The 57,671-nt window shown below is 36.2% G+C and carries 63 protein-coding genes, 3 pseudogenes, 3 riboswitches and 1 other annotated feature (2 of these 70 only partly in view); of the genes and pseudogenes, 14 read left to right on the plus strand and 52 right to left on the minus strand.

The features are described 5' to 3' along the window. Nucleotides 1–848, plus strand: partial view of an EamA family transporter gene (locus KHA96_RS16445; RefSeq protein ID WP_213130394.1) — the 3' portion only. It extends 43 nt beyond the left edge of the window; 848 of the gene's 891 nt are visible here — the last part of the coding sequence; its start codon lies off the left edge, out of view; it ends in the stop codon at nt 846–848. Nucleotides 849–893: 45 nt separating this feature from the next. Here KHA96_RS16445 and KHA96_RS16450 read toward each other — a convergent pair whose 3' ends face one another. From KHA96_RS16450 to mutM, 9 genes are all read right to left on the minus strand, one after another. Then, nucleotides 894–1,877 (minus strand): ketoacyl-ACP synthase III, encoded by a 984-nt coding sequence (locus KHA96_RS16450; RefSeq protein WP_213130395.1) that lies wholly within the window; start codon nt 1,875–1,877, stop codon nt 894–896. A gap of 124 nt (nt 1,878–2,001) precedes the next feature. After that, nucleotides 2,002–2,466, minus strand: coding sequence for a 6,7-dimethyl-8-ribityllumazine synthase (ribH, locus tag KHA96_RS16455; protein ID WP_213130396.1), 465 nt, complete (start codon nt 2,464–2,466; stop codon nt 2,002–2,004). Between the two features lie 12 nt (nt 2,467–2,478). Next, nucleotides 2,479–3,669 (minus strand): bifunctional 3,4-dihydroxy-2-butanone-4-phosphate synthase/GTP cyclohydrolase II, encoded by a 1,191-nt coding sequence (locus tag KHA96_RS16460; RefSeq protein ID WP_213130397.1) that lies wholly within the window; start codon nt 3,667–3,669, stop codon nt 2,479–2,481. Between the two features lie 20 nt (nt 3,670–3,689). After that, nucleotides 3,690–4,328, minus strand: a complete 639-nt coding sequence (ribE, locus tag KHA96_RS16465; protein WP_213130398.1) for a riboflavin synthase — start codon at nt 4,326–4,328, stop codon at nt 3,690–3,692. A gap of 9 nt (nt 4,329–4,337) precedes the next feature. Beyond that, entirely contained in the window at nt 4,338–5,420 is a 1,083-nt protein-coding gene (ribD, locus tag KHA96_RS16470; protein ID WP_213130399.1) for a bifunctional diaminohydroxyphosphoribosylaminopyrimidine deaminase/5-amino-6-(5-phosphoribosylamino)uracil reductase RibD, read from the minus strand. 145 nt (nt 5,421–5,565) lie between these two features. Continuing rightward, a riboswitch (FMN riboswitch) is annotated at nt 5,566–5,699 on the minus strand. 143 nt (nt 5,700–5,842) lie between these two features. Next, nucleotides 5,843–5,975: riboswitch (FMN riboswitch) on the minus strand. 86 nt (nt 5,976–6,061) lie between these two features. After that, complete coding sequence (locus KHA96_RS16475; protein WP_213130400.1) at nt 6,062–6,619, minus strand: nucleoside/nucleotide kinase family protein; 558 nt, start codon at nt 6,617–6,619, stop codon at nt 6,062–6,064. 86 nt (nt 6,620–6,705) lie between these two features. Further along, a complete protein-coding gene (locus KHA96_RS16480) occupies nt 6,706–7,683 on the minus strand; it encodes a Gfo/Idh/MocA family protein (protein WP_213130401.1) in 978 nt (325 codons plus the stop codon). A 285-nt stretch (nt 7,684–7,968) separates the two neighbouring features. Further along, the gene (locus tag KHA96_RS16485) at nt 7,969–8,811 is read right to left on the minus strand and encodes a deoxyribonuclease IV (RefSeq protein ID WP_213130402.1); all 843 of its coding nucleotides are present in this window, start codon (nt 8,809–8,811) and stop codon (nt 7,969–7,971) included. Nucleotides 8,812–8,823: 12 nt separating this feature from the next. Then, entirely contained in the window at nt 8,824–9,633 is an 810-nt protein-coding gene (mutM, locus tag KHA96_RS16490) for a bifunctional DNA-formamidopyrimidine glycosylase/DNA-(apurinic or apyrimidinic site) lyase (protein WP_213130403.1), read from the minus strand. 307 nt (nt 9,634–9,940) lie between these two features. On the opposite strand from mutM, the gene KHA96_RS23275 reads away from it, so the two are divergent. After that, the gene (locus KHA96_RS23275) at nt 9,941–10,072 is read left to right on the plus strand and encodes a hypothetical protein (protein ID WP_283248466.1); all 132 of its coding nucleotides are present in this window, start codon (nt 9,941–9,943) and stop codon (nt 10,070–10,072) included. Nucleotides 10,073–10,341: 269 nt separating this feature from the next. On the opposite strand, the gene KHA96_RS16495 is transcribed toward KHA96_RS23275, so the two are convergent. From KHA96_RS16495 to KHA96_RS16515, 5 genes are all read right to left on the minus strand, one after another. Continuing rightward, nucleotides 10,342–11,070, minus strand: coding sequence for a class I SAM-dependent methyltransferase (locus KHA96_RS16495; RefSeq protein WP_213130404.1), 729 nt, complete (start codon nt 11,068–11,070; stop codon nt 10,342–10,344). A gap of 124 nt (nt 11,071–11,194) precedes the next feature. After that, nucleotides 11,195–11,680, minus strand: a complete 486-nt coding sequence (locus tag KHA96_RS16500; RefSeq protein ID WP_213130405.1) for a P-loop nucleotide/nucleoside kinase family protein — start codon at nt 11,678–11,680, stop codon at nt 11,195–11,197. Nucleotides 11,681–11,725: 45 nt separating this feature from the next. After that, nucleotides 11,726–12,466 (minus strand): class I SAM-dependent methyltransferase, encoded by a 741-nt coding sequence (locus KHA96_RS16505; RefSeq protein WP_213130406.1) that lies wholly within the window; start codon nt 12,464–12,466, stop codon nt 11,726–11,728. A 46-nt stretch (nt 12,467–12,512) separates the two neighbouring features. Next, nucleotides 12,513–13,508 (minus strand): phosphotransferase, encoded by a 996-nt coding sequence (locus KHA96_RS16510; RefSeq protein ID WP_249315656.1) that lies wholly within the window; start codon nt 13,506–13,508, stop codon nt 12,513–12,515. Between the two features lie 150 nt (nt 13,509–13,658). Next, on the minus strand, nt 13,659–14,651 hold the full coding sequence (locus KHA96_RS16515; RefSeq protein ID WP_213130407.1) for a tryptophan--tRNA ligase: 993 nt from the start codon (nt 14,649–14,651) through the stop codon (nt 13,659–13,661). A gap of 50 nt (nt 14,652–14,701) precedes the next feature. After that, nucleotides 14,702–14,950 (minus strand) — a binding site (T-box leader). A 197-nt stretch (nt 14,951–15,147) separates the two neighbouring features. Here KHA96_RS16515 and KHA96_RS16520 point away from each other — a divergent pair. Continuing rightward, nucleotides 15,148–15,735 (plus strand): Uma2 family endonuclease, encoded by a 588-nt coding sequence (locus KHA96_RS16520; RefSeq protein WP_249315657.1) that lies wholly within the window; start codon nt 15,148–15,150, stop codon nt 15,733–15,735. A gap of 54 nt (nt 15,736–15,789) precedes the next feature. On the opposite strand, the gene KHA96_RS16525 is transcribed toward KHA96_RS16520, so the two are convergent. The 5 genes and pseudogenes from KHA96_RS16525 to KHA96_RS16540 form a co-directional block, all read right to left on the minus strand. Continuing rightward, the gene (locus tag KHA96_RS16525) at nt 15,790–16,191 is read right to left on the minus strand and encodes a DUF6157 family protein (protein WP_213130409.1); all 402 of its coding nucleotides are present in this window, start codon (nt 16,189–16,191) and stop codon (nt 15,790–15,792) included. Nucleotides 16,192–16,193: 2 nt separating this feature from the next. Further along, nucleotides 16,194–17,504, minus strand: coding sequence for a WD40/YVTN/BNR-like repeat-containing protein (locus tag KHA96_RS16530; protein ID WP_213130410.1), 1,311 nt, complete (start codon nt 17,502–17,504; stop codon nt 16,194–16,196). A gap of 181 nt (nt 17,505–17,685) precedes the next feature. Next, nucleotides 17,686–18,441, minus strand: a pseudogene (erm, locus tag KHA96_RS16535) (23S ribosomal RNA methyltransferase Erm); the annotation flags it as partial. Between the two features lie 500 nt (nt 18,442–18,941). After that, nucleotides 18,942–19,118: a transposase gene (locus tag KHA96_RS23110; RefSeq protein ID WP_249315659.1), complete on the minus strand. Its 177-nt coding sequence runs from the start codon at nt 19,116–19,118 to the stop codon at nt 18,942–18,944. 5 nt (nt 19,119–19,123) lie between these two features. Beyond that, a complete protein-coding gene (locus KHA96_RS16540) occupies nt 19,124–20,152 on the minus strand; it encodes a transposase (RefSeq protein ID WP_249315660.1) in 1,029 nt (342 codons plus the stop codon). 84 nt (nt 20,153–20,236) lie between these two features. On the opposite strand from KHA96_RS16540, the gene tnpA reads away from it, so the two are divergent. Next, on the plus strand, nt 20,237–20,638 hold the full coding sequence (gene tnpA / locus KHA96_RS16545; RefSeq protein WP_213130412.1) for an IS200/IS605 family transposase: 402 nt from the start codon (nt 20,237–20,239) through the stop codon (nt 20,636–20,638). 160 nt (nt 20,639–20,798) lie between these two features. Here the strand turns inward: tnpA and KHA96_RS16550 are convergent, their stop codons facing one another. The 6 genes from KHA96_RS16550 to KHA96_RS16575 form a co-directional block, all read right to left on the minus strand. Further along, nucleotides 20,799–21,245: a GNAT family N-acetyltransferase gene (locus KHA96_RS16550; protein ID WP_213130413.1), complete on the minus strand. Its 447-nt coding sequence runs from the start codon at nt 21,243–21,245 to the stop codon at nt 20,799–20,801. A 38-nt stretch (nt 21,246–21,283) separates the two neighbouring features. Continuing rightward, a complete protein-coding gene (gene rpiA / locus KHA96_RS16555; protein WP_213130414.1) occupies nt 21,284–21,952 on the minus strand; it encodes a ribose-5-phosphate isomerase RpiA in 669 nt (222 codons plus the stop codon). 157 nt (nt 21,953–22,109) lie between these two features. Next, a complete protein-coding gene (locus KHA96_RS16560; RefSeq protein WP_213130415.1) occupies nt 22,110–22,544 on the minus strand; it encodes a YhfM domain-containing protein in 435 nt (144 codons plus the stop codon). A gap of 53 nt (nt 22,545–22,597) precedes the next feature. Then, the gene (locus KHA96_RS16565) at nt 22,598–23,656 is read right to left on the minus strand and encodes a nucleotidyltransferase domain-containing protein (protein ID WP_213130416.1); all 1,059 of its coding nucleotides are present in this window, start codon (nt 23,654–23,656) and stop codon (nt 22,598–22,600) included. A 1-nt stretch (nt 23,657) separates the two neighbouring features. Next, complete coding sequence (locus KHA96_RS16570; protein ID WP_213130417.1) at nt 23,658–24,185, minus strand: GrpB family protein; 528 nt, start codon at nt 24,183–24,185, stop codon at nt 23,658–23,660. Between the two features lie 71 nt (nt 24,186–24,256). Beyond that, nucleotides 24,257–24,649, minus strand: a complete 393-nt coding sequence (locus KHA96_RS16575) for a VOC family protein (RefSeq protein WP_349305781.1) — start codon at nt 24,647–24,649, stop codon at nt 24,257–24,259. Nucleotides 24,650–24,800: 151 nt separating this feature from the next. On the opposite strand from KHA96_RS16575, the gene KHA96_RS16580 reads away from it, so the two are divergent. The 3 genes and pseudogenes from KHA96_RS16580 to hflX all read left to right on the plus strand — a co-directional run bounded on the left by KHA96_RS16580 (nt 24,801) and on the right by hflX (nt 28,203). Beyond that, nucleotides 24,801–25,223, plus strand: a complete 423-nt coding sequence (locus KHA96_RS16580; protein WP_213130419.1) for a MarR family winged helix-turn-helix transcriptional regulator — start codon at nt 24,801–24,803, stop codon at nt 25,221–25,223. Further along, nucleotides 25,220–26,411: pseudogene (locus KHA96_RS23565) on the plus strand (MFS transporter). Before KHA96_RS16580 ends, KHA96_RS23565 begins: the two are co-directional and overlap by 4 nt. A gap of 538 nt (nt 26,412–26,949) precedes the next feature. Continuing rightward, the gene (gene hflX, locus KHA96_RS16590; RefSeq protein ID WP_213130420.1) at nt 26,950–28,203 is read left to right on the plus strand and encodes a GTPase HflX; all 1,254 of its coding nucleotides are present in this window, start codon (nt 26,950–26,952) and stop codon (nt 28,201–28,203) included. Nucleotides 28,204–28,245: 42 nt separating this feature from the next. Here hflX and KHA96_RS16595 read toward each other — a convergent pair whose 3' ends face one another. Both KHA96_RS16595 and KHA96_RS16600 read right to left on the minus strand, forming a co-directional pair. Next, nucleotides 28,246–28,818 carry a GrpB family protein gene (locus tag KHA96_RS16595; RefSeq protein ID WP_249315661.1) on the minus strand — a complete coding sequence of 191 codons (573 nt, stop codon included), beginning with the start codon at nt 28,816–28,818 and terminating at the stop codon, nt 28,246–28,248. A 14-nt stretch (nt 28,819–28,832) separates the two neighbouring features. After that, complete coding sequence (locus KHA96_RS16600) at nt 28,833–29,963, minus strand: AbrB family transcriptional regulator (RefSeq protein WP_213130421.1); 1,131 nt, start codon at nt 29,961–29,963, stop codon at nt 28,833–28,835. 150 nt (nt 29,964–30,113) lie between these two features. Between KHA96_RS16600 and KHA96_RS16605 the strand changes: the two genes are divergently transcribed. Then, nucleotides 30,114–30,956 carry an aldo/keto reductase gene (locus tag KHA96_RS16605; RefSeq protein WP_213130422.1) on the plus strand — a complete coding sequence of 281 codons (843 nt, stop codon included), beginning with the start codon at nt 30,114–30,116 and terminating at the stop codon, nt 30,954–30,956. 86 nt (nt 30,957–31,042) lie between these two features. Here the strand turns inward: KHA96_RS16605 and hisA are convergent, their stop codons facing one another. The 4 genes from hisA to KHA96_RS16625 form a co-directional block, all read right to left on the minus strand. Continuing rightward, the gene (hisA, locus tag KHA96_RS16610; protein WP_213130423.1) at nt 31,043–31,801 is read right to left on the minus strand and encodes a phosphoribosylformimino-5-aminoimidazole carboxamide ribotide isomerase; all 759 of its coding nucleotides are present in this window, start codon (nt 31,799–31,801) and stop codon (nt 31,043–31,045) included. A gap of 96 nt (nt 31,802–31,897) precedes the next feature. Beyond that, nucleotides 31,898–32,422, minus strand: coding sequence for a DinB family protein (locus KHA96_RS16615; RefSeq protein WP_213130424.1), 525 nt, complete (start codon nt 32,420–32,422; stop codon nt 31,898–31,900). Beyond that, nucleotides 32,419–32,823, minus strand: coding sequence for a YdeI/OmpD-associated family protein (locus KHA96_RS16620; protein WP_213130425.1), 405 nt, complete (start codon nt 32,821–32,823; stop codon nt 32,419–32,421). Before KHA96_RS16620 ends, KHA96_RS16615 begins: the two co-directional genes overlap by 4 nt. Nucleotides 32,824–32,853: 30 nt before the next feature. Further along, on the minus strand, nt 32,854–33,000 hold the full coding sequence (locus KHA96_RS16625; RefSeq protein WP_213130426.1) for a hypothetical protein: 147 nt from the start codon (nt 32,998–33,000) through the stop codon (nt 32,854–32,856). A gap of 146 nt (nt 33,001–33,146) precedes the next feature. Here KHA96_RS16625 and KHA96_RS16630 point away from each other — a divergent pair, with 146 nt between their 5' ends. The 3 genes from KHA96_RS16630 (at nt 33,147) to KHA96_RS16640 (ending at nt 36,269) form a co-directional block, all read left to right on the plus strand. Continuing rightward, nucleotides 33,147–33,488, plus strand: coding sequence for an NIPSNAP family protein (locus tag KHA96_RS16630; protein ID WP_213130427.1), 342 nt, complete (start codon nt 33,147–33,149; stop codon nt 33,486–33,488). A 112-nt stretch (nt 33,489–33,600) separates the two neighbouring features. Continuing rightward, nucleotides 33,601–33,703: riboswitch (purine riboswitch) on the plus strand. A 73-nt stretch (nt 33,704–33,776) separates the two neighbouring features. After that, on the plus strand, nt 33,777–34,955 hold the full coding sequence (locus tag KHA96_RS16635) for an MFS transporter (protein WP_213130428.1): 1,179 nt from the start codon (nt 33,777–33,779) through the stop codon (nt 34,953–34,955). Nucleotides 34,956–35,240: 285 nt separating this feature from the next. Beyond that, nucleotides 35,241–36,269 carry a nuclease-related domain-containing protein gene (locus tag KHA96_RS16640; protein ID WP_349305784.1) on the plus strand — a complete coding sequence of 343 codons (1,029 nt, stop codon included), beginning with the start codon at nt 35,241–35,243 and terminating at the stop codon, nt 36,267–36,269. A gap of 634 nt (nt 36,270–36,903) precedes the next feature. Here the strand turns inward: KHA96_RS16640 and KHA96_RS16645 are convergent. Beyond that, the gene (locus KHA96_RS16645; RefSeq protein ID WP_213130429.1) at nt 36,904–37,656 is read right to left on the minus strand and encodes a DUF5694 domain-containing protein; all 753 of its coding nucleotides are present in this window, start codon (nt 37,654–37,656) and stop codon (nt 36,904–36,906) included. 467 nt (nt 37,657–38,123) lie between these two features. Here KHA96_RS16645 and KHA96_RS16650 point away from each other — a divergent pair, with 467 nt between their 5' ends. After that, nucleotides 38,124–38,402 carry a DUF2277 domain-containing protein gene (locus tag KHA96_RS16650; RefSeq protein ID WP_213130430.1) on the plus strand — a complete coding sequence of 93 codons (279 nt, stop codon included), beginning with the start codon at nt 38,124–38,126 and terminating at the stop codon, nt 38,400–38,402. Between the two features lie 292 nt (nt 38,403–38,694). Here KHA96_RS16650 and KHA96_RS16655 read toward each other — a convergent pair whose 3' ends face one another. From KHA96_RS16655 to KHA96_RS16675, 5 genes are all read right to left on the minus strand, one after another. Beyond that, a complete protein-coding gene (locus KHA96_RS16655; RefSeq protein ID WP_213130431.1) occupies nt 38,695–38,898 on the minus strand; it encodes an SHOCT domain-containing protein in 204 nt (67 codons plus the stop codon). Between the two features lie 5 nt (nt 38,899–38,903). Next, on the minus strand, nt 38,904–39,305 hold the full coding sequence (locus KHA96_RS16660) for a DUF6220 domain-containing protein (RefSeq protein ID WP_213130432.1): 402 nt from the start codon (nt 39,303–39,305) through the stop codon (nt 38,904–38,906). 29 nt (nt 39,306–39,334) lie between these two features. Beyond that, on the minus strand, nt 39,335–39,814 hold the full coding sequence (locus KHA96_RS16665) for a hypothetical protein (protein ID WP_213130433.1): 480 nt from the start codon (nt 39,812–39,814) through the stop codon (nt 39,335–39,337). A 125-nt stretch (nt 39,815–39,939) separates the two neighbouring features. Next, nucleotides 39,940–40,629 (minus strand): response regulator transcription factor, encoded by a 690-nt coding sequence (locus KHA96_RS16670; RefSeq protein WP_481748246.1) that lies wholly within the window; start codon nt 40,627–40,629, stop codon nt 39,940–39,942. Further along, on the minus strand, nt 40,622–42,064 hold the full coding sequence (locus tag KHA96_RS16675) for a sensor histidine kinase (RefSeq protein WP_213130435.1): 1,443 nt from the start codon (nt 42,062–42,064) through the stop codon (nt 40,622–40,624). Before KHA96_RS16675 ends, KHA96_RS16670 begins: the two co-directional genes overlap by 8 nt. A 299-nt stretch (nt 42,065–42,363) precedes the next feature. Between KHA96_RS16675 and ant(6) the strand changes: the two genes are divergently transcribed. Next, entirely contained in the window at nt 42,364–43,230 is an 867-nt protein-coding gene (gene ant(6), locus KHA96_RS16680) for an aminoglycoside 6-adenylyltransferase (protein WP_213130436.1), read from the plus strand. 183 nt (nt 43,231–43,413) lie between these two features. Next, nucleotides 43,414–44,391 (plus strand): ribose-phosphate diphosphokinase, encoded by a 978-nt coding sequence (locus tag KHA96_RS16685; protein ID WP_213130437.1) that lies wholly within the window; start codon nt 43,414–43,416, stop codon nt 44,389–44,391. Between the two features lie 156 nt (nt 44,392–44,547). Here the strand turns inward: KHA96_RS16685 and KHA96_RS16690 are convergent, their stop codons facing one another. The 15 genes and pseudogenes from KHA96_RS16690 to aspS all read right to left on the minus strand — a co-directional run. Further along, on the minus strand, nt 44,548–45,018 hold the full coding sequence (locus KHA96_RS16690) for a DMP19 family protein (RefSeq protein ID WP_349305785.1): 471 nt from the start codon (nt 45,016–45,018) through the stop codon (nt 44,548–44,550). Nucleotides 45,019–45,127: 109 nt separating this feature from the next. Continuing rightward, a complete protein-coding gene (locus tag KHA96_RS16695) occupies nt 45,128–45,418 on the minus strand; it encodes a CD3324 family protein (protein WP_213130439.1) in 291 nt (96 codons plus the stop codon). Nucleotides 45,419–45,921: 503 nt separating this feature from the next. Then, nucleotides 45,922–47,796 carry a ribosomal protection-like ABC-F family protein gene (gene abc-f, locus KHA96_RS16700; protein ID WP_213130440.1) on the minus strand — a complete coding sequence of 625 codons (1,875 nt, stop codon included), beginning with the start codon at nt 47,794–47,796 and terminating at the stop codon, nt 45,922–45,924. A gap of 143 nt (nt 47,797–47,939) precedes the next feature. After that, nucleotides 47,940–48,068, minus strand: coding sequence for an RAxF-45 family protein (locus KHA96_RS23280; protein WP_283248467.1), 129 nt, complete (start codon nt 48,066–48,068; stop codon nt 47,940–47,942). A 242-nt stretch (nt 48,069–48,310) separates the two neighbouring features. Next, complete coding sequence (locus KHA96_RS16705) at nt 48,311–48,670, minus strand: hypothetical protein (protein WP_213130441.1); 360 nt, start codon at nt 48,668–48,670, stop codon at nt 48,311–48,313. A gap of 11 nt (nt 48,671–48,681) precedes the next feature. Continuing rightward, nucleotides 48,682–49,605: an anti sigma factor C-terminal domain-containing protein gene (locus tag KHA96_RS16710; protein ID WP_213130442.1), complete on the minus strand. Its 924-nt coding sequence runs from the start codon at nt 49,603–49,605 to the stop codon at nt 48,682–48,684. After that, nucleotides 49,595–50,101, minus strand: a complete 507-nt coding sequence (locus KHA96_RS16715) for an RNA polymerase sigma factor (RefSeq protein ID WP_213130443.1) — start codon at nt 50,099–50,101, stop codon at nt 49,595–49,597. The genes KHA96_RS16710 and KHA96_RS16715 overlap by 11 nt, the downstream gene beginning before the upstream one ends. A gap of 303 nt (nt 50,102–50,404) precedes the next feature. Beyond that, nucleotides 50,405–50,770, minus strand: a complete 366-nt coding sequence (locus KHA96_RS16720; protein ID WP_213130444.1) for a VOC family protein — start codon at nt 50,768–50,770, stop codon at nt 50,405–50,407. A gap of 171 nt (nt 50,771–50,941) precedes the next feature. After that, nucleotides 50,942–51,569 (minus strand): annotated as a pseudogene (wrbA, locus tag KHA96_RS16725) (NAD(P)H:quinone oxidoreductase type IV). A gap of 110 nt (nt 51,570–51,679) precedes the next feature. Further along, entirely contained in the window at nt 51,680–52,165 is a 486-nt protein-coding gene (locus tag KHA96_RS16730; RefSeq protein ID WP_213130445.1) for a GNAT family N-acetyltransferase, read from the minus strand. Between the two features lie 423 nt (nt 52,166–52,588). Then, on the minus strand, nt 52,589–53,716 hold the full coding sequence (gene yfkAB, locus KHA96_RS16735; protein WP_213130446.1) for a radical SAM/CxCxxxxC motif protein YfkAB: 1,128 nt from the start codon (nt 53,714–53,716) through the stop codon (nt 52,589–52,591). Between the two features lie 106 nt (nt 53,717–53,822). Continuing rightward, complete coding sequence (locus tag KHA96_RS16740) at nt 53,823–54,419, minus strand: class I SAM-dependent methyltransferase (RefSeq protein WP_213130447.1); 597 nt, start codon at nt 54,417–54,419, stop codon at nt 53,823–53,825. Nucleotides 54,420–54,478: 59 nt separating this feature from the next. Beyond that, nucleotides 54,479–55,324, minus strand: a complete 846-nt coding sequence (locus KHA96_RS16745) for a MerR family transcriptional regulator (RefSeq protein WP_213130448.1) — start codon at nt 55,322–55,324, stop codon at nt 54,479–54,481. A gap of 30 nt (nt 55,325–55,354) precedes the next feature. Beyond that, complete coding sequence (gene norA, locus KHA96_RS16750) at nt 55,355–56,527, minus strand: multidrug efflux MFS transporter NorA (RefSeq protein ID WP_213130449.1); 1,173 nt, start codon at nt 56,525–56,527, stop codon at nt 55,355–55,357. 216 nt (nt 56,528–56,743) lie between these two features. Further along, on the minus strand, nt 56,744–57,671 hold the 3' portion of the coding sequence (aspS, locus tag KHA96_RS16755) for an aspartate--tRNA(Asn) ligase (RefSeq protein ID WP_213130450.1). It continues 371 nt past the right edge of the window; only the last 928 of its 1,299 coding nucleotides appear in the window; the start codon falls outside the window, past its right edge; the stop codon is at nt 56,744–56,746.

Below are 57,671 nucleotides of genomic sequence, written 5' to 3' on the forward strand. Positions count from 1 at the left end.
GTTCATATGGAATATTATCTACCTTCGTAAAGCTTGCTTATGCTGCTGGTTTTTCTGTTACGGAAGTAATCGGAGGACAGTACCTATTTGGGGCAATCCTTATTTGGCTCCTGTTCCTTTTTTCTAAGAAACAAAAAATAACCGGACGGCAAATAGGGAAACTATTATTGTCAGGACTTCCTTTCGGTTTGACAGGAGTATTTTATTACCAGGCATTGCAAACGCTTGACGCCTCTTTAGCGATCATTTTCCTTTTTCAATTCGTGTGGATCGGAACATTTTTAGAATGGGCTTTGTATAGGAAAAAGCCAAACTTCAATAAAGTTATTTCAATTATCATCTTAATTATTGGTTCTGTTCTTGCAGCTGGGATCATCGTTGAAAAAGGAATAAACATGACATGGCAAGGATCAATTTGGGGGATACTTTCAGCGATTACCTTTACCATTTCAATATTTCTGACAGGTTCAGTTGAAAAAAACTTACCACCTATTCAAAGAAGTACACTTATTGCTACTGGCGCTTTAATTACGGTAAGTGTTATATTTCCACCTGTGTTTTTAGCAAATATATCGGTCATTATGGGTGTGGCGCCATATGGTATATTGCTCGGATTATTCGGTGTCGCTTTACCCCCGCTTTTATTTTCTATTGGAATGCCTCATGTAGGACCAAGTCTTGGAACAATTTTATCCGCTTCCGAGCTTCCTGTTGCTGTTACAATGGCTTCTATTATTTTAGCAGAACATGTTGGCTTGTCCCAATGGTTTGGGGTCATGTTAATACTGTGCGGGATCATATTTGGCAATATACAGCGTTCCAAAACGGAGCTTGTATACGATAATTAAGCTATAGAGGAAGGGGCGTGTTTTATCCCCTCCCTCTTTTTCATTTTAAAGATTCCACTTTAACACAAGCCCTGAATGTGTAAGTCCTCCCCCAAAACCGTAGAGCAATAATCTATTTCCGTTTTTTACTTTCCCTTCTTCGATTCCAAGGTTAAATGCCAAAGGGATTGATGCGGAAGAGGTATTTCCAAAGTACTCCATGCTTGTTAATGTTTTTTCTATAGGAAAATTAGCTTTTTCGCATATCGATTCGATCATTCTTAAATTGGCACTATGGGGAATGAACCAATCAATATCATCTATATTCAATTGTGCATTGTGCAATAATGTGTTCATCCCTTCCGGTAAAGTTCGTGATGCCCACTTATAAACTTCTCTGCCATTTTGAACAATTTTTCCCGTATCATTTAAAGGTTTCCCATCCATTGTAGTTGAAAAAGATGGTCGATAAACATGAATGCCGCCCTCGCCATTTGTCCCCATATGAGCAGTCACAAAACTTGGGTTTTCATGATCATACTCAACTAACATAGCTCCAGCACCATCTCCGAATAAAATGCAGGTTGTTCGATCCTTATAGTCCGTCACTTTTGACAATGTTTCCGTCGCCACAACCAATATTTTTTTATGAGCGCCTGCAGTAATCAAATTATTCGCCAGATGTAGACCATACGTGAAACCCGCACACGTGGCATTTAAGTCAAAAGCTCCAGTACAAGGAATTTGAAAGTGGTTTTGAATTTGACAAGCAACACTAGGAAATGCAAAGTCCGATGTGGTCGTCGCAACTATGACACAGTCAACGTCTTTTACATCTTTATGATATTTTTCAATCAGATTCTCTATAGCTTTGTAAGCTAAATGAGATGCAAATTCCTCCGGACCTGCAATTCTTCGTTCTTTCATCCCAGTTCTCTGCATAATCCATTCATCATTTGTATCGACCATCTTTTCCAAGTCTTCGTTCAATAATTTCTTCTCAGGAACATAGGTACCAATGGCAGTTATACGCGCTTTAGATTGAAGCATAAACTTCACTCCTTTTTTTACCATTATATCACCAAGTTATAGCACCTGGTGATAATTTTTCTAAAAAAAGACGATATCCATTTGGATATAGCCTAGATTGAATTAAATGTTTCTTTATATAGTTTTAAAATAGACGATTCAAATTAGCCATCTCAATTGCTGATACTGCAGCATCATAGCCTTTATTGCCCGATTTTGTACCAGCGCGTTCAATCGCTTGTTCAATATTTTCGGTTGTTACAATGCCAAAAATCACAGGCACTCCAGTCGACAAACTTACAGAAGCTATGCCTTTTGCTGCCTCATTACATACGTAATCATAATGAGTAGTCGATCCCCGGATTACAGTTCCTAAACCGATAATTGCATCATACTTTTTAGTTTCCACCATCTTTTTCGCTATAAAAGGAACCTCAAATGCACCCGGCACCCAGGCAACATCAATGTCCTCTTCAGAAACACCATGGCGTTTCAAGCCATCCAAAGCACCACTTAATAATTTTCCTGTTAAAAACTCATTAAATCTACCTACTACTACCCCTATTTTTAAATCTGTCCCAATTAATTGAGCTTCAAATACTTGTCCCATTTTTCATCTCTCCTATGCTAAAATATGATTCATTTTTTCTTTTTTAGTCATTAAATATTGTCTGTTTTCTTCAACAGCTGGAATTTCAATCGGAACTCGTTCTACAACTTTAATTCCGTATGTCTCCAAGCCTTCAATTTTTTCAGGGTTGTTCGTCATCAGTCGCACTTCTGTTATTCCTAGATCACGCAGCATTTGGGCGCAAAGACCATATTCACGCATTTCTGGCGGAAAACCTAGTTTTACATTTGCCTCAACAGTATCGTAGCCTTGCTCTTGCAACTCGTAAGTTTTTAATTTATTTAAGAGGCCGATTCCTCTACCCTCCTGGCTCATGTAAAGAACAATTCCTCGTCCTTCCTCTTCAATCATCACCAATGATTGGGCTAGCTGAGGCCCACAATCACAGCGTTTCGAATGAAAAATATCACCTGTTAAGCACTCAGAATGAATTCGGACAAGGGGAGCTTCGTCTTTTGCAGCACTGCCTTTAACAATTGCGACATGCTCCTTACCATCGAGCTCATTGGAATAGCCAATCATCTGAAATTCACCAAATGATGTTGGTAGTTTCACGGACGCCTCACGTTTCACCAATTGCTCATGTTCATGACGATATAATATTAAATCTGAAATGGTGACAAGCTTCATATTTAATAACTGAGCCATTTTAATAAGTTCCGGCACCCTCGCCATTTCGCCGTTTTCGCTCATAATCTCACATATGACACCTGCTGGACGAGCACCACATAGCTTTGCAAAATCTACAGCAGCTTCCGTATGTCCTGGTCTCTCAAGTACACCACGTTCTTTTGCTACAAGTGGAAAAATATGACCTGGACGACGGAAATCTTCACTGGTTGATTCTGAATTTAATATTTGAGATATCGTTTCCGAACGCTCAAATGCGCTAATGCCTGTCTTCGTATTTTTATAGTCAATGCTAACCGTAAAGGCGGTTTGATGATTGTCTGTATTCTTATATACCATTGGATGTAAATCAAGATGCTGTGCCAAGTTATGCGTAATGGGCGTACAAATTAATCCCCGACCATACTTGGCCATAAAATTGATATTCTCTGGTGTAGCATAATCGGCCAGTACTAAAAAATCTCCCTCATTTTCGCGGTCTTCATCATCGACAACGATGATGATTTTACCTTTTTTCAAATCATCTATTGCTTCTTCGATTGTATTAAACATTTTCAATACACCGCCTTTTTTTAAAATCCATTAAGCTCTAAAAAATCCATTGTGATTGATGATTCTTTTTGAGTTCGATTCAAATGATTAACCACATATTTGGACAGTAAATCAGTCTCAATATTTACTAAATTTTGCTCTCTTTTATCTCCTAAAATGGTTCCTTGATATGTGTGAGGTATTAAAGAAACAGTTAGTTTTTTTGGTTGAATATCGAAAATGGTTAAACTAATCCCGTCAATTGCAACCGAACCCTTTAATATGCAATATTGGCTCATTTCCTCACTGATCCCAATATCCATATAGACTGCATTTTCGACATTTCTTTTTCGTAAAATAACACCTGTTCCGTCGACGTGTCCCGAGACGAAGTGTCCACCAAAGCGACCAGTTGGCGGCATCGCCCGCTCTAAATTGACCTTATGTCCCATTTGTAAAGACTGTATATTTGTGGATTTTACCGTTTCTGGCATGACATCAACCGTAAAGTAGTGATTCGAATAGGCATTAGCTGTTAAACATATTCCATTTACCGCGATGCTATCTCCTAGGTTAATGTCTTCTACAATTTTTTTAGATTCTATCGTTAACTGCATACTCTGTAACCCATTCTGTATTGCTTTGACTTTACCTATATCTTCAACAATGCCTGTGAACATGACATAACCTCATTTCAATATCGATGTGATTTTCAAATCCTCTCCAATTACTTCCACATTTTGAAAAGTTAATCTGTATGCTTCTGGCATTTCCTTAACATTTACATCACCGAACATTGGAGCTCCCGAATTACCTCCGATTATTTTCGGTGCTACATACGTAATGAGTTGATTTACATATCCCGATTTCAAAAAGCTAGCATTAATGGTTGTTCCACCTTCTACATAAAGCTTGCTCACATGACGATTTCCGAGAACAGAAAGCACCTCATCAATTTCAATGGAAGGATTTGAAAGTTGAATAATTTCCACATGTGATTGTGTAAAGCTAGCAATCCTATCACTTTCTACACTCGAACCTGTAAAAATCCACGTTTTTGATTGTGTGTCCGTTATGACCTTTTTATCAGGGGTCATCTTTAAGTCAGTATCTAGTATGATTCGAATCGGTTGTTTTTTTGTCTTACCGTAACGGTTCGTTAACATCGGATTGTCTGCTAATACGGTCCCGATTCCGACTAAAATGGCATCGTTTCTTTCACGATCTAAGTGCACATCTGCCAGAACTTGTTCTCCAGTGATCTTTTGGTCGCGACCAGCTTCTGCCGCAATTTTTCCATCAAGTGTGATCGCCTGCTTCAATGTGACGAAGGGCTTTTTTCGTTTAATAAAATGAAAGAACGCCTTATTCAATACATCTGCTTTCTCTTTCAAAACTCCCGTTTCCACTTGTATCCCAGCCTCTTTCATAAGGGCAATACCTTTCCCTGCTACGAGTGGGTTAGGATCAGTTGAGGCGATGACGGCGCGACGCACACCCGATTCGATTAAAGCTTTTGCACAAGGAGGTGTTTTCCCATAATGGCTACAAGGTTCGAGGGTAACATATACAGTAGCTCCTATAGATCTGTTTCCTGCCATTTGCAATGCAATAATTTCTGCATGTGAGCAGCCCGCCTTTAAATGGGAACCAAATCCGATTATTTCCCCATCCTTAACGACTACTGCACCAACAGTGGGATTTGGTGAAGTTTGACCTTCAGATACTCGAGCAAGTTTTATAGCAAAATCCATATAAAACTCGTCATTCATTTTTCTGCCTCCTATCAATTTAGACAAATGAAAACCCCTTAGAAATTATCTACTAAGGGGTTAAAATGAAAGGCATGCTATAAATGGCGTGATTAAATAAGCCTATTGAAGTATTTTTTTCTTCAAAGTTTTTTACCATTGTTCATGCATCCTTCTCCCATCCAGACTATACTGTCGGCTTTGGATTCTCACCAAATCCTGCCTTTTCACAAGGCTCACGGGCTTAGAATTTAATTCATCACCGTCGATTGGGAATTTCACCCGACCCCGAAGGACTACGCAATTATTAAGTTTTGGGAGTTGTCACTAAATAAAGAAAACCCCGTAAATTGTCTACGGGGTCATTAGGAGCTTTTGTATTTTAAGCATAGGCAAATAAACCTTTGGAAGTACATTTTTATTCCAAAGAAATAAGCTGCTCATACATCCTTCTCCCATCCAGACTTTTACTGTCGGCTTTGGATTCTCACCAAATCCTGCCTTTTACAAGGCTCACGGGCTTAGAATTTCTTCATCACCGTCGATTGGGAATTTCACCCGACCCCGAAGGACTATTAGTTTGTGAAAATGATTATAGCACTCTTAAGAGTAAAATTCATCTTTGAAGATTTTGGAAATTATTGTGAAAACATAATTAACTGTTACGTGAAATGCTTCTCCACTTTTCGAATCTCCTTTAATATTTGATTCACAATCTTTTCAATTGATAGAGCACCATCGAGTACAATGTCTGAACTAGGTTTTACGGACATTTCCATTTCCAAATAGGCAGTTCTTCCGTAGGATAAATAATGAGTTAAATCATTTTGGATATTCTCCACTGTATCATTTGAAAAGTCTCTAATTATTCTTCTAGCCATAGCTATATCCAATGGTGTATCAACAAAAATCGCTAGGTCTATGAAATCACTCATACTACTGTTTAAATATGCAAATGGATAGTCAAGAATAATATATTGAACGTCTTGATCATTCAATATAGATTGCATATCAGAGATGAAGGGTGTTAGATTCCATTCATTATAATCAGCTCCCTCATCCACCCATTTGCAAATATCTGCTGGTCTTTCATCAAATTCATAATCATCGAAATACAAGCCTTTGGAATTATCTAGCACTTTCATCAATTCTTTTGTAATGGTCGTCTTCCCACCGCCTGAGACTGCAGCAATCGATATAATAATTGGTTTTTTACTCACCTTCACTTCCCCCTTTTCATATAAAAAAGCGAGTCTCTTTGTTGTGAGAATCTCGCTTTCTTGTTAATTCAAGATTGGCATAAAGCTTAGTATTCCAAGCCCCATTGTTTACGCAATGTATCCATTGTTTTCATAATATTGTATGTTTCATCCAGAGGCATAATGGAACTTTCTATCTTACCTTCACGCAAGCATTGCATTGCTTCCTCTGCTTCAAAAATATAACCATGCAGCTCACGGTCATCTTTAAATTCTTCTATGTCTAAACCTGGACGATGTAAATATGCACTTGGTCCAAACAAGAAATTCGGCAAGTGAATATATCCTTCTGTTCCATAAATAAATGCATCATTGGATAAATTTAAACGGACACCTGAATTCAACATCGCAGTTTTTCCATTTTCATATTCAAAAAGTGCGGAGAACCACTCGTCTACGCCTGTTTCTCCAATATGTGCACTACTTTTAATATTGGTAGGCTGCGCTCCGAATATCAAAGAAGCGAAAGAAATCGGATAAATTCCCGCATCTAACATCGCTCCGCCACCTAGCTTCTTATCAAGCAAGCGACTTTCAGGGCTCCAACCAACATTAAAACCGAAATTAGCGGTCAGCATGTTTACTTCACCGATCTTACCTTCCTTAATCCAATCCATTGCCTTCACAACCGCTGGTAAATAGCGTGTCCACATTGCTTCCATTAAAAATGTATTATTTTCTCTCGCTACTTTGATTAGTTCTTCTGCTTCTTCCGCATTCATAGTGAATGGTTTTTCACATATTACTGCTTTCCCCGCATTCAAGCATTGTAGAACGCATTCCTTGTGCTGTGGATGAAGAGTTCCGACGTAAACAATCTCTACTTCTGGATCTTGAACAAACCCATCATAACTGTTATAAGAACGAGCAATATTGAATTCGCTTGCAAAATTTGCAGCCTTTCCTTCTGTTCTTGAAGCTACTGCGACAAGCTCGGCATTTTCTGATTTTACTAAATCAGAAGCAAATTTACGTGATATATTGCCTGGCCCCATAATTCCCCATTTAATTTTTCTCTCTGACATGTTTAGTTCCCCTTTCCAGCAAATATGTATTTTCTAAATTATAACTCAATATATAATTAAATACCTTATTTTTGCTAAATGACTTTGACTAAGGGAGACTATGTAGGCAAGCTCACATTCATGTCCTTTTAATCAATCGTTTGATTAAATAATTTCTGTCCTTTTCATTTTAATTAACCATTTGTTAAAACATGAGGTAAAAGTCAATTATACGGGAATTGAAATAGTTTAAACGAGAGCCACAGAAATAGGAGAGGCTAGAAGCAAACCATTTTGTTACTATAATTAAAAATGGTCGCCCCACTTTTCCTGTAAAAGCTGTATTTCCTTTTCATGAGGTATCTCTTCCTTTGGTGTTTCCAAAATAAATGGAACATTTGCGAGCTGTGTTGTATTTACCAATTGGTCAAATTGTGACTCTTTAATATAACCGGGTCCGAAAATAGGAGCATGCCGGTCTTTTCCTAAGCGAGTGTCATATTTTGAGTTGTTAAAATGAACAAGCTGTAATTCTTTAAAATATCCAATTTTCTCTCCTTTTTCCAATAAATCACTCCAATTTTCACCGTCCCATAAACCACAAGAAAAAGCATGGCATGTATCAAAACAAAAACCTATCTTTTCAGGATAATCACATAATTTTCGTATCTGAACAAGTTCTTCTAAAGTTGTCCCAAACGCACCAGGCATTCCTGCATTGTTTTCTAATAATATTTTGGCATTCCCGTCCCATTCACCGAGTACTTCATTTAACATTTCAATTATTAATTGGTAGCTTTCAAGAAGAGTAAGATGACTAACCTCTTTACCGAAATGAACGACAACTCCAATCGATCCACAGGCTTCGGTAATTTCCAGATCATTCAACAAAGATTGAATTACTTGATCTCGCTTTCGTTTATCATTCGGAGTCAAGCTAGTGGGATATGGTGAGTGGGTGACAGTCAAGATGGCATTTTCCTCACAAAATTCCTTACATGCAATGGCATCCTGTTGATTAAAATCTTTTACTGATAAACTGCGAGGATTTTTGGGAAAGTATTGAAACGCGCCAGCATTCATTTTTGATGCCTGCTTGGCGGCACCGAAATAGCCATTTTTTATGGATAGGTGACAACCAAATATCATATACATTCTCCTTTAATGCTGACAGTTTTTACAGAAATAAGTTTTTCTAGAGGAAATCTCCGTTTTGATGATAGCTGAAGCACAGCGCTCACATGGTGTTCCTTCACGACCGTGAACCTTCATCATCCTACTATACCCACCCGTTCGGTGATCCCCAAAGAAAAGAGGCTCGCTCATATAACCGCCATTTTGAATGCCCTGTTTAAGAATAAATTTTATTGAATCATACAAGCGATAAAAGTGATCCCGATCTAGTTCATGCATTTTTCTTTCAGGTAAAAGCTGTGCATGCCAAAGAATTTCATCAGAATATCGATTTCCAATTCCCGCAATACATTCTTGATTTATTAACGAGGTCTTTATATTGCTTCTTCTCCCCTTTAATGCATCAAGAAAAGCGTCCAATGAAAAGTTTGGATCCAACGGTTCTGGTCCAATATTCTGCAGTTCCTTTTCAAGCATCTCTGATGATAAAAGATGCAAGTAGCCTAATCGCAACCCAATGAAATAAAGATTTTGATTTCCAAAAGATAACTGTACTTGCACAGTTCTATCTGGTTTTTCCTCCTCTTTTCCATAAAACATCCAGCCTCCAAGCATTAGATGCAATAGCAAACAGGAGCCATTTTGCAGCTGAAAAATTAAATGCTTTGCTCTTCTTTCGACGGATTCTATTTTCTGATTGAGCACCTGTTGCGAAAAATCAGCAATCTCCTTATTTATTGATTTTTCCCGATTAATGATGACATCCGTTATCGTTTCTCCACTGATTTTTTGCTGAAGCAATAATTTATATGTTTCCATTTCCGGCAATTCTGGCATGGTATTTCCTCCCAAAAATGAGTTCTATTATATTTTAGGATGTACTACGGAAGTACGAGCTTGCTATTCCCGTGCGAGGGTGGGTTATTCTCGTTCGGGTCGGGGTTATTCCCGTTCAGGAGAGTGTCATTCCCGTTCGGGTTGGGGTTATTCCCGTTCAAACACATTCTATTCTCGTTCAACGGATTTCTAGGGACATGCGAGGTTCCTATTCCCGTTCGAACATGTTCTATTCTATTTCAACGAATTTCTATGGACGTGCGAGAGTCCTATTCCCGTTCAAGAGAGAGCCATTCCCGTTCGCGTGATGGTTATTCCCGTTCGAACAGATCCTATTCTCGTTCGAACACAATTTATTTCCGTTCAAGCACTTTCTATTCCCGTTCACCTTAGTTCTATGGACTCTAAGACAACTTCTACTTTACTAACACCGAGCTGAGTTAACGGGGATAAGTACATTATTCCTCAATTGCGATATATCATTACATATGGTGGTTAATCAGGGGAAAATCTAAATTTAGTTAAATTATCATGGTAGGTGTTTTTTCGAGGGTTGGAATGAACTATTGAAGTTTTCCTTTCATCGATCAAATTGGGTTATGCTCTATAAAGTCTTTAGTAATAACATTAATCAAACGTTTGATTAATAGTTTTTTATTTCTCCAAGCGTTAATTAAACGTTTGATTAATAGTCACCACTCTATATCGCTATTTCTTTGCAACAAATACTGCAAGCCAATAGTCTCTCCATATGCAATCAACGTCAACGAAGCCAGCCTCATGTAAATAAGTAAGATAATGAGTTATAGATTCACATTTATTACCTTCAGACTTTTGCTTTGCCTTATCAGATATAATAAACTTCTCTATCTTGTCTTCGTCATTTAGGTCTTCACTTAAAGAAGCAAGTTTTATCCTAGCTCTTTTATTACCTATGAGTTTTTCAACTAAAGGTGAGCTCCCTGCCATATGATCAGCAAAAACAAAAAATCCTCCGACATTTAATACATTATAAATCTCCTTAAACAAAACCCTTTTATCATCGGCATGATGAAGTGCCATGGAACTAGTAACTGCTTCTACTTTATTTTCCATGTAGTTCTCGGACCAATTTTTCTTTGTAAAATCTAAAGTAGTAAATTCCAGTTTGGTTGAAGTGCTCTCGAGATCATTTTGGGCAATATCCAACATTGCCTCAGCACCATCAGTAACTAAAATTTCATTAAAGTGATCTGTGGAAATAAGCTTTTTTGTAAATAATCCTGAGCCTGCGCCAAGCTCTAATAATGTTGCGCCTTTTGGAGTTAAATCTACTAATAAGCTAAGGGTTACATCCAACATTTCTTCTTTACGTTTCGGATCAAACCCCTTTTTTGTGTGATACTCTGCTGCTCTTTCATGATAATTGTACGACTGGATACTAATATGCTCAGACATTCTCATCACCCCAAAACAAATTGATTCCCACATTATAAAACTTGCTCATAATTCTTTTTCTATCCCTACAAATGAATGTACAATACATTTTCTTTTGAAGTTATCAATCTCATTCACCAAATTATCATCGGCTATGATCAACAAAATAATCGATTTCACTATTACCCGGCGTTTCAAATTCCTTTTCAAATCGGGAAATCATATTTTCATCAATATAGTAACTCTTAACATGATTCTCTTTTACATTCTGATTTCTTTTTTCGATATTCCGTTTCCAGGTTGCATCGTCAATATGTATATAATGCATTTCATTGTTGATTTGTTTTTCGTTAAAATACTTCCTAATTTCATCACGTTCAGATTTATACCAAAATCCGAAGTCGAGAATAATATTTGTCCCTGTTTCTACAATTTGCTTAGCTAAGCCATATAAATATTCTTTACATTTATTTAAAACAACATTATGATTACTTCCTAGTTGTTCATCAAACAAAGTTAGCATCAAATCATCGCATGATAATACTACCGCATTGTACTTTTCTTTTGCTTTTTTCGTATATGTACTTTTTCCACTGCAAACCTTTCCACAAATCATTATAATTTTTCCCACATTATCACCTTGTTTAAGATTAATTTTAGAAGACTATTAAACAAACTATACCTTTCGACATTTCATAATGAATGTAGTTGGAATAGCCTTGGCTTTTTCATACGTGTACCATCTATTTGCATGTCTCTCGACGTCTTCCTCTGACCAACGAGCGTCCTCGATCATTCTCTCAATTTGGAACCCTTGATCAACTAATGCATTTACGTACGTACTAACCCTAAATTGCTGCATGATCGCCATGCTGCTCCAAGCTTCATGATCATAAGAACCTTCAATATGATATGATTTATCTAAAGTTAAAACTCCATTTTTAGGTCGCACTCTGTTATACAGTGGATGCTCCCAACTGAATATAAAAATTCCGCCTTTTTTCAAATAACTACTAATATTGGCCAATGTTTTTTCTAAATTAGTAGTCCATCCAATTGCAAAAATGGAGTACACAATATCGAAGTAATCAAACGGCAAACCGGGATTAACCTCCATTGGAGACTCAAACAATCTAACGGGTTGCGAACTATTTTCAAGTAATGTAGTTGCTAATTCAATTTGTTTTTTCGATAAATCTAATCCCCATAATTCAGCTGCTTCTCTTTCCTTCATATATTGCAATGAATGCCCACTGCCACAACCGATATCTAAAACCTTTAAACTTTTTACTTCTCCTAATAACTTTAACTCCTCTTCATTTGGTGCCATTGGTCCATATTCTGGAAGAGGATTCCTTCCAAAAAAGCGTTCTGCCGCTTCATCCCAGCTTTGTTTATTTTTAGATAGAGCATTCATATTATATGCCTCCCGTACTATTAGTTTCTGTCTTAAACGATTGAAATTAACATCCTCCCAGCATTGCATCCAACTCATTGTAGTTTTCAGAAAGCCAAAGCATTTCCTCTTTAAATCGGACTGGCGGCCCAGTAAATTGATCCATATCGATTTTAATCCACCAAGTACTTTCCAAATACCACAAAAATTTTAATGAACGGATAAGCGAACGAGCATCTATTGAAATGTGTTCGCTATAACCCTTTCTAAAAGCCTCAACCGTATCAACCTTAAGACCATTTTTATTTAGAGCACAAGAAATGATTGCTCTAGCAATGTCGAGTTGAGGATAGTCATAATTTAATCTGTCAAAATCTATGATTGCACCTAAGCGATTTTCTTCAAATAATAAATTATCTACCCATAAGTCTCTATGAGCCCACCCTGCTTCAATCAATCCAAATTCATCGAAAGAATTTCCTTTTGTTAGTTGATATTGTCTTTCCATAATGGGTACTAAATGCTCCTGTAGAGAATCTCTAACATTTACCATTACTGAGTTCCAATACTCCATTCTATCCTCTCGACTAGGAGGGATGAAATTAGTTACTTTCTTTTTCATTAGTGTGCCATCATTTAACAATCGATGCATCAGACCAGTGAATCGCCCTAAATCATACATTTGATTCGTATTCAGATTTCCCGGAGGAAACACTTCCCCATGACAAAACTCCATTACGATAAAAAGTTCACCGTTATCTGTTTCGAACATGACATTATCATGATAAGAAAGCAATCTAGGACATGGAAATCCTTGCTTATATAATCTTTGCTGCTGCGAAAAGGCTAGTAATAATTCTTCAAGGTTGTATAGCTTAAATCTTTCTTTATTATATTGTTTTACTAAAAAAACGCCTTCCGACGTCGTTATTTTCCACTTTAGATTAAGCCAGCCTCTTTTTATTGGCACAACCTCAAAAACTTGAAAACCAAATAAGTTTTTACATGTCTTAATAATATCATTAAGAATCATTTCTTCTAATTCTGATTCAATCACAGCCATACACTTTTCACTCCAAACCTAACAGAATTATATCCCCAATATTCACTTATTCTTCATATCTATTAAAAACCTTTGTCAAAAAGATCCATATAACCTTGCATATATAGCAAAAAAAATGATCCCTCTTAACGAAGAATCACAATAATCTTATTACAAACCGACCCTCTTTTTTACTTCTTTTAAAAACGGAACTGCCACAGATCTGGCCTTTTCTGCGCCTTTTGCCAGAATGTCATCTAATACGTCAGGCGATGCCATTAACTCATTATATTTTTCTCGTGGTTCAGCTAAAAATTGATTCATAACACGAAACAGTTCCTGCTTAACCTCTCCCCACCCAATTCCACTTTCAAATTGGACTCTTAATGCCTCAATTTCATTTGGGGCAGCAAACTCTTGATAGAGAGAATATAAGATAGAAGTATCAGGGTCTTTAGGTGCTTCTGGAGGTAACGAATCTGTTTTAATTTTATTAATAAGCTTTCTTAATTTCTTTTCATCTTCAAAAAGAGGAATTGTATTATGATAGCTTTTGCTCATTTTACGCCCATCCAGCCCAGGCAACACCGCTGTGTCCTCTTGAATTTGATATTCCGGCAGTAAAAATGTTTCTCCATATACATTATTAAAGCTCTCCGCGATATCGCGGGCGATTTCCACATGCTGAACTTGATCCTTTCCAACTGGGACAATATTTGTTTTAAACAGTAATATATCCGCTGCCATTAATATTGGATAAGTAAAAACTCCCATATTGACGCCAAAGTCTGCATCCTTATCCACTTGCTTATTGCTTTCTACGATAGCCTTATACGCATGTGCCCGATTCATTAATCCTTTCGGTGAAAAACACGCCAAAATCCAATTTAACTCAAATATTTCGGGTACATCGGATTGTCTATAAAAGATTACCTTTTCAGGATCAAGTCCTAGCGCCAGCCATGTTGCCGCTATTCCATAAGATAGCTGCCGAAATTCATCTGCATCATGAATTTTTGTCAACCCATGATAATCCGCAATGAAATAAGCCGCTTGATAATCCTCTACCATGGCCAATTCTAAAGCAGGCTTAATCGCCCCAATATAATTCCCAAGATGGATTTTCCCAGTAGGTTTTATTCCTGTTAAAATCGTCTTTTTCATTGAAATCTCTCCCCATTAAAAAATAAATACAAAAAAGGGCTACCCGTCAAAAAAAGGACGAGTAACCCGTGGTGCCACCTTCATTCGTTTACAAAGTAAACGCACTTAAATCCGTACAGAAACGATAAACTGTTTCGATACGTAGTCTTTTTTAACGGTAAGACAAGTCCGCCAGACCTACTGCTAGTTCAATCTAGATGCTCAGAAGCCCATTCATCCATAATTCTGCACTGATTCTCACCAACCATCAGCTCTCTAAAGCGTTCATATAGATTACTCTTCTTCTTCATCGCTCACGATTATATTACGTTGTATTTTAACCTATGGATTAATGAATAACAAGGGCTTATGAAGGAAATTTGTTGAGGGTTCATGCAGTTGAATAAAATGACAACCTTTTTATTTTTCCCACGCAAATTTCACCAATTTATTTAAAATCCTCACCAATTAAGGATATAGGATATAATGGACCTAAATGATGAGAAGGGGCGTACGTATGAAATCTCGTGATGAAAAATCTATCCTAAAAGAAGCTCCAATCACTTACGATGATTATGCACAGCTTCCAGATGATGGGAAAAGGTATGAATTGGCAAATGGAATACTGGAGTTGATGACTCCTGCACCAACTCCTAAGCATCAGGTTATAAGCACAAAGATGTTGACAATGTTAATGAATAGTTGCCAGCAGGAATACATTATTCTTGCATCACCTATCGATTTAATTTTATCTAAAACAGAAACACGTCAACCCGATTTGGTCGTGATTCATCGTAATAATACGGATATCATTACAAAGAGGGGAATCGAGGGAACTCCTAATTTAGTTGCTGAGATTTTGTCGCCACATTCAATCAAAAGAGATCGATTCGACAAACTTAAAGCTTATGCTAGGTTTCAGATTCAAGAATATTGGATTATCGATCCCTCGAATGAAGCCTTGGAACAATATATGTTAGTCCATAACAACTATGAACTTTCCAATGTTTTCGGAAGAGAAGATACCATTCAATCTGAACAAATACCATGCGCTTCTTTCACAATGGCGGAAATTGTGGATGCTGCGGCGGATTTGCCTGGATAACCTTGAATAGTAAAGTCATCAAATAAGCTCCCATCGTTAGGGAGCTTTCATCGTTTATATCCTCTTCGAACGCATTCCTTTTACTTTCGCAATATCATCTCGATCAAACAATATTTGATAGGCTTCGCTTTCGACATCATAAATAGCCACTTTTCCTTCATCATCATAATGGATTCCCCATCCATAATTTTTTACTAAAGGAGAAGCTCTGAAGCAAGCCTTTGGTTTTGAAAAAAATTGCTCACGCAGCTCGTCTACATTAACTTCCTCAATTTGGTTCCTAGCCAGGTACGTTTTAAACTGTACATCAGATTGAGTATACTCATAAGGACTATTACTAATCAAATCATACTCAATAGATGCAATCGTAGGTTTATCATTCTTAGCGACAGGTACCTTTGCAAATGTAACCTTTGAATCTTCTGAAATTGTAATTAACGTGTTCTTATAAGTCATTTTCACCTTTCCTCCCCTAATACATTATTTGGATCGATCAAACTAGAAAAAACCCAAGTCTTTCCTTCATCTTCTGATGTGTATTTCGCTAAAACCTTACCCCCTAGATAATCTCCATTTGGACCTTGATTTACTATTAATGTTCCGTGGCCATCTTTAAAAACAGGTATTTCCGCTATTGTAAAAATTTCTTTATATTCATCAGGGATTGGGACTTCAACTTCTTCCCAATTACCTCCTCCATCGTCCGTGCGATAAAGAGATGGTCTAGGTGGTTCATCCATTACATTAACTGTGCCGAATGATATAAAGCCAAGCATGTCATTTATAAAGCCGCCACTTGTAACTAATCGTTGTGTCTCTTCCACTAATCCGGCCATTTCCCATGTTTTCCCGCCATCATGTGTTTTCATAACAAAATTGGCCTCGAAAGACATCGTTCGATCACATGTAAAAATAAGATAACCATCCTTTTCTGAGGTAAAACCAATGAATCTTTGGCGAACCGACGGTAATTGATCTTTTATTAATACCTTATTCCAAGTTTTACCTTGATCCATAGTCATTAACAGATACATTTCTTCACCTGAAACTAGTACAAAAGCTGTTTTTTGTGGATTGATAATATAACTTCCGTCTATTAAATCCTCTTTGGAGCCGCTATAATCTCCCCCGAATAATTCTTCCATCGTGGCTGGTACTTCCACCCAACCTTTTCCATTATCGTATGTTATTTTTAACATCTCATTTGCGATTTCGTAACGGAAATCTTCGTGTGGTTCTATTCCTGCTTCCTTTTGATAACTTTCCTCATCTTGAACAGGAGGAAGGCCAATCAATGTATCGGTAGATTTCTCAAAGCTTTCTAACGTGTATATTAGTCTTGAGTCCTTCCGTATCCTCAATTTCCAGACAATATTATCAACAAGTCCCTCTTCATTTACTTCACCAAAACTAGTATGCGTATTTTCTCTCGGTTCAACTTGATAGACGACGGCAACGACAAAATCGTTTTCGTCTCCTTCTAAGAAATGAAACCTTTTAAAATATGCATTCTCAATCAATCCTTCATCTTTAAAGGATTGGATTAAATCAAACCATAAGCGATAGGCAATGGTTTCGGGCTTTTTGTCATCTTCGCCAACTTCCAAGGTCAGCGGTAATTTCTGATTAACTTCATTCTCGCCAAATTCATTTATCGGCAAACTTTCGATAGGCTTTTCTTCATTTTTAGGGTAAAAAAGCATAAAACTAACTACTACTATTAGGAAAAGGACGATGATGATACCTAAGCGCTTTTGTGTAAGTTTCATATATTTTCAACCTCTTTTTCTTATAACTCTAACATTATCGAATATCCTTTTCTTCCGCAATTTATTTTTTGCAAATCCCCACTCATAAAATAAGAGCATGCTGCCGACATGCTCTTATCCCTTATATTAATGTTGTTTTTTCTTTTTTAGTCTTGGCCAGAGATGTTGTTTCACATAAGTGGATTGGGGTTTCTTGTTGAATGGACAAGCTTCTTTTTAAGTTCTTCATTTGCGGAGAAGTAAAGATACCCCTTAAGGCGATATCGATAGATTCATCCGGCTTTTTAAGGGCATATTCTGCGAGTCCTAGAAAGGTTGCGGAATATTTGTATGGAACAATCGGCTCGACCTTTCTCTTAATGACAAGGATGGCGGAATTGACCCTTGGCGGAGGTGAAAATTGGTCTCTTGAAATTTCTTTGACAAAGTAAAAATCAAACCACATTCTCCACGCTAAAACATAATAATTTTTCACGAATTTTGCTGTGAATCGTTTGGCTGCACCTTTTTCCATGACAATCACCCCTCTTTGCAACCCTGTCGATGGATTATTTAGAAGCATCTTCATTATGCGTGTCGTAATCGAGAAAGGAATATTTGATACAACGACAAATTCTTCTCTCGGCAAATGGATTCTCACGATGTCTTGATGAATGATTTTTGTGTTTTGACTTTGCGCGGTTTTCCTTTTAAGAATTTCTACAAATTTAGAATCATATTCTACAGCCAATACCTTGCCTGCTCGTTCGTTGAGGACTGTTGTCAAAGCACCTTTTCCCGCTCCTAGTTCTAAAACTGTATCCTCTTTGCATAATTTCGCTCGATCCACGATTTCATGAAGCAACCATTTATTGTGTATCAAATGCTGTCCCGAAAAATTAGGTGGCTCTCCTCGACTTAATTTTTTATTACTATACTTATGTGTTCTTTTGGACATATGATTTTCCCTCCAATATAAAAAATCACAGTCTTCTGCCTGCGATAGAGAGTAAAGGAAAGAAGCCTCACCTTTTATACATAAAAGTCGAAGCTAGAACCATATCCCAAATAACCCACACCAATTAAGGGTTTAGATAAAAGTTTCCACAAAAAAGAAAGGCAGAATAATCCACCTCTCTTCATAAATACATATTTAATAAGTTTTTTAATGAAGATTATTAAAAAAGGGCAGACGGATCCCGTTTTACTCTGCTTACAGGCAGAGACTTTAGGCGCTAGTGAACCTCTTCAACTAAATCGAAGATTTTGATGGAGCATCCCTTATCTTAAATACAGTACAAACCAAGCAATTAAAACACCTTAGGTGCCTCTAGCGCCTGAATAAGACTAATGAATGAAGACAAGGTTTGACATGTTCTTTTTGCCAACACAGGAACTTTCGCCTGCAGAGACAACCATGACTTTTCAGACATGGATTTTTGGTAAGCTCGAATAAAATTATCGAGCTGCAATGTTATAACTAGCTGATAGATCAGCATGATACACCTTTCCAGTTGTAAATGTTGAAAGGTCTTTTTTATCATTTCTCTTTACTTTACCAGAACCATCATACGCTAAAGCACTGGTATTGCGTGGATTTACTCTAGTCATTCGTATCCCTATATAGTGAGCCATTTCTTCTACCTTATTTTGAATGGCTGTTTTTCGCCAATAACGTAGTTTGAAACGAAGTTTCTTTGACCCCAAAAAACCTTTGGTACTTTCATTTTATTGAGATATTCGAACACAATCACATCACATTGGTGTTCTTTCGCAAACTTCACGAACTTATGAGATGTGTGGTTTACAATATGTTTTTGTAGTCCGTTTAATTGTCGCCAATAGTTTGGTGCCGCAACCCAACCAGAAGCACGCGGAACTTTTCGTAGTTTATTTGTTAATCGATACAATCGGTCTTTTTCTTTGGTCTGGTTTATAAACGTACGAGCCAAGACAGTGCCTTTTGCATCCATAACAGAACAAACCGCAGAGTTTGAGATCCCCAGGTCCACAGCACATACTTTTTGAGTATTTATCTCCGTTTTGCTTAACTTCACTTTGTTTGTATAACTAATGTTTAAAAAATACTTTTTTCCAGCCTTAACAAGCTTCGGGTTGTGTTCTTTCCAATCCCAAACATTACGTTTATATAGGTCTTGCCCCTTAAACTCAATTTCCTTCCATACCCAATCTTTGTTATGGAATATCTTGATTTGAGCAGTAGTATCGGATGTTCTTACGAACATATTTCCCTTATAAAAAACAGGAAGCTCCTTATGTATAAGTTGAAGTTTAGGGGGATTCTTTTTAAACTTTTTACCTTCAGAAAGCGCCATTTTCCTTTTACTATCCCAATTCTGATAGTTAGAACGATAACTTTTAACTTTACCAAAGGCAGCAGCAATCGCACTTCGTCTAAAGTAAGAAGGGAACTTATAATAATTCCGGTTAAATTCCTTGTATTTAGGAGAAGGGTTTGTTTTAGTTGTATGAATTAACTTTTCGATAGGTGCAACGATTGAGTTTGAAGAAAAACATTCTAAGTCATCCATTTCTTTATCAATCACTTCGATAAGGTAAGTCAATGCTTGATTATAAATTTGTAATGTCGCATCGAAGATGCCTGAATAGTTTATGATCTTGTGTCTCAAAGCTTTAGCTACCTTCATACCAATTCCCCTTTACAAAACATACGTTCTATCATATATTATACTATATGATGATTTAGTTGTAAATAAAGATAGGAGAGAATTATGGCAGATTACAGTAGGAATAGACATGCTTATTATAAATTGACTTATCATTTAGTTGTAGTTACAAAATATAGACATAAATGTATTTCTGATGAAATCATGGATAGATTAATTGAAATAACTAAAAATTTGTTTGAAAGATGGAATTTCACGCTTATTGAAATGAATGGAGAGGACGATCATATCCACATACTATTTGACGCACCACCACAAATAAATTTAGCAAACACAATAAACAACTATAAAACAGTAACTTCGAGATATATACGAAAAGAGTTCCAGGAGGAACTCTCAAAGTATTATTGGAAACCATATTTTTGGAGCCGTAGTTATATGATTTTAACTACTGGTGGGGCAACAGTCGAAGTGGTTAAAAAATATATCGAAAATCAGGGAGATTAAGACCTTAGCGCCTAACCCCCACTAAATCAAAGATTTTGAAGGGGAATACAGCGCTAATCTTTGTTCAATTAGCTGCATAAAGTTAAAAAACGCAATCTATTCAATACAATACCCATTTTTTCAAAAACCCTCCGATCAAAATTTCTTTTTCTGAGTAAGACTAAAGCGGGAGGTAATAAGTTGATTTCTGGTATTTATCGCTTTTTATAAACCCAAATGAAGTGTAAAATGCATCAGCTTGTGGTGTACTGTTTAACACCATTATTTGAAAATGATTTTTTGCTTCTGAAATTAACGTTTCTAATAGGAGCGTCCCTATACCTTTTCTCCGATAATCTCTGGCTACATAAAATCTTCTTACTCGACCAATATGTGTATCGTCGGAAAAAGGATTGATGTTAATTCCCCCAACAGCAATCATCACACCATCCTGATCATATACAGCATATAAAGCTTCTCCAGGCATGGTGAAAGTATTGGATCCTTCTTTATAATTATTCACTAATTTTTGAAGGAAACGAAAACCCTCCTTTTGGCTTTCATCAACCAAAAGCTGTATATTTTCATCCATTAAGTTTTTTATTCGTTTGACTTCATATCCCTTCATCCCTTACCTCCTCGCAGCTAGAAAACAAGAAGCTTCTATTATTTAAACAAGATATTGACATGTCCATCCCTTTTTCCGATGACCATCGTGTCGGCTAAATTCACAAAAAGGCCATTCTCCACCACGCCGGGAATCATATTTAATGCGTGGTTTAGGTTCTTAGCATCGTGAATATTCCCAAAATCACAATCTAATATATAGTTTCCGTTATCCGTAATAAACGGAAGATTGTCTTTAAGTCGTAATGTTGGCTCGCAACCCAAGGCACTAATCTGTCTTCTTGTCATTTCCCAACCAAATTGTGTAATCTCAACAGGTAATGGAAATTCCCCCAAATTCGCCACATTTTTCGTCTCATCCATCACTACTACCAAACGTTTTGAAATAGATGCGATCATTTTTTCTCGTAATAAAGCTCCTCCGCCACCTTTTATAAGCTCAAATGCCGGATTAGCTTCATCAGCCCCATCTATTGTAATATCTATCTGCTCGATTGAGGACAGATCCACTAATGGAATTCCTAATTCATTGGCTAGCTGTTCTGTTTGTTTGGAAGTAGGAACTCCTTTTATAATGAGTCCTTGCTTTACAAGTTCACCTAGTTTTAATATGGACCAATGAACAGTTGAACCAGTTCCGAGACCAACTATCATGCCATTTTGTATATAGTCAACAGCCTTTTCGCCAGCAAGTTTTTTGGCATTCATGTTAACATCTCTCCAATACATTCGTCCTTAACCCATTTATTAAAAAAGAAAGGCATCCGCCAATACTTTTACTCAACTTTATTTAACCTTATCGTCCACATATGAAATCGGATTCGGAAACAAATATTTCCAATCAAATTTTCGTCGTTTGTTCGCTTTAACTATTTTCATCAGACAGGATTAATTTTCTTAATTTATTCGTCATTTCAGGGGAAGTATAGTATGACGATTCATCCATCATATATGTAAAGATACTCTTTTCATTTTCCATTCCTAACCATAGATGCAGGGCATGAGTTGGCAATGCTCCTTTTTCAGACGTATATTTAACCATTATATCGAACTCAGGATTTGACACGTCTAACTTCCCTGTCTTTTTTACCGCAGTTGTAATTGCTTTTTCAAAAGTTTCTAAGGATTTTTTATCGTTAAAGGTTAAAAAGACATCCTCATTCATTTCTCCAAACCCTTTAGATTTTGAAATATTTACTTCTGATAATTCTTCGTCTAAAAGAACCATTGTTTCCGCAGAACAACCCACTAATAGTAATGGGCATAAAATAAATGCTATTGAAAAAAGTACTTTTTTCAAGATGCTCCTCCTTGTGTAGCAACTAGATGATAAAAACATTGACTCTTATTCTATCAGGATGAACTAGACTCATTCCCTATATTCATCAGCATATCCTTAAAGTCTTCAATATTATTAAAGCTGACAATTGGAACATTACTTTCTTTCAAAATCCTTACAAATGTTTCTTCTGCTTTGTTCGCTGCGCGTGCCAAGCTAGAGAGATTATCTGGATCGTAATGATCAATAAACTTCAAATTAGGATTATGAATTCCAGTTTGTTCCTGAACATGATCGAGCTCAGCTTGAAGATTTGATGCCGCTAAAAAAGCACTTAAAGTATCTCCTTTTTCACAAGAATAGCGGATTTTATTCCAATGAGATGATAGCTCCTCGTAAAGCCCCTTAAAATGAGAGATAGGTACAAGTGGTATCATCTCATTTTTAATTGTTTTGAAAAATACTTCAACACAATTTATTAAATCGAAACAAGCTTTTTGAATATGTTCGTTATCCTTTACTGTAACCACCTTTTGGAAGATTTCATTAAATCCTTCAGGTAATCGCTGTAACTTAGAAAGTTCTTTAAGCATTTGCTTTGCACCAAAGTGAAGAAATGTATGGTTCAAAAGACAAAGTGTATCACTTATTTCAAAAAGTATTTCCCCGGCCGCTGTTAGATTACCAAGACATAGTTCAGCATAATTTCGCTTAGCAGCTATAAGATGTTGATTAGCCTTTTCAATAAGTTCGGGAGTGATAGGTCCTTTTTGAATCTTTTCGATTTGTCTTTTTAATTTATCATAGCGCTCCCCGTCTTCTTCGGAAGCATAGTAAACAAGGCGGGAATTTGCGAGTATAGACACTCTCATATCCTCGAAATTTGCAAAACTTTCAAGACGTTCCCAGTTTACACCCCAAAGATCATTACCGCTGCCATTAAGAATAAATGTTGTTGCAAGATTCCATCCACGCTCAGTGCTTGGAACAAAAATCATATCTAAATCAGAATTTTCATTTGCAGTACCATTAACGACTGATCCATAAATAAACAAAATGCTAACATCATTTGAATATTTTGTATTAATAACATCTATTATTGACTCAAGCAGTTCACTATGGTGTTTTTCCATTCTAACCCTCCTTCCTCTTTATAGACCATTCACTGGCCTTTTTGACCAATTCGTCAACAAATACTTGTTTTTCCTCTTGATACTTGTAATGATTTTCAGGAAACTGGTTTGCTAATCTCACTTTTAAATCCCCATAGCTTGCTGCATCCTCAGGATGTGCGATTAAATAATCTTTAAAATCTAAATGGGTTTTTATATTTACATGACCAACTTGATAAATATGTATGTGATGAGTTCTATGTTCTTTCCCCTTCGGAAAGTATCTCCTACCTGCTATGCCATTCTCACCTTTAGGCTCATAGCCTATTTCCCGTAATTTCGCATTAAATGAATCCGTTATTTCAATATCCTTAACAACGATTAAAATATCTATAATTGGTTTGGCAAATCCTATTTCTCGTATCGACGTACTACCGATATGAAAGATATCAACTATTTTATCATTAAATATTTCTTTTAATATTTGTTCCTCATGTAAATATAAACTTTCCCATTCTTCTGTCCAAGGCAGTATCGTGGTTTTTCTCATAAAATCGATTCTCTCCTATGAAAAAGGCATTTCTGTATATATGTAGAAATACCATTTCAAAACTCATTTATTTATTGCTTACTCACTCCACCGCCAAATGCAACAATATATCCATCTACATCTCTTATCGCAAATTCATTCCAATAAGGGTCTTGATTTAAACCATATGCTATTTCAGCGCCTTTTGTTTTAAATTCTTCAAACAATACGTCTACCTCATCCGAATAAGCAAAGGCATCCCATTGTGGTCCTCCATTAAAAGATGAAAAAGGACGAACATCTTCTGGATTACTTGCTTCGTGTAAAATGAAAGTTAGTTGATCTCTTGTTACGTGAATATGTTTGATTTCTCCAATTCCAATTTCTTCATAATCAAATCCCAAATTTCTATAAAAGTCAGAAGACCTTTTTATATCCTTTACTAAAAACACAATGGATGAACCGTTTATTTTTCCTAAACTCACTTGTATACACGCCCTTATCAGCATTTTTCTATTACAAAATGTAAATTCTACAAATGTCGCTTTATTCCTTTAAAAATTTTTCCATTTACAATTAGACTTACATACTATAAAATTAGTTAGGTTAACTAACCAATTTCTGAGGAGGATTTCCTTGTACTCTGTTTTTTCCAAAATCAAATTATTGTATAAGCCTTATACACAGCAGATATTAAAAGTGCTTGAGCCGCATGAGCTGACGGAATTGCAATGGGGCTTGCTTCGTTATTTACAAGAAGATGGACCCACTACTTTTTCAGAGATCGCCGAGTATTGGCAAGTAGAAAAACCTTCTGTTACACCAGTAGGCCAAAAACTAATAGACCTTCGTCTTATTGAAGTTCTCCCTGGGAAAGATAAACGGCAAAAGGTCATGCATATAACGAAAGCAGGACAAACGAAATATAGAGAATGTAAAGCTTCGGTTGATTTGTATCAATCGAAATTATTGGAAGGAGTATCTGAACAACAGATTAAAGTTGTAAACGAAGTTTTAGAACAACTAACACGCAACGTAAAGAAAAGAGGATTACTTTGAATTCAGAAAAATTATGGACAAAAGAATTTATCGCTGTTTCAACGATCAACTTTTTAGCCACATTAATGTTCTACCTGCTAATGGTAACGATCGCCACCTATGCTAAAAATGAGTTTCATGTATCGACGAGTACAGCGGGTCTAGTATCGAGCATTTTCATTATCGGTTCGCTTCTTGGACGACTTTTTGCAGGCCGATATATTAGTGATATTGGGACAAAAAAGGTTTTTTGGTGTGGTTTGATACTCCTTACAGTCGCCTCCGTTTGTTACTTTGGAATATTTAATACAACTACATTACTTCTTAATCGCTTATTTCATGGCATTGCTTTCGGCCTTATGGGAACGGCAGCAGGTACAATCATTGCACAAATTTTACCTGGCGATCGCAAAGGCGAAGGGATTGGATACTATAGCCTTAGTACGATTTTAGCAACGGCAATCGGGCCATTTTTTCGGTATTTTACTTATGAAATTAGATAACGGCTTTTCCATTATGTACATGATTAACGTCATTTTTTCTATAGGAAGTATGATCTTTTTAGCTCTAGTAAAAATTAAAATTGCTGAGCCTTTAAAAGTAAATAAGAGCATCGAAAAAGGTCCGATTCTTTCAAGATTTATCGAACCAAAAGCGGCACCAATTTCACTAGTGGCGCTTGTCATTGGCTTTAGCTATTCTGGAGTCATGTCATTCTTATCGTTTTATGCAGAAGAAATTCATCTCGTAACAGCAGCAAGCTATTTCTTCTTAGTCTATGCCATCGTCATCATTTTCTCTCGACCGATCACGGGAAAGTTAATGGATACACGTGGAGCGAATATCATTGTGTACCCATGTTTTGCTATATTTGCTGTTGGAATGCTTTTGTTTAGCGAAGCCACAGCTGGATGGATGCTATTATTGGCAAGTGTATGCATTGGCTTAGGATACGGTAACTTTAATTCAATTGCACAAACAATCGCCATAAAGGTAACAGAGCCGCATCGTTTCGGACTAGCCACTTCCACCTATTTCATTTTATATGATTTGGGTCTTGGGTTAGGGCCATATATTTTAGGATTCATTGAGCCATTTTCAGGCTATCGCACTATCTTCTTTTCAATGGTAATTGTGATTCTGCTTTGTTATCCAATGTATTATTTTGCCTATGGAAAAAAAGCACAAAATTTACTATTGAACGATTAGACTGCCCATATCTGGGCAGTCCTTTTTTATATTCGGATATGGATTTTATATACGATAGTCTAAATAAAAATGAAAAAGGTTATTTAGGTACCTTTCACTACTTGTCATGTATATGATTGTGAGAAGGCATTCCCTTCGAAATGTAATTTTTTTACTTCTCACATTGCTCTTTCCTATCTCACATGTTAAGATGAACTCAACTTTAAATGAACGGAGGGTTTCCAAGTGGTATTTATTAGACTTCGATTCCAAACTTTGAACAGATAATTGAATATGTTCAAAGCTCTGCTGTCTGTGCAGGGTTTACGGGATTGGTCTGCCCATTTAGGAAACCTCATTTTTATATGTTAATAAAAGATGCAGGGAGGGACAATTCTCTCCTTTTTTGTTGTCTAATTTTTTTGGGAATATGATTTAATAATTCCCTATGGTGGCCAGTCATTTCTTTTTGAAATGTTTTTTTAGCATCCTTTCCGTTTACCCATGCATAGGCAGATCACCTGTGTTTTTATTTTTCAAAAAATCGGAGGGATTCCATATGGAAAGAAAAGCAATTGTTGTGGGTGTTAATCGAAATAGCAGCGCAGAAAGTTTCGCACACTCCATGGAGGAATTATGTAATTTAGCTCAAGCTTGTGATGTGCTAGTGCTAGGTGAAATTACGCAAAATTTACATCACTTCGATAAGACTTACTATGTTGGAAGCGGAAAAGTTGAAGAATTGCTTGCACTAATTGAAGAGACAGAAGCGAATATCGTAATTTTTGATGATGAGCTCTCCCCTTCACAAATTCGGAATTTGGAAGGAAAGTTGGATTGTAAAGTCATCGATCGCACGATGCTCATTCTAGAAATTTTCGCAAGCCGGGCTAAAACAAAAGAGTCCCAGCTTCAAGTTGAAATTGCTAGATTGAACTATATGCTGCCGAGATTGGTGGGAAGTCGGGAATCATTAGGAAGACAAGGTGGTGGCTCTGGATTAAAAAATAGAGGCGCCGGAGAAACAAAACTAGAATTAGATCGTAGGAAAATTGAAATTAAGATTGCTTCCTTATCGAAGGAACTGGAGCAATTGGTGGCAAGACGCAAAATCCAAAGGAAACAACGTGAAAAAAATGAAATTCCAGTCGTTTCTTTAGTTGGTTATACGAACGCTGGCAAATCAACACTTATGAATGTATTGCTAGATCATTCGGGTTTGGAAAAACACGTTTTTGAAAAGGATATGCTATTTGCTACATTAGAAACGTCAGTGAGAAAAATTACTTTGACAAATAGCAAGGAGTTTTTATTAACAGACACCGTTGGCTTTATTAAAAAACTCCCGCACCACCTCGTAAAAGCATTTCGCTCAACACTTGAAGAGGTAACGGAAGCTGATTTGCTCCTTCATGTCATTGATTACTCCAATCCTCATCATGAAGAACAAAAGGAGCTGACAAATAAAGTTTTACAGGATATTGGTGTTGAAAATATTCCAATGATTTATGCTTATAATAAATCAGAACTTCTTGATGGCCCTTTCCCACCCCATGAGGATTGTGTTTATATTTCTGCTAAGACTGGCAAGGGTATGGAGGAATGTATACAACTGATCAGTAAGCAAATATTTAATGATTATATTTCATGCGAGATGCTCATTCCATACACAGACGGCACGGTTTTATCTTACTTTAATGAACACAGTCAAATTATTGCGACTGATTATGAGGAAGATGGAACAAAGCTGATTGTGGAATGTAAAAAAGCAGATGCGGAAAAATATCATCAATATATACAAAATGTCTTATAATACACTTACGAAACAAAGCTGCTGAGAATTCTCGGCAGCTTTTTATGGTGATTTGCTCGGATCAGTTCCATATAAATTTGATAGCTCGCAACTTTTAAACCATGCCAGAGCCCTTTGTTCGAGTCCTTTTACAAATTCCTCTTTACCAAGACTGTAGCCTTCAATATCTTTGGGGAACTGTATAGCTAGTTGTGCCTTTAATTTTCCATATGCAAATGCTTCATTCCCATGTGATCTTAAATAATCCCGTACTGCTAAATGACGTTCAATTTCTATTGTGTTATCAGCTTGAAAAATATGTACTTGATGTGTTCTGTTTTCTCCTCCCTTTCGAAAATATCTTCTTCCCTTCATTCCAAATTCACCAAGTGGTTCATAGCCAATCCCAATCATTTTTCCATTAAATTGGTCAACCACATCAATATTTTTAACGATTGGCATAATGTCTATAATTGGCTTTGCTTTTAAATTAGGTACCGCTGTACTGCCAATATGATGAATGTTCACAAGTTCATTTTTAAAAACTTCTAGTATTTCATTTGCTTCTCGTTTATATAAATCTGGCCATCTTTCATTATAATCGATCACAATAACATTCATTGCACGATTCACCATTTGCGTTACCTCCTTTACTTTCGATTACCTGCCTTTACATATATTTCACTTTGTTTCCTCGCATTCCTTTTATCCGCCACATTAAAAATCAACCTAATTAAGGGAGGGATTGCAAAGAAAATAAAAAAAGTTCGAAACAGCTGGTACCCAGATACAAAAGATAAATCTGCATAAATGGCGTGTGCGATTACTCCCATTTGATCCATTCCACCAGGAGCCAAACTTAATAGTGCCGTTGCATTAGAAACTGGCTGGAGTTTTGTAAGCAAGACGCTTAATCCAATTGCCCCAAAAACAAGCATAAACCCACTCCCGATAGCAAGGCTAAATGTTTTTATTTTTCTAGGAATCTGGTTAGGTGTTAGCATTAATCCAACATGAGTACCAAGCATTAACTGCGCCGCGTTAATTACGGTTGAAGGCAATTGAGGTCCGTGTAACCCATAAGCTTGTAGGATTGCAGTACCAATAGCAGGGCCGATTAAATAGGCGGTTGGAAATTTAATTTTCGCACCAAGAAGTGCAAAGAGGATACATATGACAGCAAAAATAATAATATTAGGAAATAATAGATTCCAGCTCGCAGTAGATAAAGTTGGGATTACAGAAGTGGATGTTGAATTTGCAACTGCTCCCGAATCGGCAAATATCGGAAGCAATACGAGCAGGGGCATTACTATTATAATGATCATTAAGCGGATCACTTGAGTAATGGTCACAATTGCTAGGTTAATGCCCTTCGTTTCCTCTGCCAACATAATAATCTGCGAAAGCCCTCCAGGAATACTAGCTAGCAGCAACGTTCTATAATCACTTTCGGATAACTTGGAGGCGACAAACGCAATTCCCGCGCAAAATAGTAGCAGAAATACAGTCATCATAAACATGTACGGCAATTGTAATACCATTTCATGCAAGGCTGGTGTTGTCATTGATAATCCAATTGTATAGCCAACAATAATCATGCCAGAATTTCGAATCGACCTTGGCCAAACAAAAGTGTGTTTTGCCATGTTGGCAACAATCAGCACCGCAATCATTGGTCCAAGAAGCCATGGGACTGGAATATGGAGGAAACTAAAAATGACGCCGCCCATGATTGCGGTAATAAAGGTAATGAAAATTTGTTTGATCTTATTTTTCATAAGTAAAACCTTCGAATTCGTTTTTTCTTATTGTAAGTTTTTGTTTAGAACATTGTCAAAGGAAGCAATTTTCGCAAATGAGTCAAAGTTTATGAAATAGATTCCTATATATGGTAATCTTTTATTAAAACTGAGAGGAGCGATATAATAGTGAGTATTTCCATTCCTGAGATTACACTCAATGATGGCTTTTCTTTACCAGTCATCGGCTTAGGTACATATAGTTTGAGAGGAAATGCCGGGGCCAACTCCATTAAACATGCGATTGATATCGGCTATCGTTTGATTGATTCTGCCTATAACTATGAAAACGAAGGAACTGTTGGTGAGGCGGTGCGAAGAAGCTCCACTCCAAGAGATCAATTAATCATTACATCCAAGTTACCAGGACGCTACCATTCTTATGAAAAAGCCGTTTTAGCTATACAAGAATCACTGTATCGCGCAAACTTAGATTATTATGATTTATATCTCATTCACTGGCCTAATCCGAAGCAAGATCAGTATGTAGAAGCTTGGCAAGCCTTAATTGATGCACAAAAATGGGGTCTTATTCGCTCAATTGGAGTCTCCAATTTCTTACCTGAGCACCTCGAACGTTTGGAAAAGGAAACCGGTGTTTTGCCAAGTGTTAATCAAATCGAGCTACATCCATTTTTCAACCAAGAACAACAAAGGAAATGGCATGCAGAAAATCATATAGCAACAGAATCATGGAGTCCTTTGGCACGTGCAAATGCCATCCAAGAAAATGAAACGATCAAAAAAATAGCAGAACAGCATAACAAATCTGTTTCACAGATCGTTTTACGTTGGCACTATCAATTAGGTGCGATCTCTATTCCTAAATCGGGGTCCCCTTCACGTCAACTTGAAAATATATCAATCTTTGACTTTTCATTGGATGAAAATGAAATGAATATGATAGCAGAACTAACTCAGCCTGATGGAAGAATGAATAATCAAGATCCGGCTCAATATGAAGAATTCTAATAATGCAAAGAGTGCCTCTTGTTTAAGATGCACTCTAGATTTACTTTTTTAGTTTAAACCTTCTCTCTTACCCCTAAAATCGGATATTATTTACTGGTACAAAACTCAACCACTTCTTTATACGATAAATCTCCTCCAAAAATATCTAATGAGCTGCCAATTGTAATATCTAACTTGCCATTAGAAATTTGGTAAAATGTTTCTAAATCCTTTATTGAACTTACTCCACCTGCATATGTAGTTGGAATTGAAACCCATTCCGATAATTGCTCTACTAAATCCTCTTGTATTCCTGAACGCTTTCCTTCTACATCTACTGCATGGATTAAAAATTCATCACAATACTGCTCTAATTCACTAATTGTTGATTGATTGATTTCTAAGTTACTATATTGGGTCCATTTGTTTGTTACTACAAACCACTTTCCATTCTTTTTCTTACAACTCAGGTCTATTACCAACTTATCCTTTCCAACAGCATCAACGACTTTATATAATCGATCTTTATTAAGTTCACCGTTTTCAAATATGTAGGAAGTAACAATTACATGCGAGGCACCATTTTCCAGATAGTAGTTGGCATTGTCTGATGTAATTCCTCCTCCAATCTGTAAACCGTTAGGATATTCTTTTAATGCTTGTAAAGCTGAATCCTTGTTGCCATCACCAAGCATAATAACATGTCCACCATTTAAACCGTCATTTTTAAACATTGAAGCATAAAAGGCAGAGCCATATTCTGATACAAAATTCTCAGTCACTAATTCATTATCCAACTGCAGTGTGTCTCCAACAATTTGTTTTACTTTTCCTTGATGTATGTCTATACATGGTCTAAATTTCAAGTTTATCAATTCCTTTATTGTAATTATCAAACAGGCATAGCTCCTGTTATACTTCGTAAATTGGTTAGATTTACTCCTCTATTTAATCTTAACATTTTATTTTTTTAATATCCCTAAATATTCTATCCAAGGGCCAACGTCTTCCCGGTACCTCTCCGCCATCACTCGTACAATTTGAGCAATATGAGTTAAGTCATGTGCCACCCATGTCGAAATTAATTCCCTTACCTTCACGACTCCAAATTCAGGGTGTAAACCAGTTAATTCTAAGTATAAATCAGATTCAACAAGAGACTTAAGCTTCTCTATGTTTTTCACTCTAATTGTTTTAAACTCAAGGAATATTTGTTCAATCGATTTCTTCTTTCCATCCTGTAAGTGAGAAAAACGATCGAAAGGAGGAAATGGTTTACTTTCACCTTCTAGAAGCATGAATTCTAACCTTGGGATCCAATTCGCTTTCTCCCCTTCAATAAGATGTTCAAGGACTTCTGAAGCATTCCAGGTTCCTTCACCTTCGTTACATTCCAGCCAGCCATTTGATAAACCCGATAAAAAAAATTCTAATGTGGTGGTTGTGCGTTCTAATACTTCAATCGCTTCCTTGATATTAAAATTCATATCGATTCTCCTTGTTTCTTTAGGCTAGCCATTATCTTCTCAATATTCTTTTTTCGAACGAGAGGATTTTTATAATGACTAATCCCATTAATACATTTTGATTTCTGGGGATATGGCAACCGTTTAAAAGTTTCATATGCCTCTTGATCGAACTCAAATGCTTCTTTAAAATCATTTGGTATTTTTATATCGATCTGTTTGTCTTCATAAATATCATCAATGAAAAGTTCCATGAAATGCGTTATTTTTCCGTCTGGGGTATAACTTTCTAACACTCCAAACTCCGGATCATAAAATACTCCATCATAATAAACGACACTATGACCGTATGTAGGAAACTTCACCAATAACACATAAAGAGGAGGAAGCTCCTTTATATCATTAACTGTACGCCAGCTCATATAATCAATTTTATATTTTTTAAAAGCCTTTTAAAAATGAGATGGTCCCGAACCCCTCGTTCCTTTCATTTCCGAAACAGCTTCTTCTATTGGAATCTGTGCAACCATGGCTAAACATGCTTCATCACATACTGAAAAGTCTGGCTGAGGTACATAAGTTATAGTAAATTTACTCATCTCCCTCAATGAATAAAATTAAAAATATGAATTCAATAATAAAAACCACCTACTCTGTTCATTTCTTAATATCATTCTTCTTAAGGGCAAAATCTCCTTTAAAATCTGCTCAAATATGATATAAGTATAAAAAAGGAGTGGTGGCTATGTTTTATAGAAGGAAGTTTTATATTGTGAAAAATGAATTTGTCGACACGTTTAACAAACATTTTATTGAAACGAATTTACCAAACCAGATCAAATGCGGAGCTAGGTTAATAGGCAGATGGATGGTACCAAGCGGCAATGATACTACTGAGATTTTCGCTGTATGGGAGTATGATAGTTACGAAAAATATGAAAAAATAGAGAAAAAGGTAAGAAGTAATAGCGAACACGTAAATCGGATAAATCAATGGTATGAAAAACATGGTGGAAGAGAAAGCGTGTTTACAGAGTATATATTAGAAGTGAGAAATGAAGAGATTACATCAACTTTAATGACTTAGGGGATTAGATCGAAATATCATCTCTTCCAAAATTTTTCAAGTGATTTTCACTTGAACATTGAATTAAAAGATAGTAATATTTTCAGAGTGATCGTTTTTTCACAGGATTCAACTTAAACTAAATAAAAGCACCTGTATAACCTCAAGAATATGGCTTGAGGGTATCTACCAGGAACCGTAAAAAAATCCTGACTACAGAAAATGAACCATTCGTTTTTTGTAGGCAGGATTTTTTGTTTTTTAAACATCGAAGCCTATTCTCTTTATAGAAAGGATGAAATTTACATCATGAATTTGAAAGTTTTTATACTTGCATTATCAACAATCGCGGCGGGATTAGTTGAATTGATTATAGGTGGAATATTACCTACAATCGCTGACGATTTTAATATATCATTAGGAACTGCCGGTCAACTTATTACGGTGTTTGCCCTTATTTATGCTATTGCTGGACCTGTTCTACTGATTCTAACAAGTAAAATTGAACGCAAAAAGTTATATCTTGCTTCACTTTTTGTTTTCATTCTTGGGAACGTCATGACATACTTCAGTCAGAGTTTTACTTTTATGATGAGCGCAAGAATATTAACCGCGATGAGTACCGCACTCATTGTTGTGTTATCGCTAACGATTGCCGCTAAAATTGCAGCTCCTACTCATCAAGCAAAAGCAGTAGGACTTATTTATATGGGAATTAGTTCGGCGCTTGTATTAGGTGTTCCGTTAGGAATCTTAATTTCCAACGCATTTGGGTGGCGCATAATATTCCTTGGAATTGCAGTGGCAGCACTTGTCTCTATGGCCCTGATTTCCATATTTTTAGAACAAATTCCTGGTGAAAAGACGATCCCACTTTCACAACAATTAAAGGCTGTGGCTAGCGCAAAAATAAGCAGCGCCCATCTAGCTACTTTGTTTATGCTGGCAGGACATTATACGCTATATGCCTATTTCACACCATTTTTAGAAACAAATCTTCATTTAAATTCCTATTGGATTAGTATATGCTATTTTGTATTTGGTATTGCTGCTATAAGTGGTGGAGCTTTCGGGGGAATTCTTTCAGATCGAATTGGAGCTCCTAAAAGTATCCTCATTGTAATTGGCGCATTTGCCATCGTACTAGGCATATTGCCATTCACGACTTTTTCACTTTTCATATTCATTCCGATCATGATGGTTTGGGGTGCACTCAGCTGGAGTTTATCACCACCGCAACAAAGCTATTTGATTCAAACCGATCCAGCCACATCGGATATACAGCAAAGCTTCAATAACTCCGCTTTGCAAATCGGCATTTCACTAGGGTCGGCTATTGGCGGTGTTGTATTAAATCACACAAGTTCCGTTTCGGATACAGCGTGGGTTGGTTGTGTCATTGTTATCATCTCACTATTTTGTGCTTATTTTTCTTTAACAAGACCAGCAATTGCAAGAAACGAAAAATTGGAAGCTTCATCTTTTTAAAATTACCGTTTAATAATGTTCGGATCCGTAGATATGAGGGAAACGGAAACCTTATTGGAACAGTCCCATATGCTTTGTAAATGGGGCTGTTTTTTTCATCATGTCTAGTTCTTCATTCAGGTACAATGTTATTTTATCTGATCTTTATTCCTATTCTAAATGTTATTTATATGCCTTGCTAAATCCCTTTTTTGTTAATCAAACGTTTGATTAGTTGTAAAAATCAGGATTTTTATAAAATTCGCTGCTATGGCACCCGCTTTGTTTTAATCAAACGTTTGATTAGTGGTGATTGTTCCTATATCTCTTCTATGTTACGATTTACTCAAATACATAAGGGAGGTAACAGTTATTAATATAAAAGTAAGATCAGAATCTCTGTCTCTACAAGGACTAACCGCTGCACAAAATCGTTTGTCTAAGGACCACTTATTATTCCCAACCATCTCATCGAAAAAGTTATCTGTAGAAGCAGGAATTGCCGGCGAAGACAAAGTTGCAGATGTCCTCCTTCGAAACTCATTCTCCATAGACCACCGCATTTTCCATGACCTATCCCTCACCACTAGTACACTATTTCAAATGGATACATTATTTTTATCCCCATTATTCGCCTTAATTTTAGAAATAAAAAACATCTCAGGAATATTGGAATTTAAAGAAAATCCACCGCAATTGATTCGAATACGACCAGATGGTACAGTTGACGGATTCGAATGCCCAGCTGCCCAAGTAGAGCGTAATGTTATATTGTTTAAAGAGTTTTTAAATCAAGTCGGCATAGATATTCCAGTTATTGGAGTTGTGGTCTTGGCATACCCGAAGCAAATTGTCAAAGTTGGCCCGAGACGTACAAAGGTTTTATTCCCAAGCTTAGTCCCACAATATATTAACAGCCTCTACCATCTCCCCCAGAAAATAGATGTCACAACTTTGGACTTGCTGACGTCACAACTTCTTGAAAGCCATCAACCTTATATCCCTAATCCTATTAGTGAAGCTTATGGGATTCCTATAAGCGATTTTAAAAGTGGAGTAATATGCCAAATTTGCGGCAAAATCGGAATGGAAAAAGTTTTCAGAAGTTGGTGCTGTCCAAACTGTAAAAACTTCGACCGCTTCGCCCACGGACAAGCAATCAAAGAATGGTTCTTATTATTCCGCCGTAAAATGTCAAATAAGGATTGCCGAGACTTTCTTCATATTAATGATATAAAATCCGCTAATCGCATCCTACAAACAATGAACCTAGAAAGCCACGGCAAAAATCGAAATCGTACATATTCTATGGATTTTCTCGCTAAGATGAAGTGAATACTAGAAATGAGAACTTTCGAAAGGAAATAGTGAGCGTTTGAATGGGAGTTGAACGGGAATTGATGATCGCTAGACGGGAATTGACTGGCTTTGAAAGAGAATAAACAATCGCTGGACGGGAATGGGAAAACCGTACGGGAATGAACTTCACTTGAAAGGGAATAAAAAGCGCTCGAACGGGAATTGAATGGCTTCGAACGAGAATAAACAACAGCTGGACGGGAATGGGAAAACCGTACGGGAATGAACTTCACTTGAAAGGGAATAAAAAGCTCTCGAACGGGAATTGAATGGCCTTGAAAGAGAATAAACAATCGCTGGACGGGAATGGGGAATCCGTACGGGAATAAACCTCACTTGAAAGGGAATAAAGAGCCCGCGAACGGGAATGGAATGGCCTTGAAAGAGAATAAACAACTGCTGAACCCTGGAATGGAAAATCCGTACGGGAATAAACTTCACTTGTAAGGGAATAAAGAGCCCGCGAACGGGAATGGAATGGCCTTGAAAGGGAATAAATAAGCGACAGACTGGGGTAGCAGCAAACTAAACTATCGTCGCACAGAAATATAAGCTTCGACATAGATTAGAGTTCGAAATCACTTTCGCTACCCAGTCATTCTTCTATTTCTTATCGTAGATATTTATCCGCCCTTTCTAAGTTAAAGAGACCACTTTCCTCTAGAAATTGATAAAGAATCTGAACATGTCCACTTCCAACAATAAGGAGAATTCTGTCATCGGCGGAAGTTGCTAATCGTGTTAAATTTGAAAATAGGATTAAGTTTCTTTGGTACCACCAAATGAGCCAATCGATTCCGACATAATGATCAAAATCTCCTATACGAGCCATATTTATATACATGTCATGATGTTTCTTCGCTTCTAATGGATCATTGCATTCTCGATATAGATCGAGAATTGTAGGTGCAACCCGTTGTTTTTCATCTTGAGCCGCTGCTTCCAGCCATCCATAAATAGATTGAAATAATTCGGGTTGGTTTTCTTTAGCCCATTCATACACTTCTCCTGCGCTTCTCGTTCCTGCACCTTGCTCCAACCAATCTACGGCATATATTTTTTCATGATTCAGTTCATTAGCAATTCGAAATCCAAGTTGGTAAATTTCATTTACTTTGAGTTCAAAGTCACCATTTCTATATCCTCTAAACTCCTCATTTAGTTCGTGGTCTCTTTTTGTCACTCTTTCCACTGCTAATTTAGTAGGCTTATATTGTTTAATCCGTTCCACGACTTCTCTAATTTCCTGTTGTTTTTTTAAAGTCAAAAAATCGTCTAGCTTAGACTGAAACAGGTCAGTGCTTGGTGCCATATGAAATGTACCTAGTACTAGCACAGTAGGTTTTGTTATTACCTTTTCCATCTCTTAATCCCCCTTATATTTTCCCTATAATGATAGGTTCTCCTGATAGGATGGGATTCCCTCCATTTGGAAGTATTATGGCTTTATTAAAAATTTTAGATGCTGCAGATGCAACTACGGATATATAAACAATAACTTTTAAGCTGATCTTAGCAATGTTAATAATGATTTTAAATAGGGCTGTTCCCTTTTTCAGCTACTACTGACAAGCGTTCGTTTATATACCGCGGGTTTGCCAATTTTATCTAAAACATTTTGCATAGCCAATATATCTTTTTCCTTGTGTATTCAAGATCAGTTGATCCTATCCTTTTTGAATAACACTATATATGTTCCATCTAACTCAAAGTTAATGTACGTCAATCAAATTTAGCGATGCTACAATAGATTTTACAAGTAACGATTCTGTGTATCGAAATGATATATGATACAATCTACAAAATAACGAAGAGAAAGAGGAGATTAACATGTGCCGCAACATTAAAACATTATTTAACTTTGACCCACCAGCTACTGATGACGAAGTTTATGCAGCCTCGCTTCAATATGTGCGAAAGATTTCCGGTTTCAATCAGCCATCGCAAGCAAACAAAGATGCATTTAATCGTGCAATTGAGGAAGTTGCGCTCGCTACACAAAATTTACTAAACTCACTTGAAACTACAGCCCATCCACGTAATCGAGAGATTGAAGCTGAACGGGCTAAGGCTAGAAATGCTAAAAGATTTGGAATCAAGGAAATCTAAATTGATTAATTGATGTTTCTTCCGTTTATTCTATTTTTAGCGACTATATAAGAATGAAGCAGGTTAGAAATCAATCGCTAACACTGATGGTACCTTTATTCGATGCAACGATTTTGACAAATTACATTCTCTATTAGTGGCTGTTGTATTTATTCAAAAAGAAATAACTCTCTGACAGCTTTGTGCGAGCATAGGAGAGTTATTTCTTTTTAAGACGCTACACTTCATCTAATAACGCTGGGTGCGAGTTACCCAGGAGAGTCCCATTGTAGCTAAAGAACGAGCTGTTTCATTAACTATTCAATGTTTTTTTCATTTCCTTAAATTCTTCTGCACTGATTTCCCCTTTTGCAAAACGGGCTTCTAAAATAGAAAGAGCATCATTTTGAGAGTGATTGCACGTTCTCCCTCTTCCTCTCCAAATCATAATGAATAATCCAACTATGATTAAAAAGAATACAAAAGCAAATGGATGAAAATATCCCCAATGGTGCATATTTATCAACTCCTATTTTTATTTGTTTTTATTAAAGCTAGACTTGTGCGCAACATCACGAGTGAAAGCCAGAATAGTAACATGGCAATGACAGGATGAAGTGCTGTTATATAAGGGAATTTCCCTGATAATCCAACCGTCATATATTGCAAAGCAACCATTAAATACAACCCTAAACTATGCCAGCGCATTTTCTTTGGAAAGCCCCCAAAAAATGATAAAATCAGCATCACGATTGGGATGAATTCAAAATAGACGACAAAAGATTTATGCACTGCCCACTGACTAGAATCGGCAAACAGCGCAACGCCTGCTATAAAGATCTGACTGATGATTGCAATAAAGAATAATAAGGATAATATGGCAAAGATAGCGCGTATTACCTTGTCTTTATATGTTGTTTCCACAATGGAAGTCCCTCCTTACAAAGAAATCATCATGATACTTTCCGCCTTCCCCATGGTTTAAAGACAGATATCACAAATATGAAGAGAAGTGAAAGAATTTGAATGACGATGCCTGTCCATAGATCAATATGAAACACATACATATCTAACTGATTCATGTTTTCTTCAAATGCCTTCAACGTCCATGCATACATACCCCAAAGGTTTAAAATGAGAAGGAATGCTGTGAGAATTTCTTTTACAATAATCCAATAGGATTTGAACAATCCCCATTTTGTCCAAATAGATAAAAGGATTCCAGATACAAATGTCCCTATGGTCGATGCTCTAATAGAGGTTTTCGATAATACATGCATGATTTGATAACAGCTACTCACTAGTTGTTCGCTCTGAGTACATGCTGCGGTAATGCTTAAAATAAAAAAGGTCACCATGTTCCCAAGCATAATCGCCGAAAATATGAGATGAATCGTAAGTAGCCACCTTTTTCCAGTTATCGATAATTGCAATTTCTCACCTCCATCCCATCGTTATTACTATAGCAAGCAAATCTAAACTCCCTCTGAAGGAGATATAAAAAATGTATAAACTATTATGTACAGATTGAAAAAACACCCATTTCGCAATGAGTGTTTTATCCATTAAATCGATATCCAGAACCCCACATCGTTTGTATGTATTCTGGATTCGATGTATCTTTTTCAATTTTCTTCCGAATCTTTTTTACATGGACTGTGACTGTCGCATTATCCCCCATTGAATCAAATCCCCAAATTTTTTCAAATAATTCTTCTTTCGAAAAGACTTGATTAGGATGCATGGCAAAAAAGGAAAGTAAATCAAATTCTTTTGTTGTAAAAAGAACTTCTTTCCCATCAAGAAAGACTTGTCTTGCTGCTATATTTATATGAATACCCTTAATATGGATTTCATCTTTTGGGATGTCGACTTGAATTAATCGTTCGTACCTCGCAATATGTGCCTTTACCCTTGCGACTAATTCACGTGGGCTAAAGGGCTTTACAATATAATCATCTGCCCCAAGCCCCAGTCCTCGTACTTTGTCGATGTCTTCAAATTTAGCTGTCACCATAATGATAGGAACATTAGATACCTTTCTCACTTGTTTACAAATGTCGAATCCATTGATGTTCGGAATCATTAAATCAAGTAAAATCAAGTCAAAATTGCGATTTAAGGCAGCATCTAAACCACTTTTTCCTTCTTGGGCAATCTCAACTTGAAAACCTTCAATTTCAAGATAGTCCCTTTCTAATTCTGCAATACTTTGATCATCTTCTATAATTAAAATCTTTTTATTCATTGTTTTCATCCTCTGACTTTTTAAGTGTGAAGTTTACGCGGAGACCTTCTGTTTGAACATTTTCCGCCCATATATTGCCGCCATGTGCTTCAATGATTTGTGAGACAATTGCAAGACCAAGTCCACTTCCACCTTCACTGCGAGCTGGGTCGGTTCGATAAAAACGGTTAAATATAGCTGCGAGCTCCTCTGGCGGAACTCCGGGACCATTATCACTTACACTTATTTTGATCATATTTTTTTCTTCTGAAATTGAAATGTTAATCTCGGCAGGATTTTTATCTATATATTTCACGCTATTAAAAATAATATTTTCCAGCACACGAATCAGTTTATCCCTATCGATTCGGGCATGAGAATGAAACATATTAGGATGAAATAAAACTTTTACATCCTTCTCGATTAATTCTTCACTGATTTCCTCTAAGTAGTCTTTAATAAAGGCTTGAATATCAACTGATTCAAAATGAAAAGGCAAAGAGTTCACATCTAATTTGGAATACAGGGCTAGTTCTTCAATCAACCGATTCATATATATAGCTTTAGAGCGGATCGTATCAAGATACTGCTCACGTTTATCGTCTGAATTCGCAACCCCATCTTGAAGTCCCTCCACGTATCCGAGAATGGATGTGATGGGCGTTTTTAAATCATGTGATATGTTCGCAATAATTTCCTTCCGATTTTTTTCGTACCTATCACGGAGATCTAATGATTCCTTTAGTTGACCTCTCATCGAATCAAACGTACGGATTAGTTGCCCTAGTTCATCCTTACTTTTCGATTTGACGGAAAAGTTAAGATCACCTCTGCTTATTTTTTCAGATGCATCTGATAATTGACGAACTGGGCGCAAAATACTTCGCGATACGATATATGATAAAAATACATTGGTAAGTACAAAGGAAAGAATTAAACTTCCAAAGATGATCGGAAAAAATATTCTCGCAAACTTTACAAATGATGGTGAATCATCTAAAAGAAAAATCGAACCTTCAGATCCATCCTTAAAATAAAAATCATGCTGCCTAATCGAAAAGTGATCGTTCCCAACCTGTGCCCCTCCTGGGTTATACCCTTCATTACCAAAAGAAGGTAGTTCATCGTTTTTTATTTGCGGGTTAGATGTAATTAGCAAATCATTTTCCTTTCGAATGACAATTTCTACATTTTCCTTTTCCAATTGCTCTGATAAGGATTCTAGATAATCCTGTTTAAAAAAGTTATCTTGTTCTATTGAAGCTGTTTTTTGAAGCTCATTAAAAAGTTCCGCTGTTCGCCCGCCAGTGTTTTGCCATCGCTGTTTAAAATGAGTGTCAATAATAGTACCGTCGTTATAAACTACATTTAATAAAAATATGATGAACACAATTATGATGATGGGCATCACAATCATAGTTGCATTTGAGATAATAAGGCGTTTACGAATAGACATGGCATCACCTTCATAATTTTTTATTTCTCTATACTAAATCATACCTCTATAAAGTAAATAAACCCTGTATAAAGTATAAAATAATTATAAACTAGGTTATGACGGTAATATTATTACTAGTTAAGTTAACTAAATAATTATGGCAACAAACATACTTTAAATACTCAACCCATTTAAATAATAGATAAGAAATCAGGAATGTGTGAAGAAAAAGAGTGAAGTTGGGAGATTAGAAATGAAGTAAATGTTCTACAAAGTGAACTATAATTAGAGTATTAACTTTTTCGAGGTGAGGGACATTGAGAAGTAAACAAGAAATGATGGACTTAGGAATGAGTTTTGCTCGCAAGTGTGAAAAAATAAGACTTTTCACACTTGAAGGTTCACTTACAAATCCAAACATTCCGAAAGATGAATTCCAAGATTATGATTTTAGTTATTTCGTAACTGACATGGAATTTTTCAAAAAAAGCGACGAATGGTTAGATTATTTTGGCAAGAGAATGATGATGCAAAAACCGGAGGCAATGGAGCTGTTTCCTGCAGAATTAGGAAACTGGTTCTCCTACTTGATGATATTTGAAGATGGTACAAAAATGGATCTGACCTTAATCCCGTTAGATGAATACAAAGACTATTTCCAAAACAGTGATGGATTAGTTGAAGTGTTATTGGACAAAGATAACCTTATCCAGGAACCTGTCATTCCATCAGACCAGATGTATCATATTCAAAAACCAAGCAAGCAATCCTTTGACGACTGCTGCAATGAGTTTTGGTTCACTGCTACATATGTTGCGAAAGGACTTGCTAGAAAAGAGATTCTCTTTGCGATTGACATCATGAACGGCTATTTCCGGCCTAATCTACTTACAATGTTGCGTTGGAAAGTGGGAATGGATACTGATTTTTCGTTGAGCATTGGAAAATCTGATAAGTTTTTTAAAAAATATGTATCTGAAGCAACGTGGAATACATTACTATCCACTTACGAGATGGGTTCTTATGAAAAAGTTTGGGAAGCGCTTTATACAAGCTTTGAATTATTTCGGGAAACCTCTCGCCATATCGCGGATACATTAGGATATATATATCCTGATTATGATGAAAAGGTTAGTAAATACATAGATGGTATTCGTGAAAAATACTTCTTTGCCGGGGAATGAACTTCATATTAGATTCCTTTAGATATTTGAAGATGATTTCCCCGTCTCGCTTCCCACAATGAAAAAATGTTTTTAAAGGGTTTTTCTGAAGGATAGAGAAGTAATTAATGTAATCTATTTTAGACTTCAAAATCCAATCTTGATCTGTGCTTGGTACAAAAAACAAACCAGGAGGTCATTCTATTGCCGAAAGAAGAAATTAAAATTTTTGGAGGCAGTACAGGTAAGCCCTTTGCTCAAAAAATGTGCGACTATATTGGAATTGACTTGGGGAAATCAGAAGTATTTAAATTCTCAGACGGCAATATTTTCGTGAAAATCTGCGAGACAGTAAGGGATAATGATGTTTATCTTGTACAGCCAATAGGATTGAATCCTAACGATGAATTTACAGAAATTCTTTTTTGGATGGACGCCTTTAAGCGGGCCAGCGCTACTTCTGTAACAGCTATTATCCCGTACTTTGGGTATGCCAAGGGTGATAAAAAGGATGAACCACGGGTTTCAATAAGAGCTAGAGTTTGTGCCGAATGTATTGAGCTAGCTGGAGCGGACAGGATCATCACAATGGATTTACATAGTCCACAAATTCAAGGCTTTTTTAAGAAACCGGTAGATCATTTATTTGCACTCCCTATACTATGTAATTATGTGAAAAGCCTGAACGTTGAAGACTTGGTTGTTGTTTCTCCAGATGTCGGATTTGCAAAACAGGCAAGAAATTTTGCTACTGCCCTCCAAGTGCCAGTAGCCATTGGAGATAAAACAAGAAAATCCCATGATGAAAATGCAAAAGTCTTAGAGATTATTGGAAATGTAAAAGACAAAAATGTCCTTATCGTTGATGATTTTAGTATTTCAGCTGGAACATTAGTAGATGTAGCAAGAGGTTTGAAGGAACGAGGAGCACAAAGAATATTCGCTTTAGTTTCCCATCTCATGCTCAGTAAATCCGGAGCAGAAAAAATTGAAAACAGTCCAATCGAGTTGCTAATTAGCACCGACACCGTCGGAAACAATTCTTTAGCATCCAATAAAACGAAGATTGTTTCTGTGGCCCCTTTATTTGCAGAAGCTGTTCTACGAATCCATAATAAAGAGTCGGTTAGTTCGTTATTTGAAACTGAGCTTCCTTCTGTATTTAATAAATCCCTTAATTGATAGTGTAATTCAACCAATTTCTTAAAATAAACATTAAGATTATCGTGATGTATATAGTTACTGGCAAAGGAAGTAGCCCAATTATAAAATATTGGGCTTTATTTACTGTCCTTATAAAATCCCTAAAAATCATAACAATTGTAGACTAATCTTTCCCTAAGCCTCAACCACATCAATCACTTCAGTATGAATACTTACAAAATATGTTTCTAGCAACTCGCCTAATTTTCCATCAAGATCATAATATTCATCGTCCGCTTTTTGAATAACTTTATAAAACTCATTTTCATCTATTTTTTCACTTTCCAAAGCGATGAACAAACGCCACATTTCTTCTCCGTACTTTTTCTCAATAGCTGCATAATCGTGAGCACCAATTATCTCAAGAACACCTATTAGTTCTTTTAAATAATTTTCAATCCCTTTCTCTTCGATAAATTCCGAGAACCAGGTAAGCAGACTTTCATGTCCTCCACTTTCTAGTTCGGAATAATATTGAAAAACAGTGTATAAATCATTCTCCATTTTATTATCAGATGGATACTCATATTCACTTATTACAGCAATTACTGCATTCCAAATGTCATCATTATTCAATAGATCATTCCTTTTCAATCTTGGCTTCACAACGTAATGTTCCCCCATCTAAAATATAATATTAATATATTGCTATATTTTACCTAACTAATCTTTAAAAAACACCATTCATTACTTGAACGGTGTTAAGAATTAATCATCATTGATTCGATTCATTATAAACTTCACGTGTTTTATAAACGATTTTTCGGATGCTGTCTAAAGACAAGTTGTAGATCCGTTCCAACTCTTCAAAAGATTGACCATCCTTATATAATCGGTAAATTTCTTCGTTTCTTTGCTTGATTAACCGACGAGAACCATTCACTTCTCCCCATCCCGCTCGTTCATTTGTTTTCTTTGGGATATAAAGCAGTTCTCCCTGAATGTATTTCTGAAGCTCCTTCAGCAAATGAGGGGGAAGCACCTCTTTTCCATTTTTGTATTGCAAAAATTTACATCCTCCTTATTAAGTTGTGCATAAATAAAACGCTTTGACTTCATCAACTTTAAAAACCCCTTTCGTTTCATATTGGGAAAACCCTTACAAAGTTGCAGGTGTTTCCCTTATTAATTAATAGTATACAGGTTTTTGATCTTATGGAAATAGTAAAAGAGGCCGCAATACGTGCGACCCCTCATTAGCGACTTCCGCCTAAGCGGAAATCACCTCGTTATGCTTGATCAAAATCATCAGCCTCCTTTCCAAAAATCTATCGGCCCGACATCCTTATTAACTCATACTTGCTTATATAGGAACAAGTGAGAGAATCATTATAATTAAACTTTACCTGTGTTATAAAAATTAAATAACAGGATAATATTCCTCGTACCTTGTAAATCAAATAAAAGTGCCTTTAGCAGGAAAAAGATCGCTATAAGAAAAAAAGCTATTATCGCAAGGGTGACAGCGCAGTTGCTGCTATTACCTTTGCGAAGGAAGGTGCGGATATATTATTTTTCCAATTGCTCGAAAAGAGCTCCCCACTGCTTTTCATATTCCTCTTTTTTCATATATAGCTGTTGAAGTCGATCTAATTCATGAATTTCCCCTAATTCTAGTTCCAATTCCATGATTTTTTGCTCCACTGCTTCTAATTCTAATTCCAAATCACGTTCAGAAACTATATTTATTTCCTTTTTTCGAAGAAGAGGTGTGTGCAATCTTTTATTATTTATTTTTTCTTCCTTTCGATTTTGCGTCATCTCCATCATTTTTTCTCTTGCGTATTGATAATCGCCTCCAAAACTATGCACTTCCTTAGCTTCTATCCAATAAAACTTCTCAAACAACTTATTTAGGAAGTAGCGATCATGAGAAACTGCAAGAATCGTTCCATTATAATGTTCAAGGGTATCTTCTAATACTTCTAAAGACTCGATATCTAGATGATTCGTTGGTTCATCCAAAATTAGAAAGTTAATATCCTGATACATTAGCTGAGCCAAGCGGAGTCTCATCCTTTCTCCACCACTAAGCTGAGAAACTTTTCTAAATACAGTGTGTCCGTAAAATAAAAACTTCGCTAAAATGTGCCTTGCTTCACCTTCTGTTACACTAACCTCATTACGAAATACCTCAATGATGGTCTCATCTTTCACCTCTGAAAAAATATGCTGTGACAGATAGCCGATTTTCACATTACTCCCAATTCGAACTTCCCCATCATCGGGCTGCAATTGCTGTATCATCATTTTGATCAGCGTTGATTTTCCTGTTCCATTTTCACCTACAACAGCGACTCTCTCCTGATACGCAATATGCATATTGACGTTTTTGAAAAGAAACTTTTCTCCAAACTTTTTAGATACGTTCCCTAGGTTCATCACATCATTTCCACTTCGAGCAGATGATTCTATATCAAGGTTCATTTTCTTTCGATTTAAAACAGGGCGATCTAATTTTTCCATTCTTTCCAATGCTCTTTCCATGTTTCTTGCTCTTTTATGAAGGCCTTCGTTAGGTGGATTCGCTCGATTTGCCCAATCACGAAGCCGTTTAATGGCCTCTTTCATTTTCTTTATTTTCTTTTGCTGCTCTTCATAAGCTTGAAACTCCTTCAGTAAACGTTCTTCTTTTTCTTTTATATAACCGGAAAAATTTGTGTAATAACACTCGATTTCCCCATCTTCTAAATCCAATATTTTATTGATGACTTCATCTAAAAAATACCGATCGTGCGAGATGACAAGCACTGTACCAGCATAATCACGCAAAAACATTCCTAGCCATTCAACGGCAGGTAAATCTAAATGATTCGTCGGTTCATCCAACAATAAAAAGTCTGGGTTTTTCAGAAGGCTTAAGGCTAAGCCTACTTTTGTTTTTTCACCACCACTTAAGGCAGAAAAGGGCTTATTTAATAGGTCTGCAATTTTTAAACCATTCACGATTTTTTCAATGTTCGCATCTATTTCATAACCGCCTTTTAAGGAAAAATTGTCTTGGACATGACCATAATCCGCAACTAACTTTTCCAATTTCAAAGTATTTGTTTCATTACTCATTTTTTCTTCAAGCTCTCGCATCTTTTTTTCTAATTGTAAAAGTCCTTTGAAGGCTGTCATTAATACTTCTTTGCTAGTCGATTGATTATGATACTCAGGAATTTGTGCAAGATATCCAATTTGTAATCCTTTTTTCCAATGAATTTGACCAGAGTCAGGTGTTTCCAACCCAGCCATTAATTTTAATAATGTCGTTTTGCCGCTACCATTCCGTCCAACTAAACCTATGCGATCCTTTTCGTTAATTTCAAATGTAATATTTTCAAATATGCTATTGCCACCATACATCTTTGAGATTTGACTAACACTACATGCAAGCATGCATATACCTCCTTCTCTGTTAAAAACAAAAAAAGCCATAGGAAACACAAACTTCCCATCGCTAAGCATAAAAAAAGAAGAGGATGAAAAACTCCTCTCCATTGTCCTTATATAATGTGGGTTTAGAGATGTTTTCACTGTTTTTAATTTGCTATAAAGTTGTTAAAAAAGGACATACGTATCCCGTCAACAACTAAAACAGCAAATTTCGCACGGCAAAAATATAAGAATTCCGTCCAATATCCGTGCACTAAAACAGCATGATTCAACATCTTTCCCCACCTCCGTCTCAAAGTTATTTATTTTATTTTAAACGTAATCAAAAAATCTTGCAAGGGCATTCATTTTTCTAGGATAAAAGAATTGGCTAAATAAATGCGACATTGACTCCGGAAATCATTAATCAAATTTCCTGGAACAATTTAAGATGACTTTTCTAGATAACAGTCTCGATTGGAGGTGAATCAGGAACCTCTTAAAAATGTTATCTTAAGAGGTTATCTTTACAAAACTACTACTCTTCTTTAATGAAATATTGGCGATAAGCTAAAACAACCGATCCAATAAAAATAACCGGAAGCAGAATAAACATTATTAAAAAGTGCTTAAATGCAGCATTCTCTAATGATTCATTTATATCTGTTAAAGCAGCTAAACTTGGAACAAATAATAGTAAGACAAATGCACAAATACTTAAGGTAAGCTTAGTTTTATGATCAGGATACAATTTAGAAACTATAAGTACAGATACCAGCATGATCAAGGAAATTATTCCAACAAACAAAAGTGCATTTTGTGAAAATTGACCATTCGTTAAAAAGACTGTTCCTAATAATATACATGCTGATATAATCAACAATAATATGTTTTTCATGATTTTCCTCCTTAGTACGGAATAATAACTCCTGTTCGAACTATTCTCACAGATGATTGTTTTGTATATGGTAAAACTTGATCGACTGTCCCTGTCAGAATAACGCCTGCAACTGGAATTTGGTTGGGATTCTCCTGTTTCAAAACCTCAAGTGCTTCTTTTGTATCGACCAATTCATCTAATTTCCCCTGAAGGAAATGGATATATTGTTCTGCACCTGCTTTAAATGGTTTGCTCGGTTCTACTGGGAAACCAAGTGCATGGTCTCCATCAATCTCACTAAAGTCTTTTTGAAATGCTGAAGAAGCTTGAGATTCCGCTGCTTCTTCATTTAAACGATCTTGCAAGAGCCATATCCAGCTAGCTGTTGGAAATGTTTGATTAACTTCACTTAATGTTAATTCTTCTTGAAAAGACAAAGCGACTTCCACACTATAAAAACCTGGCAATGACTCTAAATAATCCAGGTCATTATGAAACGCTTCTATTTTAGGCAAATGAAACTTTACTACTTTATAATTATTGTTATAGCTGCGATCATTGACTCCGATATAAGAGGATGTATTTAAAGACGCTTTCATTCCTAAAATCGTATGAAAATCGCTCATCGTATTCCAATTGATTAAATGGCCATTCACTTCTTTATATGTTGATGCATTTGACTTGCCTGCAACGAAAAAATGGTCATACGTTGCTCCTCCAGGATATATATTTGCACCGTACATTTGATAATAATCGTTCTTTTCTTCAACATCCTTATACATTCTTTCATACATGAAATATTGCCCAATATACAACATCGCCCACAAAAGAATTAAAGTGCTGATTGTCACAAGTATAGATATAAGGATGCTTCGTTTAATCGATTTTCGTCTGGCCTTTTTCACCAAATCCGAAAAAGAATCGTCCTTTTCAAATATTGATCTATCCTTCATTATCTCGACCCTCCTCTAACAATCTCACGAGTTTTTGTCTCGCTCTAGCCAATTGCGTTTTAATCGTTTTATCCGTTGCATCAAATAAGATTGCGATATCTTTTAACGAAAAGTCGGCACTATATTTCATCAATAAAATTTCTGCTTCTTTTGGTTTCAATTGTTTTAGAACTCGTTGAACATCTAGCTGTATTTCTTTTTGCAATAAGAAACCTTCAGGTGTGTTAAAGTCAAAAAGCTGATTCACATCAAAAGCCAATATGTATTTTTCTTGAGATTTCTTTTTCTTCAATAAATCGTAATACTTATTAATCGCCACTCTGTAAAGCCATGCTTGAGCATATTTGATTTCAATTCCATCGATATATTGGAGGAATTGAATGGCGGTATCTTGCGTAATATCTTCAGCATCTTCCTTACTTGCCCCCATTTTCATTAAAGTTAGGTAGACAGAATGCAATTTTTCCTGTAATTTTTTCCCGAATGCCTCATTCATATCGCCCCTCCTATTTGTATAACGATTGAATAGTTAAAAGGTAAACAAAAAATAACGACAAACTTTTTAAAAATAAAATAACCCCTTTTTGAAATCCAAGAGGTTATTTCTATCGTACCTTATTTGTAAAATCTATTAATTTTTTATCCACTCCGCTCCCGTAATTGTGAGCATGGATTGATGCTTGATAGCAGTTTGAGCATCCTCAACCATTGGAGATTTGAAGTGTAAAAAAATAACCCCTGTTTAAAGAGATTATCCCTTTCATAACTCGTATTAATAATAACACCTTAAATCATTCTATTATTCTTGTACAATCATAATTAAATTCCCCTCAGAGTCCTTTATTGTTAAAAATGATATATCAGGGAAACGCTCTATATCGCCTTGAATATCTATATTATTATTAGTTAAGAATTCGTATGTCTTGTCAATATTTTCAGCTGGAAAGGAAAACAACGGGAGTTTCGATGGCTGAAAATGATCGGAACGATTTGCATCAAGTAAAAGGATGAGGTTATTTAATTTAATCGAAAAAACCCTATCATATGGCCCAGGAGGTACGGATAACCCTAACAACTTTGCATACCAGTTGACAGCCCGATTCATGTCTTTAACATGAATAAATATTGATCCAACAATTGGAGTAATGTTATATGTATTTTCCACTAGATTCATTCCTTTTAATTCATATTTTTATTTCTTACACATTTTAGCAACAGCTTCTAAAATTTATTATAAACAATATAATTGTAAAAATTATAGTGCGTTTTTATACTTTTCGAAAAACTCCTAAAGAAAAATATAAGAATAGACGAGAAACCTCGAAGGGCAAAATGCCTAAGAGGTTCTATTTAAACTATTATCCTTTTTATCCATTTGCATTTTTAATCCACTCAGCGTTACTGTCCACTTAGCTTGATGTTTAACAGCAGCATGGACGTCTTCAATCATTTTCCCATCTTGCCCTACAGTTACACTCGTTCCATATGGATTACCGCCCGCTCCAAACAGTACTTGATTGGTATAACCTGGAGGTACAATAATGGCACCCCAATGGTATATAAAGCTAAAAGCGTTGCTTCTTGGCCGCCATGCGGGTTTTGCGAGGAAGTCTTCGCACTTATGACCTTGTTGACAGTTTTACCAGAAGCCCATAGCCCTCCTTGAATATCGAGAAATTGTTTCATTTGCGAAGCAATGTTTCCAAAGCGTGTTGGAGTACTAAATATAATGGCATCGGCCCATTCAATATCTCCTAAGGTCGCCACTGGAATGTCTTTCGTCGCTTCTACGGTCGACTTCCATACTTCATTTCCCTCAATGACTGAATCCGGAGCTAATTCTTGAACTTTTGATATCTTTTCCTCGGCTTCTGCCTCTCTAGCCCCTTCTTCAGCCCATTTTGCTAATTGATAATTCGTACCACCCATACTGTAAAAATAATAGATAATTTTACGTTTGCCACTTTTTTCTTCTTTTTAGAAATAGTTCATAGCAGTCGTAGTTTTTCATATGCTTCAGGATTCTATTCCTAAAAAGATCAGGAAGAAGAAATAAGAAAACATCCTTTTATTTCTACAATCTTAAGCTTAAAATTTTTCCAGGGAGTCCACCAATTTCACAAATAATATATGAGGAGAATCCTTGCTTCATTAATATTTTACGAGAAGGAATATTACTCGGATCAATAATTGCTTTCAACACATTTAAATTTGTTTTTTTCGCCTTTTTAATAAGCAACTCAGCAATTTTTCGTCCATAACCTTTTCCCCAATGTTCAGGTAATATCATGTAGCCAATCTCAGCTTCTTCGGTGTTTTTTTCATTCAATGTTAAATGCCCTAGACCAATAAATTCCCCACTCATTTCATCAAAAACTTTATAAGACCCGAATAATTCATGTTTTTCATTTCGTGCCAATAGCTTTTTGAAATCAACTTGTGCCTCTTTTAATGGTATCGCCCGTTCTGTTATTTGAGCCATAACTTGTTCGTTTGATACTAACTTAAAATACTCTTCAAAATCATGGTTCTTAAATTTTTCAAATTTTATTTTTTGCACTTGTTATCACCCTGCAGCATGCGCTTATTCAAAATCCTTTGAATTCTAATCCGAATGTACCGTTACAAAAAGATAAGGTATATGTTGAAAACTAAGTTAAAGATTAAAAACATAAAATCTATAACATTATCTAAGTTATATATAATTCTTACTTATACAGTAAGATAATAAAACCTATTATTATATGGACTCGCTTTTCATGCTCCGTTTCTGAGAGTTAATCAAGCCATTTATGGATAAGTCAGATAGAAAATAGTTTTTAACGGATATTCGTTTCGTCTTTGACTCGCTATGCGAACTAGCCACTTTTTATACGAAATATAAATCAACTATTCCTTTAAACATACAATTACCTACTTATTCAGCAAGTTGATACGTACAAATGGCTGCTCCTACCTGCCTCCGTTTGACCTAATTAATTCATCATCTAACTTTTATTAAAGATTTTTGCAATTGAAAATCTACATCTTGATAATACATATTTTTCACAAGCAGATTTGGTCCTAAGCATTTAACTGCAGGACAATGACAATTGAGAGATTTTGCTGTTCTTGTTTCCATCCACTTGGAATAGGCATCGGGTAAAGATGTTGATTGTATATTACCTAGAGACGGCTCATCTCCAAAGTCAGTTACAATTATTTCCCCTGTAAAAATATTAACATTCAATCTCGAACGCCCATCAGGATCATTACGAATTGTTACATTTGGCTCACTATAAAGACGTTTAAGTAATTCCAAATCCCTTACTGATGAGCTGCATGGATAAAATGGCAAAGTTCCAAACATCATCCAGATCTTTTTGTCACGGTAATCCAATAACTGTTCAATGGCTTGTTTTATTTCATCAAGATTAATAGTTTCTAAGTTGCTGGCGAAGTCTACAGGATACATAGGATGAATCTCGTGACGAGCACACCCCATTTCAATCACTTCTTGATGGATTTTTTCCAAATGAGGAAGCGTTCGTTTGTTTAGCATCGTTTCAGCTGAAACAAGTACTCCCGCATTTGAAAGAGACTTTGCATTTTCAAACATTTGCTTTAAATATTTTGCTCGATTTACACGAGACGGCTTTTTCTCCATTAAAGCAAAACCCGTTTCGATAAATTCATCTGCTGTTCCCCAATTATGAGAAATGTGCATGACATCCACGTAGGGTATAATGGCCTCATATCGCTCAAAAGGAAGCGTTAGGTTGGAGTTCACTTGGGTACGAATACCGCGTTTGTGTGCATATTCTAATAGAGGTTTCACATAATTCCTAACCGACTTTTTCGACATCATCGGCTCACCACCAGTAATGCTCAAAGTTCGCAAATGCGGAATTTCATCTAATCGCTTGATTATTAAATCAATCGGCAGTGCCTCTGGATCGATGTTTTGCAGTTGATATCCAACAGCACAGTGGGCACAGCGCATGTTACAAAGCAAAGTAGTTGTAAATTCAACGTTGGATAAAACCATCTTGCCATATTCAGCAACATCCAAATAAGCTTCCCACGGATCATGGTCAGGGGTAATAGGTTGTAACGTTTCTTCTATTCTCATTTTTCTAACTTCCTTCTTCTTTGGCTATTTGACTTCATTTAATCATTATGCGGGAAACAGCCATATTCATACTTAAAACTCAAACAAGGTCTTTGTTCATTAATCGTTATCTTTTTATAAATACACTTTGAACAACATGGGCTAGACCAGAATGTCCAATACCTTCGTACCTCTCAGTTTCGCCAACATAGAAATGCTGAAAAAAGTACTCATCAAACTTTTCCATCAACGATTTTGGATCACATAGTAATTCGGGATTACCCGGGCCTCCTGTTCCGTATCGTAGCTGCTCCTTTGTGTACAATTCACTGACATAGTAACCGCCTGGTTTTAAGGAATTTTGTACCCCTTCCATTGTTCGATCAAATACAGGCTTGGAAAAGTGACCAAAAATATGTACAATCGCATCCCATTTTTCTTCTTCCCATTCGACGTCTGCCAAATCATGTAATTCCGTTTTTACTTTTACTCCTTGTTCTACAGCAAGCTTTTTAATCTTATCGAGACCCGATGGAGCAAAATCCCATGCTGTTACATCATACCCCTTGCTTGCAAGAAAGACGGAATTTCTCCCTTCACCTTCAGCTATGCATAAAACATTTCCTTTAGGAATGTTTTTTTGCACTTCCACTAAAAAAGCATTTGGCTCTTTTCCGTAATAGTAGTCTTGCGAAGAAAAGCGATCATCCCAATGATTTTTCACTTATTTTCTCCTCCGTTCCTTGTACATACCATTATTATACCTTGCTATTCCAAATTTACTTATGATCCTTCCTTAACTAGAATTCTCATTTCCATTAGAAATTCTTCTTGTCGGTTAGGGAAGTAATGAATAGGTGCTAATGTCTCATATATATCGCTCTTTACTGTTAGTTCGTAATGTGCAACATAATTTATTAATTTTTGTAAGTTAGAAAAGTAATCTTCAATAGACAAACTCGTAAATCTAATACATGCATATGTCCCTTTTGGAATGGTCGCAATTTCAGTATCTCGAGAATGCGATAAAGTCTGACTATTCGTTAATACTGGTGTAAATAAATATTGGTAAGTAATTTCATCAATATGAGTATAGGGCTGATACTTAAAAATTGCACCATATCCACTGTTTCTAAGTCCTTCCGTCGTAGCAGCAAAGTGCCTAAGTTTACTGTAAGAAGCATACAGGGTGTTTTTCGGCCCTTTCCCTCCAACTTTTATCCGTATTATTCGACTTTCATCCTCCTCTGAAAGAAACACTTCACCAAGTGTAGGATATTCCTTCTGTCTTTGGATTCCCATTTTGGCGTTTGCAATAATTTGTTCAATTTCTGTTAAATTATTTATTTGGTTCCTTACAACTTTTTCTTGTTCAATTAAGAATGTGAAAAAATCATCTGTGTTTAATTCCTGTACTTTTTTTATATCTTTTAATGGTGTACCAATATATTTTAGAGATTTTATTAAATCTAAACGATAAATTTGTGAGTCCTTATAATAGCGAAAATTAGTATTACGATCGACATAAGCCGGTTTAAATAGATTAATTTTATCATAATAGCGAAGTGCTTTTATTGATATATTCGCGAGCTTAGAAACTTCACCGATCGTATAAAGTTTTTCTTCCAAATCTATCCCTTCCTTGTATACTTCATGAAGTTACATTGCTTTTGCAGTTAGATGTGCGGGCTCCTTCCAAGCAAACGTTAACCCGATACCGATGGATAACACAATTGTTGCAAAATAAAACGGAAAGTTTAAATTGAGGTCAAATAAAATTCCACCAATCATGGGTCCGACAACATTGCCAATACTCGTGAACATCGAATTCATCCCTGCAACAAATCCTTGTTCATTTTCTGCAATCCTTGACAAATAGGTCGTTACAGCCGGTCTCATTAAATCGAAACCAACAAAAACTGTTATCGTAACAAGTAATATCGTAAAGTACGAGCTCACAATTGTCATTAATAATACAAGCACAGTCGAAACAATTAGACTATAACGAATTAAGCGTATTTCTCCCATCCATTTCATTAATCGATCAAAAAAAGCTACTTGAAAAATTGCTCCAACAATAGCCCCGCCTGTTATCATGATAGCTATATCCCTTGGCGTAAAACTAAATTTATGATCAACAAATAAAGAGAATAACGATTCAAAAGCTGCTAAACCAAATGAAGAGATTAAAATAATCATAAAAGCGATAAAATACAACGGTGTAAATATACGTTTAATCCCTGCCTTTTGTCCTGCAACTACTACTTGTTCAGTATTACGTTCTGGCTCTTTAAGTGTGATAATCGATAAAATTGCTGCGAATAATGCAAGACCAGCCGCAAAAAAGAATGGTGCTCGTGTACTAATTTCTGCCAGAAAGCCACCTACACCAGGACCTATAATAAAACCTGTTGAAATAGCTGCCGACATATAGCCAAGAGCTTTAGGCCGTGTTTGCAAAGTGGTAATATCTGCAATAAATGCAGTTACAGCCGGCATAATGAATGCTGCGCTGACACCGCCAAGCATTCTTGAGATGAATAGAACCTCCACTGTTTTGCCAACACCGAATAAAAACTCTGATATACCAAAAATAATTAAACCAATAACAATCATTCTCTTACGACCGAATCGATCCACCCAGCGCCCCGCAATCGGAGATACTATTAGCTGCATAAGGGCAAAAGCAGCCACCATATTACCGACAACTGATCCAGACAAATCTAATTCATTCATAATAGTAGGTATAACGGGAATAACAAGTCCAATACCTAAAAAGGCAATGAAGAGATTCATTAAAACTACAGCTAAACTTCTGTTTTGTTTTTGCATAATGTTCTACTCCTTTTTAACACCGTACAACCTAATGTAAACCCTCCCCTAAGAGGAGAGTCAATTTCGATGAACTCCCGCATTATCGTATTCAAGAAATTTATTGTGCCAATTTTTTACGTTTTTATTCGTAGATACATTTTAATAAAAAAAAGAATTCATTTTGAAAAATTAATCAAAATGAATTCTTATCTTGCTTTCTTTCACCTAAATATTTTATGGAATAAGACGTGTACAATCTCTCGGAAATGCACTAGCCTCACGGACATTGGACAACTCCAAAAATTTATAAACTAATCTTTCCAAACCAATCGCGAAACCCCCATGAGGAGGGCAGCCATATCGGAATGTGTCGATATATGCTTGGAAATCATCTACATCCAAACCTTTTTCCTCGAAAGAAGCAATCAGCATATCATACTCGTGAATTCGCTGAGCACCTGAAGTTATTTCCAAACCTTTATATAACAAATCAAATGAATCGGTCATCGCAGAATGATCTTTATTCGGCATCGTGTACATCGGTCTCGCTTGTTTTGGGTAATGGGTAATGAAGACAAATTCACTGTCATACATTTCTTTCGCGTATATTCCTAGTAACTTTTCGCCCTCAGTATCGAGGTCTCCTGCCGGCGATTCTTTCCGATACTTTGTTTTCAAAATATGTTGGGCCTCTGTCAGAGTAATCTTTGGAATTTCTGTAATGACAGGGACTGTCACTTGTAAAAGATTTAATTCTTTTTCGCATTTATCTGCTACGTGTTTAAACATATAGCTTAAAACATCTGTCTCTAACTTCATCACTTCATGAAAATCGTGGATAAAGCCGAACTCAACATCCAATGATATATATTCATTTAAATGACGTGAGGAGTTGTGATATTCCGCCCTGTATACAGGAGCAATTTCAAAAACTCGTTCCAATCCGCCCGCAACCATCATTTGTTTATAAAACTGTGGGGACTGGGCTAAATAGGCTTCCTTTTCGAAATACGGAAGCTTAAAAACATTGGCTCCTCCTTCCGCTCCTTGAGAAACAATTTTTGGTGTAAAAATTCGTGTAAAGTCATGATCGATAAGAAATTCACTAAATGCCTCCACTAAAGTCGATTGAACTTTAAAAATCGCCTGTACACGTTCATGT

The organism is Bacillus sp. FJAT-49711 (assembly GCF_018343715.1).
GTDB lineage: Bacteria > Bacillota > Bacilli > Bacillales > Bacillaceae_C > Lederbergia.

What these genes read in the sequence shown, in the direction of transcription:
- KHA96_RS16510 (WP_249315656.1), bottom strand. Translation starts at nt 13,508, where the DNA reads ATGGCTGTGATTGAATCAGAATTAGAAGAAATGATTCTTAATGATATT.
- KHA96_RS23275 (WP_283248466.1), top strand. Translation starts at nt 9,941, where the DNA reads ATGGTTATTCCCGTTCGAACAGATCCTATTCTCGTTCGAACACAATTT.
- ribE (WP_213130398.1), bottom strand. Translation starts at nt 4,328, where the DNA reads ATGTTCACAGGCATTGTTGAAGATATAGGTAAAGTCAAAGCAATACAG.
- KHA96_RS16600 (WP_213130421.1), bottom strand. Translation starts at nt 29,963, where the DNA reads ATGAAAAATAAGATCAAACAAATTTTCATTACCTTTATTACCGCAATC.
- rpiA (WP_213130414.1), bottom strand. Translation starts at nt 21,952, where the DNA reads ATGAATGCCAAAAAACTTGCTGGCGAAAAGGCTGTTGACTATATACAA.
- KHA96_RS16485 (WP_213130402.1), bottom strand. Translation starts at nt 8,811, where the DNA reads ATGATATTTGGTTGTCACCTATCCATAAAAAATGGCTATTTCGGTGCC.
- mutM (WP_213130403.1), bottom strand. Translation starts at nt 9,633, where the DNA reads ATGCCAGAATTGCCGGAAATGGAAACATATAAATTATTGCTTCAGCAA.
- KHA96_RS16715 (WP_213130443.1), bottom strand. Translation starts at nt 50,101, where the DNA reads ATGAATGAGGCATTCGGGAAAAAATTACAGGAAAAATTGCATTCTGTC.
- norA (WP_213130449.1), bottom strand. Translation starts at nt 56,527, where the DNA reads ATGCAAAAACAAAACAGAAGTTTAGCTGTAGTTTTAATGAATCTCTTC.
- KHA96_RS16525 (WP_213130409.1), bottom strand. Translation starts at nt 16,191, where the DNA reads ATGACTTATAAGAACACGTTAATTACAATTTCAGAAGATTCAAAGGTT.
- ribH (WP_213130396.1), bottom strand. Translation starts at nt 2,466, where the DNA reads ATGGGACAAGTATTTGAAGCTCAATTAATTGGGACAGATTTAAAAATA.
- KHA96_RS16630 (WP_213130427.1), top strand. Translation starts at nt 33,147, where the DNA reads ATGTTTTATAGAAGGAAGTTTTATATTGTGAAAAATGAATTTGTCGAC.
- KHA96_RS16480 (WP_213130401.1), bottom strand. Translation starts at nt 7,683, where the DNA reads ATGTCAGAGAGAAAAATTAAATGGGGAATTATGGGGCCAGGCAATATA.
- KHA96_RS16625 (WP_213130426.1), bottom strand. Translation starts at nt 33,000, where the DNA reads ATGAGTAAATTTACTATAACTTATGTACCTCAGCCAGACTTTTCAGTA.
- KHA96_RS23110 (WP_249315659.1), bottom strand. Translation starts at nt 19,118, where the DNA reads ATGGCTCACTATATAGGGATACGAATGACTAGAGTAAATCCACGCAAT.
- KHA96_RS16505 (WP_213130406.1), bottom strand. Translation starts at nt 12,466, where the DNA reads ATGAATGCTCTATCTAAAAATAAACAAAGCTGGGATGAAGCGGCAGAA.
- tnpA (WP_213130412.1), top strand. Translation starts at nt 20,237, where the DNA reads ATGGCAGATTACAGTAGGAATAGACATGCTTATTATAAATTGACTTAT.
- KHA96_RS16530 (WP_213130410.1), bottom strand. Translation starts at nt 17,504, where the DNA reads ATGAAACTTACACAAAAGCGCTTAGGTATCATCATCGTCCTTTTCCTA.
- hflX (WP_213130420.1), top strand. Translation starts at nt 26,950, where the DNA reads ATGGAAAGAAAAGCAATTGTTGTGGGTGTTAATCGAAATAGCAGCGCA.
- yfkAB (WP_213130446.1), bottom strand. Translation starts at nt 53,716, where the DNA reads ATGAGAATAGAAGAAACGTTACAACCTATTACCCCTGACCATGATCCG.
- KHA96_RS16650 (WP_213130430.1), top strand. Translation starts at nt 38,124, where the DNA reads ATGTGCCGCAACATTAAAACATTATTTAACTTTGACCCACCAGCTACT.
- KHA96_RS16565 (WP_213130416.1), bottom strand. Translation starts at nt 23,656, where the DNA reads ATGGAAAAACACCATAGTGAACTGCTTGAGTCAATAATAGATGTTATT.
- KHA96_RS16620 (WP_213130425.1), bottom strand. Translation starts at nt 32,823, where the DNA reads ATGAGCTGGCGTACAGTTAATGATATAAAGGAGCTTCCTCCTCTTTAT.
- KHA96_RS16670 (WP_481748246.1), bottom strand. Translation starts at nt 40,629, where the DNA reads ATGAATAAAAAGATTTTAATTATAGAAGATGATCAAAGTATTGCAGAA.
- KHA96_RS16705 (WP_213130441.1), bottom strand. Translation starts at nt 48,670, where the DNA reads ATGAAAAACATATTATTGTTGATTATATCAGCATGTATATTATTAGGA.
- KHA96_RS16675 (WP_213130435.1), bottom strand. Translation starts at nt 42,064, where the DNA reads ATGTCTATTCGTAAACGCCTTATTATCTCAAATGCAACTATGATTGTG.
- KHA96_RS16570 (WP_213130417.1), bottom strand. Translation starts at nt 24,185, where the DNA reads ATGAGAAAAACCACGATACTGCCTTGGACAGAAGAATGGGAAAGTTTA.
- ribD (WP_213130399.1), bottom strand. Translation starts at nt 5,420, where the DNA reads ATGAATGACGAGTTTTATATGGATTTTGCTATAAAACTTGCTCGAGTA.
- KHA96_RS16540 (WP_249315660.1), bottom strand. Translation starts at nt 20,152, where the DNA reads ATGAAGGTAGCTAAAGCTTTGAGACACAAGATCATAAACTATTCAGGC.
- KHA96_RS16495 (WP_213130404.1), bottom strand. Translation starts at nt 11,070, where the DNA reads ATGTCTGAGCATATTAGTATCCAGTCGTACAATTATCATGAAAGAGCA.
- KHA96_RS16520 (WP_249315657.1), top strand. Translation starts at nt 15,148, where the DNA reads ATGAAATCTCGTGATGAAAAATCTATCCTAAAAGAAGCTCCAATCACT.
- KHA96_RS16655 (WP_213130431.1), bottom strand. Translation starts at nt 38,898, where the DNA reads ATGCACCATTGGGGATATTTTCATCCATTTGCTTTTGTATTCTTTTTA.
- KHA96_RS16595 (WP_249315661.1), bottom strand. Translation starts at nt 28,818, where the DNA reads ATGGTGAATCGTGCAATGAATGTTATTGTGATCGATTATAATGAAAGA.
- KHA96_RS16460 (WP_213130397.1), bottom strand. Translation starts at nt 3,669, where the DNA reads ATGTTTAATACAATCGAAGAAGCAATAGATGATTTGAAAAAAGGTAAA.
- KHA96_RS16645 (WP_213130429.1), bottom strand. Translation starts at nt 37,656, where the DNA reads ATGGAAAAGGTAATAACAAAACCTACTGTGCTAGTACTAGGTACATTT.
- KHA96_RS16710 (WP_213130442.1), bottom strand. Translation starts at nt 49,605, where the DNA reads ATGAAGGATAGATCAATATTTGAAAAGGACGATTCTTTTTCGGATTTG.
- KHA96_RS16635 (WP_213130428.1), top strand. Translation starts at nt 33,777, where the DNA reads ATGAATTTGAAAGTTTTTATACTTGCATTATCAACAATCGCGGCGGGA.
- abc-f (WP_213130440.1), bottom strand. Translation starts at nt 47,796, where the DNA reads ATGCTTGCATGTAGTGTTAGTCAAATCTCAAAGATGTATGGTGGCAAT.
- KHA96_RS16615 (WP_213130424.1), bottom strand. Translation starts at nt 32,422, where the DNA reads ATGAATTTTAATATCAAGGAAGCGATTGAAGTATTAGAACGCACAACC.
- KHA96_RS16515 (WP_213130407.1), bottom strand. Translation starts at nt 14,651, where the DNA reads ATGAAAAAGACGATTTTAACAGGAATAAAACCTACTGGGAAAATCCAT.
- KHA96_RS23280 (WP_283248467.1), bottom strand. Translation starts at nt 48,068, where the DNA reads ATGTTGAATCATGCTGTTTTAGTGCACGGATATTGGACGGAATTCTTA.
- KHA96_RS16550 (WP_213130413.1), bottom strand. Translation starts at nt 21,245, where the DNA reads ATGAAGGGATATGAAGTCAAACGAATAAAAAACTTAATGGATGAAAAT.
- KHA96_RS16450 (WP_213130395.1), bottom strand. Translation starts at nt 1,877, where the DNA reads ATGCTTCAATCTAAAGCGCGTATAACTGCCATTGGTACCTATGTTCCT.